Raw genomic sequence first — 54,836 nt, 5'->3', positions numbered from 1 at the left:
GTCAGGCATCTTCCGATTGAACCCGGGTATCGGCGGAGGCGTCCGGCACCTTCTTCTGTGCAGTTTGACGCTTCGCGGTCTTGCCGTGCTTATGCCCGCCGTGTCCATGCCCGAAGAGATGCATCGCAGCCATCCCGCCGATCACGAGGACCAGAACCCAGTTTTCGATAATCCATTCCATGATCCTTCACTCCTTGTTTGGTATGGCGGTCGGTTGGCCCGCTTGTGTGGTGGTGGCGATGGGGAAACTGCCGTACATCGCGCCAAAGACATGTGTGAGCCATGCATCGCGCGCTTTGCGCAAGGCACCGAGATTTTCGCCGGTACGCGCGAACAACGCGCGTTCGGCTAGGATGGCGGGATGGTCTTTCGGCAGAGGATCCCGCGTCTCACGCACGGAGTCGGCTGTGGATTTCACCAGCGCCATCCAAGGGTTCACACGGTCGGAAAACATCGTTCTGGTCCATCGCATCGGATGCAGGGCGCGCAGCATCTCGGCACTGGCCGGGGAGGTCGCGGCCTTGACCCAGGGGCTGACGAAAGTCGAATAGGCCGCCTCGTTGATCCGTGATATCTGCGCGACCTGGGCCAGCGCCACATCGTCGGACGCAACGCCAAGATCATCGACGTCGCGCGGCTCGAAACGCACGTCGTAGTCGCCGGTCTTGCGCTTTGCACTGCCGGAAGACTTGTCGATGAGCATTTCGTAAAGCCCGGGCGCCAGTGCTTCGACCGCCTCCAAGCTTTCCAGGATCGCCCGATGCTGAAGCCGCGCGACGGACCCGGAGACAAAGATGCCCAGATGCCCGACAGTCTCGTGCGTCATGTAGACGATGCGTTGTCCGGCAGCCTTGAGCGCATCGGTGTCAGGATATAGCTTGGCAATCCAGCCCAATGCCTGCTGCGGTGGCGTGATGTTGTCGCCCTCCGAGGCAAAGACCATGATCGGGTTGCGGAGCCGTTTCAGGTCGATGGTGCAATGTGCATCCAGTTGCATCTCGCCCTGCTCCAGCCGGTTGCCGATAAAAAGGTTCTGTGTGATGCCGAGAATTTCCTCGCGGCTCAGCGTATAGTAGCCATTCCACCAGCGTTCGAAGTCGAGGAACCGTTCACGTTCGGTATCGGCATGGGAAAAGAGGTTGGCGTATTTCTCCCAGATCGCCTTTTCGGGTTGCAGGGTCTCGAAGTTCTGCGCCAGCCACGCGCCGTCGAACCGCCCGTCGCCCAGATCGGCGATCATGTGCGCCGCCCAGGATCCGCCCGAGAGCGCGCCGAGCATCCGCATCGGGCTGGTGGCCGCGTCGCCCGACCAATAACTGAGCGGAGAGCCGTTCAGCACGATGGGCCCGGTCAGACCGTCGCAATCGGCGGCCAGCAAGGCGGCGGCCCAACCGGCCTGACAATTGCCGTAGAGCACGGGTGCCGCGTTCGGGTGACGGCGGGCGACTTCGGTGACGAAGTCACGCAGTGCATAGTGTACGTCAGCCAGCGTCTGGCCGGGCATGGGTTCTGGAAAGAAGATCACGAAATAGACCGGATGGCCCTCGTGCATCGCCATGCCGACTTCGCTGTCATGCTTGAAGCCGCCGATACCCGGCCCATGTCCCGCGCGCGGATCAATGACGATGACCGGCGGCTTTGCCTCGTCCACGCAATCGTCCCAGCAATCTTCGCCTGCCCGCGTAATCCGGAGCAGTGCATAATTGGCGGGCCGGTCGAAGGTGCGGGCATCCAGCAGAAGCTCATAGTCGAAATCCAGAAGCGGCGGCATGCCCTGACGTTCATGTGCGATCATGTTGTCGGCGCGTTCCCGCAAGGTATCGAGGAACAGCAGCCAGCGTTCGAACGCGTCCTGGGCATAGGGAATATGGGCGTCAGCCGAGGGCTGTTTAGACTCGGGTTCCGTAGTTGGCTCCGTTGTCACAGTTGCAAGGCGCAAGCTCTTATTCATCGTTGGCTTCCTTCTGTTCATAGATTTCTCTGGATGGCCGCCCTGCAAGAAGCGTAAGTGCGAGGATCTTTGCGACCTCCTCGCGCAGACCGGTCAGCAGGTAGGCCGCATCACCGGGCTTGAGGCCCAGTGCGCGCGCCGCTAATTCCGGGGGTTGCTTCAAGATTTCCACGCGCTGGAACAACGCCAATGCCATCGGGGCGTCTGGATGCGCGGAGGCCTCTGCACAAATGCATATCATCCGCGACATGAACCCCGGAACGGCGGCATTCCGCGACGGTTCCGTTGCTCCCGAACGAAAACTCGTCGTCTCCCGTGGCATGATCCGATTCCTCCTGCTGTGCTGCCCCAAGGCGTAGTCACAAAAGAAGACGTCGATTGGCGAAAAACGTTACAGAACCGACCGCGTTTCGATCAGGAATTCTGCTGCTCTGCTTTGCAATCTGTTTCGTGCTCGGCGTTCTTGCAACCTTCAGGCTGACAATAGCAATCGTCACGATCGTCACGGCAGCAGTCGCCGCAGTGACTTGTCAACGCCTCGCGCAAAGCCGTGCGCGCCCGGTGCAGGCGAACGCCAAGGGCGTTGCGGGTTAGTCCAAGGTCGCGCGCCACATGCTCACGGTCCTCTTCGCCGAAGTCGATACGCCGGAGCAGTTCGGCGTCCGCCGGGCGCAGTTCGGAAATAAGACCGCCGTGGCAGGTGCAGAGCCGCGCCATCTGGGTCGGCGCATCAGAGATCCAGTCTTCCGGCTCACGCGCCACCGCCGCAGCCAAGCGGTTGCGACGCGTGCCTTTACGGAAATGGTCATTCAACGTGGAGCGCAAGATCGCATAGAGCCAGGCATCCATCCGCTCAACGTCTCTGAGTTGATCATTGCGCCCCAGCACGCGGATGCAGAAATCCTGCAGGACATCCTCTGCATCCGCCCGACTGCCAAGCCGTTTGATCAGGAAGCCAAGGAATGCGCCGCGTCCGTCCAGCAACGCACGTTCCGGCGAGGAGTCCGACACCTTCGGTTTTCCGGTGTCTTGCGATGCCATGGCATTCAATTCCTTTCCCCAGTTTCCGAGATTGGCCATATTAGAGAACTGATCATCGCTTCTAGCAAGTTCAATGCTCGCGGACGTTGACATAGATCAAATGTGTCATCGTCCGGCCCGCCAGATCAAAGACCAAGGCCCACTCTTATGTTCTGCTGGGAAGTCATTCAACGAACTCGGCAGCATTTGTCTGGTCAAATCAACTTATTGATTTAATGAAATCAATTTTCCTGCTCCGCGTTGATGGTTTTGTGTTCCACCGCTGAGATTGACGAACACAATACCCACAATGACCAATAGGATCCCGCAAAGCTGCGCGGCGGAAAGCTATTCTCCAAAGAACAGCGCGCCGATTGTGAGACCGAAAATCGGCACCAGAAAGCTGATGAAGCATTGTCGCTAAGATTCGGCGTTCATCCAGGTTCAATTTGCGGTAGGATCATCTCATCACATCCTCCTGATCTGCATCATAAATTTATACAGTAATGCAATCCAAATTGGAATTTTCCGAACTGCACGAGGCGGGCCTGCGGATAATAATGGCCACGGGGGATAACGAACGCACGGCAAGGGCCGTGGCGACGATCCGTAACATACGCCAGAACCTGTTCTGGGCCTTTGCCTACAACACGCTCGGTGTGCCCTTAGCTGCGGGCGTGCTCTACCCAGTATTCGGGCTGTTGATGTCGCCCATGTTCGCCGCCGCCGCAATGAGCCTCTCGTCGGTCTCGGTCATCGCGAACGCGCTCAGACTACGGCGATTGAGGCTTTAGACGATCCGCGTATTGAGCGTGAATCTGGACGATACTTCTATTTCAGCAAAACGTGTATTGCTGATCTATGAGAACTTCAGCATAGCATGTTGCATGCTATTCAAAACACGCCTTTTTCTGGTTGCTCTGTTGGTTGGCGCTGTTCTGGCGCAAATCAATCTTGCGTCCATTTCAAGTGTGGACCCAGCGCCTGCTATGGCCATGCAGAGCGATTGCTGCCCGAAAGACTGCCCGGACATGCCGGAATGCGACGCTGCCTGCATTTCCACGACGCAATGTCGTGTGGCCCCGATCGTGGCCGAGCTCGAACGAGTGATCCTGGCGAACCTGCCTCGGTCCGGACGTGCCGGGTACGTGCGGACTGAGGCAACGGCGATTCTGCAACAGGCAGACGGCGGATTGCAAAGACCGCCCAAAGCATAGCGGTTCTGGTGCCTGCCGCACCAACAGCCGCGCGCCGATGTAACGTTTAGACCAATTCCAGGTCGATACGATGGTCGGCGTTCCCGTTGCCCGTCAATACAGGCGTATCATGCCCCGTTATATTCAAGTCGCCCTTGCTGCCCTCGTGGTCGCGGCCCAGCTTTCCGTGCCGGTGGCACAGGCCGCTGCATCTGATTACATTCTCGTTCTTGTCGAGACGACTTATCCCTTCGGAGACGATGCGGTTCTAGAAGTTCGTCTGATTGATACCCGCACCAATGCGCCCGTGGAGGGCGCCGTCATCTTTGCCACAAGGCTGGATATGGCGCCGGACGGGATGGAGACGATGACTTCACCGGTCTTGGCGTTACCCGGCGAAGAGCCGGGTCTCTATCGCTTCTCTGCCGATCTGACGATGGACGGAAACTGGCGCTTTTCAGTTGCGGCCAAGGTGCAGGGCGAGATGGAAACCGTTCAGGCACAGATCGTAATCGAGGTACAGCCATGAGCGCCTTTGGCAAACTGGTGCTGATCGCCGTCATTGTCAGCGCGGCTGGATGGGTTGGCCTTGCGGCGGGCGGCAAACGCTGGACGCCTGCGATGCTGACGGATGTGGCGCAGACGCAGCTCACAGCACTTTTGGGACGTGAAGCTGACGCGATGCCGGCCGAAATCCGATCGGCGATGGGCCCGATTATCTACTATCGACACCCTGACGGTCTTGCCGAATGGTCCGCGGTGCCGACCGACACCGTCGATGGCAAGGCGTTTCTGCCGGTGCTGGCAAGCGAAGATGTGTCGTTTGACCCAGAGGCGCCCAACCCTCTAGAGGCGAAAATTGGCGAACGAACCGTTCTCTACTACCGGCATCCGATGGGCCTGCCTGATACGTCTCCGGTGCCAAAGCAGGACTCCATGGGCATGGACTACCTTCCCGTTTTTGCCGATGAGGCAAACGATGCCGGATCGGTGACCGTATCGCCCGGCAAACTACAGCGCACCGGCGTACGTACGTCAGTTGCGGTGCTCAAGCCCATGGCAACGACGGTTCGAGCGCCGGGGATCGTCGCGCTAGATGAGCGTCGAGTTAGCGTCATTTCATTGCGTGCGGATGCTTTCATCGAAGAAGTTGAGGATGTAACGACCGGATCAATCGTTAAAGCGGGCGAACCGCTGGCGATGCTCTATTCTCCGGATATCGTCTCGGCGGCCGCACAGTATGTTTCGGACCTGCGAAGTGGTGAAGGGCGCGTGGAAGGCAGCCGTCAAAGGCTGGCAAACTTGGGTGTTCCCGTGTCAGTGATCGACAAGATCGCGGCGGGCAGGCGTGCGCCGGTACAAATCAGCCTGATGGCACCGCGGTCGGGCGTGGTTCTGGAACGAATGGCCGTCGCAGGCATGATGTCCGAGGCTGGCGAAACGCTGTTTCGTATTGCCGATACATCGGTTGTCTGGATCATGGCGGACGTGCCGGAATCTGCGCTCGCGGGCCTTTCGGATGGAAACGCTGCGACGATCACCTTCCCAGGCCTACCGGGCGAGACCTTCAGCGGCATCATCGACAAGATCTACCCTGAGGTCGATATGCAGACCCGGACGGCACGCGTCCGCGTCGACCTGTCCAACCCTGAGGGTCGCTTGCTTGTCAACATGTTCGCTGATGTGGCTTTGGCGACGGGCGACGGTGCGCCCGTGGTGCAGGTGCCGGAAACGGCGGTGATCGACACCGGCGATCGCCAGGTGGTGATCCGCGATATGGGAGAGGGGAAATTCGCCCCGCAGGATGTGGTGCTGGGGCGGCAGGCCGCCGGGATGGTGGAAGTCCGCGAAGGTATTTCCGAGGGCGACCGGATCGTCACCACCTCGACCTTTCTGATCGACGCGGAGAGCAACCTGAACGCAGCCCTGGCTGCGCTGACCGCCCCGGAGGCAGTCGAATGATCGCGCGTGTCATCGAATGGTCCGCCCGCAACCTTGTTCTGGTGTTCTTTGCCACGGCCCTTATCATCGCCTCAGGGGTCTGGTCACTACGCAATTTGCCGATCGACGCTATTCCCGATCTGTCGGACGTGCAGGTGATCGTGCTGACCGACTATCCGGGACAGGCCCCGCAAGTGGTCGAGGATCAGGTCACCTATCCGCTGACCTCGGCCATGCTGACGGTGCCGCGATCCCGCGTGGTGCGGGGCTTTTCGTTCTTCGGCATCTCTTTTGTATACATCATCTTCGAGGACGGAGTTGACCCGTACTGGGCGCGGTCGCGCGTGCTGGAATACCTCAACGCTGCTGCGGCTCGCCTGCCCGATGGGGTGACACCGGCCCTTGGTCCGGATGCAACGGGGGTGGGCTGGGTCTATCAATATGCGATCACCGGCGAGAACCTGAGCCTTGCTGAATTGCGGTCGTTGCAGGATTGGGTAGTGCGTTTCGGGGCCAGCCGCGCAGAGGGCGTGTCCGAAGTGGCCAGTGTCGGTGGCTTCGTTAAGCAATACTCGGTCACAGTTGACCCGGTCCGAATGCGCGCGCAGGGGATCACGCTGTCTGATATCGGCAAGGCCATCTCCGAGAGCAACATGGACACCGGCGGGCGCACGGTGGAGCTGTCTGAGTTCGAATTCATGGTGCGCGGACGCGGCTATCTGGCGGGGACCGAGGATATCGGCAACATCACCCTGCGCAGCATTGGCGGGGTGCCGATCAACCTGAAAGACGTCGCACGGATCGAAATAGTCCCCAATGAACGCCGCGGCATCGCCGAGTTGAACGGTGAGGGCGAGGTCGCCAGTGGCATCGTGCTTCAACGGGTCGGCGCAAATGCGCTGGATGTGATCGAAAACGCCAAGGCCGAACTGGACGTGGTGGCCCAAAGCCTGCCGGATGGAGTCGACATCGTGCCGGTCTATGACCGCTCCGACCTGATCCTGTCGGCGATCGAGACGTTGAAAACAACGCTTCTCGAAGAAAGTCTCATCGTGGCGGGGGTAACGATCATTTTTCTGTTGCACGTCCGCTCCGCCCTCGTGGCGATCATCATGCTGCCTGTCGGATTGCTCATGGCCTTCACGGCAATGAAATTTCTCGGGATCGGGGCCAATATCATGAGCCTCGGCGGCATTGCCATCGCGATCGGCGCGATGATCGACGCGGCCATTGTGATGATCGAAAATGCGCACAAACACCTCGAACGGGCCGCCCCTGACAAGCCACGCATCCAGGTGCTGATCGAAGCGGCAAGCGAGGTCGGCCCCGCGCTGTTCTTCAGCTTGCTGATCATCACTGTCTCGTTTCTGCCAATCTTTTCGCTTGAAGGACAGGAGGGACGCATGTTCGGCCCGCTTGCCTACACTAAAACCTTCTCGATGGCGGCAGCGGCGTTCCTATCGGTGACGCTGGTGCCTGCGTTGATGGTGGTCTTCGTGCGGGGTCGGATCATCTCTGAACAAAAGAATCCGGTAAACCGTGTACTGATCGCGGTCTACCGCCCGATTATCAGCGCCGTTTTGAAGGCCAAGAGTCTCACGATCATCGTGGCCATTGCGGCACTGGTAATCACCATCTGGCCCGCGCGTCAGCTAGGGTCTGAATTCATGCCTGTCCTGAACGAGGGTACGCTTATGTACATGCCGACCACGCTGCCCGGGCTTTCGGTCACCAAGGCCGCCGAGCTGATGCAGACCCAGGACCGCATCATCAAGACCTTCCCCGAAGTGTTGTCGGTTTTCGGCAAGGCAGGCCGCGCGCTGACTGCGACCGATCCAGCACCGACGGAGATGTTCGAGACGATCATCCAGCTCCGCCCGGAAGACGAATGGCGTCCCGGTGTCACCATCGAAAGCCTGCGGCAGGAAATGGATGCCGCGCTGCAATTTCCCGGCGTGTCGAACGCCTGGACGATGCCGATCCGGGCGCGAATCGACATGTTGTCCACCGGCATCCGCACACCAGTGGGGATCAAGGTCTTCGGTACCAGCCTGACCGAGATGGAAAAGGTAGCCCGTGAGGTCGAAGCCGTCGTGCGCACGGTGCCAGGAACGACCAGCGCCTATGCCGAACGGGTGATTGGCGGCTATTATCTGGACATCACGCCCGACCGAGCTGCCCTTGGCCGCTACGGTCTGTCGGTGCAGGATGTGCAGGAGGTGATCGGCATGGCATTGGGGGCCAAGGCCATCACGCAGACCGTCGAGGGCCGCGAGCGCTACGACGTCGCAGTGCGCTATCCGGCGACACTGAGGTCCGATCCGGAGGCCATCGGACGCGAGGTTCAAGTGGCGCTGCCGGGCGGTGGCACAATTCCACTTGGGGACGTAGCCACCATCGAACGCACTCGCGGAGCCACGTCGATCCGCACCGAAAACGGACAGCTTGCCGTCTATATCTTCGTCGATATCGTCGGACGCGATCTGGGTGGCTTCGTGGCCGAAGCCCAGACGGCGGTCGCGGCCTCCGTCACCCTGCCCCCCGGCTATTCGTTGGGCTGGAGCGGGCAGTTCGAGTACCTTGAACGTGCGAAACAGCGGCTGGCCACTGTTGTGCCCCTGACGCTGGCGCTGATCTTTCTGCTCCTCTATCTGAACTTCCGCCGCCTGACGGAGACACTGATCGTGATGCTGTCGCTGCCTTTCGCGCTGGTCGGGGGCATCTGGCTGATGTGGTTCATGGGCTTCAACATGTCGGTTGCGGTGGCAGTCGGGTTCATCGCGCTGGCCGGGGTGGCGGCTGAAACCGGTGTGATAATGTTGATCTATCTCGATCAGGCGTTGAATGAAGCGCGGGACCGCGCGGACGGCCGGGATCTGACCCGCGACGAACTCTACGCTGCAATCATGGTGGGCGCAGTAGACCGCGTTCGCCCCAAGATGATGACGGTTGTAGCAATCATGGCCGGCCTGATGCCGATCCTTTGGGCGCACGGCACCGGATCCGAGATCATGCAGCGCATCGCCGTTCCAATGATCGGCGGGATGGTGTCGTCAACTTTGCTGACCCTGATCGTCATTCCGGCGGTTTATGCCATCATCAAAGGCTGGAGCCTCAAGAAGGCCGGTACAGCGCCTGATTTGGCCCTCGGGCAGGCCGCAGAATAAGGGCAACAGCATTAAGGAGGCATTGGGAATCGAGATGAATCCTTGAAACCTATGGCGTCAGAGCGACTTCAACGACGCGAATGGTGGTACTGCCGTCCGCGCCGCTGATTGGTTGCGTCCAGGCCACAAACGCCCCGGTTCCGCCAAGCGCCATCCTCGGAAAACCGACCGATCCGCCGCCTCGATTGATGTGTAGCGCCTGAGGCGCGGCACATCCGGCATCTGGCGATACGTGGCACATGACGATCGCTTCACCGCCTCCCACAAATTCAATCCAGAGCGCCAATGCGCTTCCATCCGGCATTTGCAGGACATCCACCCGACCTGCGGCCGCGCCGAGGTCAATGCGGAGCGGTTCGTCGAACTGCGCACCGCTATCGTCCGAAAAGGCGATACGAACCTTCGGCTCGTTCTCGGCTGCTGTGAACCAGATGACGGAAACCTTATCGTCCATCGCATCAATAGCCGGGCCATTAACGGGGCATCCGGCGATCTCCCATCCGTCGTTATGGATCGTGGCGGGCTCCGTCCACTCCCCATCGGCCTGCCGGACAGCCGATATATCGCGAATTTCATCGGCGGTTCTGTCACGATAGACCGCCACTATGTCGCCTGATGCAGTCCGCGCCGCAGAAGTCTGGCAACAGGTACAGGTGCGCACATCCAACAGGCTTTCTGGCTGCATCGTTCCGTCAGAGTTGATCTGCCGCGCGCGCAACTGCATCGCATTTTCGAAGCTGTCGCCTTCTGTCTGACTGTCATACCCCCGGCCATCCAGCCACAGCGCCGTCAATCCGCCAAACTGGTCGGGAATCAATGAAACAAAACCATGCTCGCGTTGCGATCTGTCATCGTGAGGGACAATCGGGTCCGTCCAGGTTCTGCCTTCATCTAGGGAAAAGGCGATATTCACGTCGTATTGGTAATCGCCCGGTCCATTCAACTCTAGCCATTGCGCCGCCAGACCACCCTCAGCAAGAGCCACTACCGAAGGGAAGTCGGCCCAGTTGATGTAAGTCTCTGACGATTTATGGATTGTCCGAGCATCCGACCACTCTTTGCCATCAAGGATGGCCATGCGAACTTCCGCTTCGGTTCCGCTTTCTTCGGTCCAGCTCAGTAAAACCCTGCCATCCGACAAGGGTGCGAGTGATGGTTCGCGCGCATTGATGCCAACCGGTGATCCGCGGTCGGTCAATCTGAATAATCCGGTTTCCTCCGCGTATGATGCGGTGGACGAAGCGAGCAATGCACCAAGGATCAGAGTCGATGCAGCAGAACATTTACTCATGAGCAGAATTTTCCCACCGTTATTGCTTTTCTGTGGCAAACCAAATGCTGATTGACCGTGCGCCAACTCCCATTCTTTTGACCGACGAAAATGCTTAGTCAATTCCGTTGGCCCGCTGCAAAGCTCGAATGTACGCCACGATAGCAAGGATGTCTGAGCGCGTCACGCCTTCAACCGCTGGCATGTTGTCAAATTCCCAGTGGTGCGCCCGAACTCCATTCTGCGCTGCGAGGACAAACGCCATGTCGCCGTGGTGGCTGGGTTCATAGATCTTGTGAACAAGCGGAGGAGCGACGCCATCTTGACCCTGCGCGTTTCGACCGTGGCAAGCGGAACAGACCGCATCATAAGCGCTTGCGCCGATTTGCTCCTGCTCTGTGAAACTGTTTGGTAGCTTGACAGTAGCGAGAGCACCCGCGGAAAGCGCGATGCCCTCCTCCCTCTGGACGCCCGTCCGAGTGTGGCTCGGTTGCACAATGAACCATACTGCTGCAGCGACGGCGACCAGAGCGAAAAATATCGCGGCCCATTTCATACTATCAAACTCTTTCATGATGTTGCGATGGCCCCCTGCCTTTTTAGAGACGAAGCCGGGCATCTCAGTGGGGCTTGCTCGAATTGACTGACCTCCTGCGGCATGGTGTTGTCTGCTTGAACAATTGCGGATTGCTGGATCGATTTGTTGAAAAAGGTCGTGATTTCGTGGTACCGGATCCGCGTGTCTTCCAGCGTCTGATAGTAATTGAAGAGTTCTTTCAGCGGTGCCGAGAAGTCTTTGTGTGCGGCTAGGACGGCCACCAGGGCACCGAGTGTAATACGCCCTTCGATGACGAAATATCCACCCAATGAGTAGAACAGGAATGGGGTCAGCGCGGTTAGAAAATTGTTGAGGGCCTTGATGAAGAACTTCAGGTGGAAAATTTTCCTGCGGACGTGCTCAAGCTCTCTAAAACTCGCTCCGGCCGGTAGCAGTCCGGTCGAATTGACCTGCCGTTCACGCAACTGTTCGCTAAGCTGTCTGCCGAGCTGTCGGACTTCCTTGATCCTTGTACGTGAAAGGGCGTTTACACGCCGCTGTAGCTTGGGCAGCAGCACGAGCTGAACTGGCAGCACGGTCAGTGCGGCGGCACCCAACACAGGGTCCTGAACGAACATGAAAAACAGAATCGTCAACAGTGTACCGCCTTGTAGGATTGGCAGCGTGAGGACATCTGCCGCGAAGCCACCTATGGGCTCAACCTCCTGTGCGAGAATAGGGACGATTTCGCTCTGGTTTCGGGAGTCGGGATCGCTGCGCCATTGCCGATAGACCAGCAAGCGGAAGCGCCGCAGAAAACGCTCAGCTACATACCCCTTGAACACGTTGAGGCCGTATTTATTTAGCCCATTCAAGATGATCGCCAGAAGGTAGAGACCACAGAGAAGCATTAGGAAAACGACCTGATCGACGTCTCGCTCCAAAACGGCAACGGGGAAACGATCAGAATCCAAAGCGTTGTTTACGATCTGCTTTGGCAGTTCGAGGGTCAAATATAGAATAGGCATCGCGATGAGGCTGACTACAATCATCAATGCCTGCTGCCTTCTGGAGTAGCGCAGGACCGTGCTGAAAAGACTGCCTTCAAGCCCCCGTATGGGTTCGGGGTGGAACGTAGGGGTGTGACGGCGCTTCCAAAGCTTGTGAATGCCGCGAATAGCAAGATATGAGCCGACAGTAATTAGCAGCGCGGGTGCCAAGACCAGTATCAGATGAATGAACGGGTGAACCCAGTCTGGCGTCGCATCGCTGTAGTCGTACCCAAACGCGGCAGATACGTTGTGTACAAGCACGTGATACCTGTCCAGGAGTGACATCAAAAATTCTAACCCTTTGACTTCGGCGCAAGGTGATCGTGCACCATGATGACGCCCCACATGCCCGCTTCCCGGTGGCCGGGTATCAAGCACACGAACTCCAGGTTTGTCATATCGGAGAACTCCCAGATCAGGTCGGCATTTTGTCCACTTGGGATCAAAACCGAGTTGGCGCGATCATGTTGCATATCGGGGTGTTCGCGCATCCACTGCTGATGTTTCGCAATTTCGTCAAAGGAGCCGAGAAAGAACTCGTGATCCAGAGCGCCCGTATTGCCGATCAAAAACCGAACGACCGATCCCTTTTCAATCTGGATCGCGTCCGGCTCGAAAAGCATGTATCCGCTTTCTGTCTCCCTGATGGATATTTCGATCGTCCGGTCGAATGAGGAACCGACACCGGGCTTCCCGATCGCATCATGGCCAGGCAATTCAAAGGCCCGCGCATGAGGTTGCTGGCCTTTGCCACTAGAAGCGTTCACTGAGAAAGCCGGAAAGACGAGCACAAGGGCGGTGGTGCAGATTATCAGGAAATTCATAATGCTCGGCTACCTCCGTAGCGCTTGATTTTATTGCCTCAAAACGTTGGGGCCGGGCGTGTTCGCCTCGGCCCCATTGTCTATCTTCACTTCATCTGCGTGACAGTAAGCTTGCCCTTGACCCGGTCGGCAACGAACTCGATGTCCTGACCTTCCGCCATCTTGGCCATCATCGCTTCGTCCGCGCGGAACACCATCGTCATCGCGGGCATATCGAGGTTGACCAGAGGGCCGTGGATGATTGTGACCTTGCCGGCCTTGGCGTCGATCTTCTTGATGGTCCCGCTCGTATATTCCACGTCAGCCTGAGCCATCTGGTCCCCCACTGAGACCGCACGGTGCATTCCGGATTCGTAGTGACCCGGAATCAGGCACGCCGCTTCGAACGTACCAGCATTCGCGAACGTCCAGACGACCTCACCCGAAGCGCCCGCATCGAGACGGATTCGGTTCGGGTCGTCGTGTTCCATATCCATCTTGGCCATTTCGATCTTGTGCTCGGCGTTGCGCTCGACTGTATCAAGGACGAATTCATGCTCCAGCTCACCCTTGTTCGTGATGTTGAAGCGGATGGTTTCACCCTCCTTGATGGTCATCTCTTCGCTCTCGATCAGCATTTCGCCTTCGTCGTTTTCGAGCAGAGTGACATCAATTGTGCGGTCCACATTGGCGGCTTCACCCGGCATACCGATCATCATTGCGGCCGGCTTGGTCTCACCGTGCCCGCCATCATGTGTGCCTGCGGCAAATGCTGGTGCCGAAAGCACCAACGCGAAGCTTGTCGTCAAAAGAAGATTTCTCATTTCATTGTCCTGTAGGTTGGTTTGGTTGGAGTTGACGAAGGGCCGTTCAGCCCTTCGAGTTTGGTTTTGGTGTGAGAATGGTCTTGGGACTGTTGTTCGAGGCGAACTCGGGCAATTCGCCGGTCCATTCGTAGGCCATCTCGCCCGGAGGATTTTCGTACCAGCCGGGATCGGAGTAATCGTCCGCGTCGATGCCGTCCCGCACCTTTACGACCGAAAACATGCCGCCCATCTCGATGGGGCCGTAGGGCCCCCAACCCGTCATCATCGGGATCGTGTTGTCAGGCAGCGGCATTTCCATTTTCGCCATGTCCCCCATGCCGGACATCCCCATGGGCATGTACTCCGGCTGGAACTGACGGATCTTCTGGGTCAGCGGCTTCTTGTTGACCCCGATGAACGTCGGCACATCGTGACCCATGGCATTCATCGTGTGGTGCGACTTGTGGCAGTGAATCGCCCAGTCACCCAGATGGTCTGCGACGAACTCATAGGCGCGCATCGCGCCCACGGGGATGTCGATGCTGACCTCCGGCCATTGCGCTTCTGGCGGTACCCAGCCACCATCCGTGCAGGTGACCTTGAAGTCATAGCCGTGCATGTGGATCGGGTGGTTTGTCATCGTGAGGTTGCCGACGCGTACTCGCACCTTGTCGCCCTTGTTCACGACCAGCGGATCGATGTCGGGGAAGATCCGACTGTTCCATGTCCACAGATTGAAGTCCGTCATCGTCATGATGCGGGGCACGTATGTGCCGGGATCGATGTCAAAGGCATTCAGCATGATCAGAAAATCGCGATCCACCGGCATGAACGTGGGATCCTTGGGGTGGACCACGAACATGCCCATCATCCCCATCGCCATCTGGGTCATTTCGTCGCCATGGGGGTGGTACATGAACGTGCCGGACTTCACCAAGTCGAATTCGTAGACAAACGTTTTTCCTGGCGGGATGCTGGGATGACTCAACCCGGAGACCCCATCCATGCCCGAGGGCAGGATGAGCCCGTGCCAATGCACCGTGGTGCCTTCCGGCAGCTTGTTGGTGACGTAGATGCGGACCCGGTCACCTTCAACTGCTTCGATCGTTGGACCGGTGGACTGGCCGTTGTAACCCCACAAATGCGCGATCATGCCGTCTGCAAGTTCGCGCTCTACCGGTTCGGCCACGAGGTGAAATTCCTTGACCCCGTTGTTCATCCGGTGCGGAAGGGTCCACCCGTTCAGCGTGACCACAGGTGTGTAGTCCGGCCCCGACGACGGACGCGCCGTAATCGCCGTTGCCGCACTGTCCATCTGCGCGGCTTCAGGGAGGCCCATGTTCAGGGTTTGACCCCAGGCTTTTGAAGAGACCAGCGTTGCACCTGCCGCGCCGGCTCCGAGTAATTGACGTCTGTTCAACATGTCAGTTCCTTTCAGTGTCCTGCACCGCCACCGGCGGCAAGCGTTGCGCCTTCTCCACCAGCACCACCGCCGCCTTCGCCGCCGCCATAGATCGCGGCGGTCAGATCGGCCTGTGCCATGTAGAATTCGCGTTTTGCATTTGCCGCTTCCAGGGATGCGCCAAGTTTCTCGCGCACATCAGTCAGCAACTCGAAAGTGTTGGTGATCATGCCGTTGTAGGACAGCAAACCCTCTTCTTCGACGGTCGTGCGTAGCGGCACCAGAACGTCGCGGTAGTGGCGTGCGATTTTGTATGCGGCATGATAAGAGGCTTCAGCACCGCGCGCTTCAGACCGGACGTTCACGGCCTTCTCTGCGAGCACGTTGGCCGCTTGAAGATAAGACAATTCCGCCTTGCGCATCCGGGCCTTGCCGGTGTCGTAGATCGGGATCGCGAACTCCACTTCCACCTGAGGCAAAGTCTTGGTTTCAATGTCGCCACTGCCTTCAACTTCACGCTCAAATTCGGCTCCCGCAACGATCTCCAGATCGCTGACAATGCGGGTCTGGTCGGTCAGACCAAACGCCTTGGCCTGCGCTTCCAGGCCAAGTTTGGCAACACGCAGATCCACCCGGTTTCGGAGCGCCTTGGCCTCGATGTCGGTCACACGGCCGACAGAACGCGGCAGTGCAGGAAGAGCATCTGGCACATAGTAATCGACTTCGGTGCCCCAGAGGCCCATCAACCTGGTCAAAGTCTCCTTGGACCGAGTGGCGTTCAATCGTGCCTGTGCAAGTTGCCCCGCCAGTTCGGCATTGAATGCCTGTTCGCGGGCCTGCCCAGCTTTGTTGAGTGCGCCGGTCTCGCCCAACCGCATAGCCAGTTCCGAGCCGGCGTCAGAGGTCGCTTTCGCGCGCCGCAGATAGCTCACTGCCTCGAAGGCGGCGACTGCATCGACCCATGCCTTTCGCGTCTGATTGGCCAGTGCAAGTGTGTCGTTCACGGCATTGAGCTGAGCCTGCCGGAAGCTTGCATCAGCAATGGCCATGCGCTGTTTGCGCGTGGTGGCATCGAGGACGTTCGACCGGATCAGCCCTTCGATCGCCCTGTAGGCACCGAGCTCAGGCGCACCGATTCCCAAGACGCCAATTGAGACGATCGGGTTTTCCGGCGTCGATTGCTGCCAGGCCTCAGCGGCCGAGAGGCCAACATTGGCGTAAGACGCTTGCAGACCCTTATTGTTCAGCAACGCAACCTGAACCGCCGTATCGGCCGAGATCGTCTTCTGATGCACCATGCTGTGCACCTGTTTCTTGAGAGCTTCGTTTTCGGCCTGGGTTTCGGCGAAGGCCGTCCGTTTGCCGATGGCCGGTGTGACCTGACTGGAAATGTTGGCGAAGCCGGCTTTCGGTTCCGTGTAGATACCCGGTACAGCGGTAGCGCAGGCACCCAAAATTAGGGGAAAGCCAAGAACCAGCGGAATCTTAGATACCCGCATCAGTTGCCCTCCGTCTGCTCTTGATTGACGGAACGCCAATCACGGGGGCCGGTCGGACCACGATAGGTGTAGCCAGCCAATGGATCTTGATAGCTGATCGGAGACGAAACGGTCGCGTTGACGACAGCCTGTTGTGTCGCAACGGAGGGCAAAGGGGTAGGCTCATAGGCGCATGCGCCAAGCCCGAGGGCCGAAGCCCCCATAAGTAGATGAATTTTCATGAAGGTATCCTGATTGATGAACGATGTCTCACGCAGAGTCTGCGCAAGGCTCACACCCGGATTGGGCGCCGTTTCAGATCAGGAATCGAGGGGGCCGCAGAAACCCTGATGTTTCGACGGAATGCGTCTGACCGCTCAGGATCATATATTCTTTCGCAGCAATAGGATCCGGGAATACCAAGTCTGCGTCTGGAATGACGACAGAAATGCATATTCCGTTACAACACTGAGTTGATTGATGCTCTGTTTCACCCATGTCGGAGGATATGTCATCCACGTCAACTGTCGCCGGGTGTTTCATGTGGTCGGCGTGGATATCAGTTCCCTGACCAACTGTCGGTTCGCTGAGAAGGGAGCTGATCGATCCAGAATGCTGACCATCATGCATTCCCGAGGCCGCGTGTGCCGCAGAAGGTGGAGACAGAACCAATGCCAACGCAAAAGCGAAGCAAGTGAGGAATTTCACCCATACCGAAGTGGCGACACGCATTCTCATAAACGGCAACTTGGACGTTTTGACAAATTAGTCAACGCTTACAGCGCGGGAAGGTTTGGCACAATCTAGCGAGGCAGGCGAATTCTCGCTGCGAGCGCTCAAAACTGTTGCGCAATAGATACATAGCAACGTTCACCAGTCAGACAGAAGACGCGAAAATGGTAGTGAGTACTTCAGTAATGACTGGAAGTGCCGGGACTAACTCAGTCTTTGCGATCCGTAGCCCGCATCGTGAATCGCTGCCTTCAGAGCGCTTTCATCCAATGCGCTATCTACCTCGACGGAACGCGCAGTCAGGTCACAGGTGACAGTCGCGTGTGGGTCTATCGTCACAATGGCCTTCTCTATCGACGCGGTGCAATGTCCGCAGTTCATGTCCGGCACGCTGAACCTGATCATCACGATCTCCTTCTTGCTGCTGCTATCTAGGGCGTTCCCCTATGGGAAGGTCAATGCCCGAAAAAATTCCTCGATGCACCTGTTGACCTTCCAGTGAATGGAACCCTTATGTGAGGGAGGATCAGAATCAGGAGATTTCCATGTCCGGTCCGCACAACGTCCGAATTTCCCTTCAAAACATGTCCTGCGCCTCTTGCGTCGGGCGGGTGCAGCGTGGGCTTTCCGGCCTGCCGGGTGTCAGCGACGTTCGCGTCAACCTCGCCAGCGAGACGGCCCAGGCGCAGATCGACGGGCCGGAGCGCATCTCGGACATCGTCGAGAAGCTGGAAGAGATTGGCTATCCGGCCCGTAAGCAGAGCACTCGCCTGAACGTGGCCTCCATGTCTTGTGCGTCCTGCGTTGGGCGGGTGGACAAGGCGCTGGCGGCGGTGCCGGGCGTGCTGGACGTGAACGTCAATCTGGCATCGGAAACTGCGACGGTAACGTATCTCGAAGGCTCGGTTGCGGTTGCGGACCTGCTGAAGGCGGCGGGTGACGCAGGCTATCCCGCGACCTTGCCGCCGGACAGCGCGCCGGAAGACACGAGTGCCCGCAAGGATGAAGAGGCGCGGACGCTGGCTCGCAGGACCGCGCTGGCGGCGGCCCTCGCCCTGCCTGTGTTTCTGCTGGAAATGGGCGCGCACCTGATCCCCGGCATGCATGGTCTGATCGGCGACACGATCGGCCATCGGGCAAGCTGGCTGATCCAGTTCGTCCTGACCACGGTGGTTCTGCTCTGGCCGGGGCGCAGCTTCTACACGCGCGGGTTTCCAGCCCTGCTCAAGCGTGCGCCGGACATGAACAGCCTTGTCGCGGTCGGCACTTCTGCCGCCTATCTCTATTCTCTCGTGGCGCTATTCGCGCCCGCGCTGCTGCCCGAAGGGTCGCGTGCCGTCTATTTCGAGGCGGCGGCAGTCATCGTCGTGCTAATCCTGCTGGGCCGGTGGCTGGAGGCGCGCGCCAAGGGCCGCACCGGCGCAGCGATCCAGAAGCTGCTGGGCCTTCAGGCCAAGACCGCCCGCGTGCTGGTGGACGGAGAGCCTGAGGACGTGGCCATCGAGCGCATCGCCGCGGGCGACATCCTGCTCGTGCGCCCCGGAGAGCGGATTGCCGTGGACGGTGAAGTGACCGAAGGCAGCGCCCGCGTCGATGAGAGCATGATCACCGGCGAGCCGGTGCCTGTGGCCAAGTCGTTGGGCGATCCCGTCACCGGCGGGACCGTCAACGGTTCCGGTGCCTTCCAGTTCCGTGCGACACGCGTGGGAGCGGATACGACGCTGGCGCAAATCATCCGTATGGTCGAAGAGGCGCAGGGTGCCAAGTTGCCGATCCAGGGTCTGGTGGATCGGATCACCCTGTGGTTTGTGCCCGCTGTCATGGCGCTGGCGCTGCTGACGGTGATGATCTGGCTGCTGGTCGGACCGTCGCCCGCCTTGTCCTTTGCGCTGGTCGCCGGAGTATCGGTGTTGATCATCGCCTGCCCCTGCGCGATGGGGCTGGCCACACCGACGTCGATCATGGTCGGCACCGGCCGTGCCGCCGAAATGGGTGTGCTGTTCCGCAAGGGCGACGCCCTGCAACAGCTTTCGACCGTCGATGTGGTCGCGCTGGACAAGACCGGCACGGTGACCGAAGGACGCCCCGAACTGACCGATCTGGTGCTGGCCGACGGCTTTGAACGGGCCGAGGTGCTGGCTCTGGTCGCGGCGGTCGAGGCGCGGTCGGAACATCCCATCGCCGAGGCCATCCTGCGGGCGGCGAAGGCCGAGGGCGTTGCCCGGCACGACGCGCAGAAATTCAAGTCCATCACTGGCCACGGTGTCCGGGCAGAAGTCGCGGGCCGGGACGTACTGGTGGGCGCCGACCGTTTGATGGCTCGCGAAAGGCTGGACATCGGCGCGTTGGTCGACGAAGAGCGCCGCCTGGCCGAGCGGGGCCGCACCGCGCTTTACGCCGCCATCGACGGACGCGTTGCCGCCGTCATCGCCGTGGCAGATCCGGTGAAGCCATCCAGCGCGGCCGCCATCCGGGCGCTGCACGATCTTGGCCTGAAAGTCACCATGATCACCGGCGACAAGCGCGAGACGGCAGAAGCCATCGCGCGCGAGACCGGCATCGACCATGTGATCGCGGGTGTGCTGCCGGATGGCAAGGTCGCGGCATTGGACGATCTGCGCGGCACGGGCCAGCAAATCGCCTTTGTCGGCGACGGCATCAACGATGCGCCCGCGCTTGCCCATGCGGACGTGGGCATCGCCATCGGCACCGGCACCGACGTCGCCATCGAATCGGCCGACGTGGTGCTGATGTCGGGCGATTTGCGCGGCGTGGTCAACGCGCTGGAAGTGTCGCGGCGTACGATGCGCAACATCCGCCAGAACCTGTTCTGGGCCTTCGGCTATAACGTAGCCCTCATTCCGGTGGCGGCGGGGCTGCTCTACCCGGTGTCGGGCCTGCTGCTGTCGCCGGTGCTGGCGGCTGGGGCAATGGCGCTCAGCTCGGTCTTCGTACTGACGAACGCGCTGCGCCTGCGCCGTGTCCGCCCGGCGATGGACGACGCGGCGAAGGCCGCGACTGCCCCCCGCATGTCCCCCCTCCCGGCAGAATGAAACAAGGAGAAAACGATCATGAATATCGGAGACGTGGCCGACCTGTCCGGCCTTCCTGCGAAGACCATCCGCTACTACGAGGACATCGGGCTGGTCGAGCCGCTGCGCAGCGCGAACGGTTATCGCAGCTTTCGGCAGAGCGACGTCCACAAGCTGGCGTTTCTTGGGCGAGCGCGTGCGCTTGGCTTCACCATCGAGGACTGCCGGAGCCTGCTGAAACTCTATGCCGATACCGACCGCGCCAGCGCGGAGGTCAAGCAGATCGCCGAGGAACACCTCGACCGGATCGACCGGAAAATCGCAGAACTGACCGAGATGCGCGCGACGTTGTCGCACCTTGTCGATGCCTGCGCTGGCGATCACAGGCCTGATTGCCCGATTCTCGCAGATCTGGCGATGGAAGAGGGTAAGACCCGGACCGCAAGGGCAGCGGATTAAGCGGGCTTCGATCTGTCCCCCAGCGGGCCGCGCCACCCATAAGGTGCGACTGGCTGCAGCTATTTCGGAACATTCCAGCGCGGGAAAGTTGTTCCACCTCTAGACTTCACGATTTCGAGAGAGGACAACTTCATGTCATATGGCCGCTTTTTCGCGATGATCGCCACATCTACCGTCGTCATGTTCGGTCTGATGTATCTCAATACCTACCTCTGGACGCATGTGTTCTGGTCGGAAACGCGGGCCTACATGGCTCTCCTGATGGGTGCCACCATGGCGATCATCATGCTGGGCTTCATGCTGTCGATGTATTCCAGCAAGACGGCTAACGCAGCCATCTTCATCGGTGCCGCTGTGGTCTTTGCCGCCTCGCTTTGGCTGGTCCGCAGCCAAGTGACGGTGGGCGACACCAGCTACATGCGGGCAATGATCCCGCACCACTCGATCGCGATCATGACCTCCAGCCGCGCCGATATCTCGGACCCGCGCGTGCGCAAGCTGGCGGATGAGATCATCTATGCGCAGGACAAGGAAATCGCCGAGATGCGTTATCTGGTGAACGATATCGACGCCAACGGTGACAGTCCGGCACAGTCAGAAAGCGGACCGACGCAGATCATGAGCCTTGACGAGGCGCTATCAACCCCGGAAGTCGCCATTCTCGACCTCGAATTTCTTACTACGGAGGACATTGCGCAGATGTTTCCCGGCGGCGCGGCGTGCACGTTCACCTACACCACCACAAGCAGGCCTGCGCTTGCGGTGGGCCGCATCGACGGTGGGAGTGTAGCTCTCGCCAAGATCAGCGGCGATCTGGTGCGGCTGGAGGCTGGCGACGCCGGAAGCACTTGGGGCACGGAAGGCATGACAGTGGCGTTGAGCGCGCCGAGCGGAACCGGCACATTGGACGCAAATAGTGGCGAAATGCAGGACGCCGATCTCGTTCTCGAACTTGGGTCCGGTCTGCGTGCAGGGTATCGCGGATATTACGGTTGCGGTGCCTGAACCAGAAACTGGAGGAAACACCATGCCGAAAGACGCATCGAAATCAGCCCAACTCTACCGGATGGTCATGCAGGATCATCTTTGCCCTTATGGTCTCAAGTCCAAAGACCTGCTCGAACGGGAAGGGTACGAGGTCGAGGATCATCACCTGACGACACGTGAGGAAACCGATGCCTTCATGGAAAAGCACGGGGTCGAGACCACGCCGCAGACCTGGATCGGCGACAAGCGGATTGGCGGCTACGACGATCTGCGGGTCCATTTCGGCCTCGACGCGCCGGAAAGTGAGCGCTCGGACACCTCCTATCGGCCGGTGATCGCGATCTTTGCCGTCGCGTTTCTGATGGCGCTCGGCCTGTCATGGTACAGCTTTGGAACCATCCTCAGCCTGCGCGCGCTGGAATGGTTCGTCTCGATCTCGATGTGCTTGCTTGCAGTGCAGAAGCTTCAGGATGTCGAGAGCTTTTCGACCATGTTCCTGAATTACGACCTGCTGGCGCGCCGCTGGGTGCGCTACGGCTATCTCTATCCCTTCGGAGAGGCCTTCGCCGGTATCCTCATGGTCGCCGGGGCGCTCACCTGGCTGTCGGCACCCGTGGCCTTGTTCATCGGCACCGTCGGCGCGGTTTCGGTCTTCAAGGCCGTGTACATCGAAAGGCGCGAGTTGAAATGCGCCTGCGTCGGGGGAGACAGCAACGTGCCACTAGGGTTCGTCTCGCTCACCGAGAACCTGATGATGATGGTCATGGGTATCTGGATGCCGATCCGGGTCTACCTGATCGGTTGACGGCCCCGCGACCTCTACAGAGGCGCGGCGTGTACGACCTTTTTGACTGGTGGAGATGATCCCCACTTACCAGCCATCGCGCCAAGAGCTGGTTCGAAGTTCGTCAGCCGATTGTCGCGAGAAAGGGAAACGTCCCCAGCAGCCAATATGCAAACCGTGACAGTTGCCCGGTCATGATGGCAACTCCCATGATGATCATGGCAACACCCGCGCCCTTGTAGAGCCAGCGACCGGCCTTGCCGATCTGCCTTACCCGCGCGGCGATGGCGTCGGTGAACAGCGCAGCCAGCAGGAAAGGCACCCCCAGACCAGCGGAATAGATCGACAGCAGCCAGATGCCGTCCGACATGCCGCCGGAGGTCGAACTGAGTGTCAGGATCGCGCCGAGGATCGGTCCGATGCAAGGTGTCCAGCCAAAGGCGAAGGCCAGTCCCAGCAAGTAGGCCCCAAACGGGCGACCGCCGGGAATGTCGAGATTGAAACGGGTATCGCGCGAGAACGCATCCAGACGAAAGATACCCACCATGAACAGTCCGAACAGAATGATGATCCCGCCACCGAAATAATTCAGCTCAGTGCGCCATGTCAGCAGCAGCGACCCGAGCGCGCTGGCCCCGGCCCCGAGGGCGACGAAGACCGTCGAAAAGCCCAGCACGAAGCAGGCACTCAATCCGAGCGCCCCGGCACGTGCCCGCAGACCAACCGACCGCGTCGTACGCAGGTCCGGCTGCCCCGCAATGTACGAAACGTAGCCGGGCACCAGTGGCAGTACACAAGGCGACAGGAACGAAATGGCACCCGCAAGGAAGGCCGCGAAAATGCCGATGCCGGAAATATCCATCATGTTTCTCGCTTAGTGTTGAAGGACCACACGGCCCACCAGAACGCGACCAGCGGGACCACGATCCATTGCAAAACAGGTGACAGGCCCGCATCGAGGACCGGAATGATCGGCATCAGGTCCGAATAGGCCCAGGCCGCGCGGATCACGATGTTGAGCCATTCGCTGAACAGCGTGTATCCCAGTCCAAACACCACCGTCAGGACGGTCACAGACCGCCGCGTGGAGGCGACTAGGGGCCAGCCCCGGCCCGACAGCATGAGGGCAAGCATCAGCGCGCTCATGGCGATCAGGATATCACCACCCGTGCAATGGACGGCTGCGAAGACAATCTCACCCCAGGTGCCCTCGTTCCATATCGTGTAGAGCGGCATATGCGCGAACTCCCAGATCAGATTGGCCGGGATGATCACCGAAAAATACCGACGCAGAGCTGTCAGGGAAATTCCGTCTGTCGAGGACAGCCTGACGCCAGTCGCAAAGACACTCATTGAGACACACCTGTCAGCCGGTCCCACCAGCTGGGCTCCCGGCGTCGATGCTGTGCGTTGTTGATCAACTCGCTGACATAGAGGATGAGGTTCACGTTCTTGAAGTCCATGCCATGAAATTTTGCAGCGAACCGCCCGCCGATATCCACGACATGGGTGACCGCTCCGTGCATCATCATGTCGCTGTCGGCGGTCATCGTGAACTCCAGCCCATATTCCCGCGCCAGAAGGCGCGTTGCGTCATCAGATTGATCAGGCTGCTTGGTCAAAATGACCCAGTTGCTCGGATCGAGTCCATGCCGATCCACGTAATCGCGCAGCACGTCCGGCGTGTCATTCACCGGATCGGTGGTGATCGAGATGAACTGCACAAGCTCCTTCATCGGCCCGTCGTTGATCGAAGTCTGTATGGCCGCGATCTTTTCGGAGTGGAGCGGGCAGATATCCGGGCAATTGGCGTAGATGAAGTGCAGGATGATCACCTTGTCGCTGAAATCCGACAGGCGCACAGTATTCCCCTCGGAATCCTGCAACTCGAAACCTGGTGCCTGCACCTCATCGACAACCTGGAAGTATGGCTCCATCTCGAACATACGTGCATCCAGGTTTTCACCGGGATGATCGGCTAAAGCTGGAGAGGAGATCGTACCCGCAAGTATCGCCAAAGCGGCGCGTCGTGTCAGTGCTGTCAATTCTTAAATCCTTCAAAACTTTTGCCTGCCGATCCGCAGACCGACAGGCATTTTCGGCAGTTTAGCCGTCAGAATTTGGCGACGGCATCATGCCGCCGTCCATGTTCTCCGTCATGGACGCCATCATCTCGGTGCAGGCTTCCATCATGGGCTTCATTTCGGCCATCATCTTCATCATGCTCTCCATATCGCCATCCATCATGCCGCCTTGCATGGCACCGTCATTCTGCATCATCTCGCCGGTATCAGGCGTCGCCTGTTCCTGGGCGCTGACGGCAAATGCACTTGCGGTAACGGCTGACGCTACGACGAAGGTTTTAAATGCTTTTCTCATGGTTTTCTCCTTGGGTTAATCGTGTGGTTATCGAAAGAACTCAATCGGGAGACGCCCCCTCGGGCGATTTGGAACAGCCCTTTCCGGACCCGCCCTTCATGCACAGACCCAGGCCGCACATCGCAGCGCAGGGGGCCAGCGAGACCAGAACAGGCGCGAGCCCGATCGCGCTGAGCCATCCCCAGTTCAAGGCCATGCCGCCCCCGATCAAGGTTGCCGCACCGACGAACAGCAATCGTCTGCGCGTCAGCCACCCGGGCCAGTTGCCTGCGCTTTCGATGTCGGCGGCACCCGCGATGTTGGAAGGTGATATGTCGGTCATCCGGGAAATCCTTTCGATATTAGTGAAGTAGTCATTCCAGTAACTGGAAGATCAAGGTTGAGAGAACGTCTTCTGGGGCACTCATTCGATAAATCCGCTCAGAAAGGACACCATTTCGGGGTCGTCCCATTCGGCCGGGCCGACCAGTCGACCAAGCTCCCGCCCCTGCGCGTCGATCAGGATCGTCGTCGGCAGGCCGACAGTACGCAGCGCAGTGGCTGAAAGCATGGTCTGGTCGACATACATCTTGAGATTGGAAACTCCGATTTCGTCGTAGAAGCGGCGCACGACTTTTGATCCGGCCCGGTCGATGGAAAGGGCGACCACCTCGAAGTCGTCGCCGCCAAGTTCCGCTTGCAGCGCATCCAGTGTCGGCATCTCTTCCCGGCAAGGGACGCACCAAGTTGCCCAGACATTCACGAGGATCACTTTGCCGCGAAAATCTTCCATGTCTCCCCGGCTTCCGTCTTCTTTCTCGTAGCGCACATTGGCGACAGGCTGCGGGGTGTCGTGAAGTGCAAACCCTTGCGGTGTCGCGAAAGCCGCGCCGACGGACAGTGCCAAGGCGATCAGCGCCGGTTTCAGATTTTTCATGGCGTTTTCTCCTTGGCGGGTTGGGTTTTGTGGTCACGGACGATCGGCAGCAGCGTTTCCTGCAGGATTGCTCGTGTGATCGGACCAACATGGCGGTAGGCGATGGTGCCGTCGGGCGCGATGACGTAGGTTTCGGGCACGCCATAGACGCCCCATTCGATACCGGCGCGTCCGTTGATGTCGGCCCCGATGCGCGCGTAGGGATCACCCAACTCGTCGAGCCAGGCGCGCGCCTGATCGGGCGGGTCCTTGTAGTTGATCCCGTAAAGCGGCACCTCACCTGTTGCGCTCAACTCCATGAACAGCGGATGTTCGGCCCGACAGGGCACACACCAAGAGGCAAAAACGTTCACCAGCGAGACATGGCCGATCAGATCCTGCGTCGAAAGACCTTCTTCGCGGCCGAGCACCGGGGGCAGCGCGAAGTCGGGCACGGGTTTGCCGAGAAGTGCCGACGGCAAGTCGTCGCCACCCCTGAAAAGCCCCCAACCGAACAGGACCATGAGGGCAAAAGCTATCAGCGGCACCAGCACGAACCCAGAGATTCTGCGTCTCGTCACAGGGTCGGCATTTCTCTCGACCTCTCCCGTCATGGCTGCGCCTGCTCATCGGCAAGGGATCGGCTTTCCTGCGACGCGCGGATCCGGTTGGGCCATGTGCTCTTGATGTAGTCAATGATCGCCGTGATCTCATCGTCTGTCAGCACATCCTCATATCCGGGCATGTCGCTTTCGTACCCGTTCCCGACAATCGCCGCCGGTCCGCGTTTCACGATGTCGAGCAATACGCGGTCGGGGTGATGCCAGGTATGGCCGGAGGCGTCGTGCGGCGGGGCAGGCAACCTGCCGTTCGGCAATCGTGTGCGCCATTCAGGTTGCCCCTCCAGGTTTGCCCCATGGCAACTGGCACAATTCTCTTGATAAAGGCGCTCGCCCATGAGCACGTCGCTCTGCGCCGCTACGGGCAAAACCGTTGTGGCGAGCAGGACAGCCGAGAGCCTAATCGTGTTTTTCACTAAGTTTCCGCCTTCTTATTGCGAGCCACCTACAGAGGACGATGAGTGCCGCGAGCAACGACAGGACAAGCAGGACGCAAAGCGCCCAGACCAATCCCATCGACAACAGGCTGTCGCCGCTGCTGGCACCTTCAGTCCGCATTTCGGCGCATTTCTATTTTCCGCTGTCCGAGCGGATGTATTTGACCAAGGCGATCGCCGCGAGCACCAGCACACCCACGATCAGCAACCAGACGAGGCCCATCGCAATCATCATGCCGCCGCCCATCATTCCACCGTCCATCATCATGCATTCCATCCTTTGTTTTCCCTTGAAACCGGTCTGGCACGGGTTCGCACCAGACCGCGCGATTGATCATTCGACCGAATATACGGTCGGGCTCACACCTTCCTCGACGGTGTAAATCTTGAAGGGCTCCTGTTTCGCGCCGCCCATACCCGGCGACCCCAATGGCATGCCGGGAAGTGTCACACCGGCAATTTCCGGGCGCTCTTCGAGCAGCCTGTTGACGACATCGATCGGCACGTGTCCGCTGACGACGTAATCGTCGAGAAAGGCTGTATGACAGCCTTGGAAGTCGTCCGGGATACCAGCCTCGCGACTGATCTGCGCGAGATCGTGGGTCGGCCGCACCTCCACCGTGAAACCGTTTTCGCGCAGATAGTCCGCGTAGCTTTCGCAGCATCCGCATTGCGGGTTCTTGTAGAGCGTGACCTCCTGCGCTGCGGCAGGCGCGGCATTCAGGCTCATCGCGAGGACGGCGACGGCACCTGCCGTGCCGAGGCTGGTAAATCCAAGTATCTTGTTCATCGGTTCATTCCTTTTCGTGGTCATTGGGTTGTGAGATTTCAGATTTTGGTCGTGCCGGGATCGACGCGGATGACGCCCATCATGCCCGCCGCTTGGTGTTCCAGGATGTGGCAGTGGAACATCCAATCGCCGGGGTTGTCCGCCACGAAGGCGATCTCGACCCGTTCTTTGGGGGCCATCAGGACGGTGTCCTGCCATTCGCGATACCGAGTCGATTGCCCGTTGCGCGCGATCACACGGAACGAATGCCCATGGAAATGGATCGGATGGTGCCATGCGGTGCGATTATCCATCTCGAACACGTGCGATGTGCCCTGCGGCAGGACCAGCAAGGGGTCCATCGTGTGCCCCGTCGCGGCTTCGCCGTTGATGAACCACATGTTGCCCTCGCGCATCTGCTCCATCATCGACCCCATGCCGCCGCCCATCATCATCTGCCCCATCATTCCGCCGTTGAAGACGATCTGATGCCGCGCGGCCGACGCCATGTCCGGTTCCGCCAACGGGTTGGGTGGCAGGTCCATCGACCAATCCGGCACACTGTCCCGCAGCCTGTCAGGCCCATAGACGAGGTCGACCAGACGGTATTCGAGGCCGTCGTAGAAGACATCGGTGACGGTGACGACTTCTCCGGGCTTGCCGGTCATGTCGATCACCAGATCGACACGCATGGCCGGGCCGATCACTACGATATCGCCATTTGGTGCATGAGGGGTCACGGGTTGACCATCCAGCGCGACCACAGCCGGTGCAAGACCGCCGAAATCCAGCCCGAATATCCGCGCGTTCGCCGCGTTGACTAGCCGCAAGCGGATGCGCTCACCGGATTGCACCGAGATTTGTTCGGGGATCTGACCGTTGATGGTCACGGAATTGCCAATACGACCGCCGTGCATCGCGTCATGGCGGTTGCCGAAGTCATCCGACAACTGCCCCGCCCGCGTCATGCGCCAGTCGTCCAGCATCCAGGTCACGTCGCGATCGACGCGGATCGGGTCCGCCTCCTCGACGATCAGCGACCCGTAAAGCCCGCGTCCGACCTGTTCCGAACTGCGCTGGTGCGGATGGTACCAGAACGTGCCCGCATCCAGCGCATTGAACTCGTAGAGAAAATCGCCATCAACCGGGATCGGATCCTGTGTAAGGAACGGCACTCCGTCCATCGCATTGGGCGTGCGGATGCCATGCCAGTGGATTGTGGTCCCTTCATCCAACCCATTCTGAGCCAGAACGCGGATTCGGTCGCCCTGGCGTACTCGGATTTTAGGGCCGGGGACGGATCCGTTATAGCTCCAGACATTAGTCGGGCCGTATGGTGACGGGCGCAGGGCGGCCTGTCCGGATGCCGCGCGTAGGACGAATGGGTCCCCAGTTGGATCGGCCATCGCCATTCGTGCAGGTGACAGAGCGGATAGGGCTGTGAATGCGGCACCTGTGCGAAGCACGTGCCTTCGTGAAATCGGTCTGTGGAGGATCATCGCAACTGCCTTGATCTGAAAGGGTCGCACTCAGCCAGCTTCGGCCAAAGCAACAATCAGGCCTCGCAGCAGGCGAGGCCGGTTTCAGGTTCAGACAGGCAGTTTGGGAGGGAATGGATCAAGCGACGGATTCGTGCCGAGTGAGATCAAAGGTTCGGCACCCCGGACGGCAGTACCAAAAGGCCTCGTGAGCCGCGCTGACGGCATATTGGCAAGGAGGCCAGAAGTACCGCTGGAGCCGCAAGGAACAGGACACCCACCTTCACAGGCAGTGCCCTCAGCAAATCCGGTGGGATCGCACCCGCCGCAACGGCCATCCGCGCTTTCGGTGGGTTCCATCTGCGCCATAGCCGTGACCGACATACCGGCCAACGACATATCCGGCGCAGTCACTGTACCGAAGGTCAGCATGAGAATCAAAACAAGGCGAAAAATGCGGAACATGAACAGTTTTTACAACCTTCCAGTAAGGGGAGGTCAAGCGATATTCTGTAACTTGGACGTGATGCCCCTGTAGCCTCACGATCTTGAGGCGGATGTCATTTCACTCGAATCGCACATGAGCACACAGTACCCGGTTAAAGTCGCTACGTAGTAGGTCCGGATCCGCCAGAAGCATTATTCCATATCCAATTCAGTTAGTCCTTTTCTTGCAGAATCGTTGGCTACCCGTCACGCGCCCACGCAAGTGCGGACTCGGCATCGCTGGATTCGAACCACTGCATCTCGGAGCCCGTCAGTAGGTTGACCACCCGAGCGCCCCATTCCATCCATCTGCGTTCTCCGACAACCGCTATGCGACAGAAATCGTTCACGTGGGCGGTGTCGATCTTCAGATCTTCCAGGATCGCCGAAAGCTCTTCGTAGCCCTCGAAACTTGTAAGGTCGAGAACCAGACCCGGATTATCGGTTGTTCCAAGACGTTCATGAAGCAGCGCGTGCATTTTCTTGAAGTCTGCCTCTGTCAACTTGCCTTCGCAGACGAGCCCGATGACATTATCATGCTCGGTCAGCGTTTCCTTGAACATTGGTCTTCTCCTTTTCACTTGCGTTGCCGTGACCGTAGAGATCGGCGTTCTGATGAGCGCGATCCTCATGCTCAAATTCGAGACTGGAATGGCTGATGCCGAACTCTTCCTTCAGCCGCTTCTTGATCGCGCTCTTGATCTCTTCGATCTTCGACCAGCCCTCGGCTGCCACGACGACATGGCAGTCGAGCGCAGCCTCGTGCTCTTGCATTTGCCAGAGATGGACGTGGTGGACGTCGGCGACGCCTTCGACTTTCCGCATCGCTTCGACGACGGCCTCGTTGTCGATGTCCGGCGGGCTCCCGAGCATCAGGGTTCGGATTGGGCCGCCTATTTCAGTGAAAGACAGATACAGGATGTAGATCGCGATGCCGATGGTGATGGCAGGATCGACCCAACGCATGTCGTAAAGGATGATCAGCGACCCACCGACGATAACCGCGACCGAAGCAAGCGCGTCCGACAGGTTATGCAGGAAAAGCGCGCGGATGTTCACGCTGCCCTTCTGCATCGAATAGGTCAGCATTGCGGTCAGTGTGTCGACCACAAGCGCAATTCCACCGAGAATGACGACGGTCCAACCCATGACTTCGGGTGGATCAATCATGCGCATGCCACCTTCGTAGATCAGGTAGAAGCCGATCAAAATCAGGGTGGTGTAGTTAACCAGGGCCGCGACGATTTCGACCCGACCATAGCCGAAGGTCATGCGCTCATCGGCCGGGCGGCGCGCGATCTTGCGTGCGGCGAAGGCAATGACAAGCGAGGCCATATCGGAAAAGTTGTGCAGCGCATCGGCGATCAGTGCCAGACTGCCTGACAATATGCCCCCGACGATCTGCGCAACGGTAAGAAGCCCGTTCGCCCAGATCGCAATGGCAACCCGCCGATCGCCAGAATCCGGATCGATATGCGCGTGCCCATGATCATGCGGCATTGGCAGGCTCCTCATGCGCGTGTGTCGCGCGTCGGTCAGTCTTGAGGCGGCCGCTGCGGAAACCACGTACGCGCGCATTCATCCAGTGGCGTATGATATGACGGTAAATGGCACCACGCAGCCATCCAAAGGATTGCTCATGGGACAAATAGAAGGTGTCCGGCGTATCAAACACGCCGAAATCCTGCACGATGCCGGTTTTCTGAATGTAGGTATCTTCTCCGTTCCAGGCGACGGGAGGCGCGCCAAGACAATCCGTGCCCGCGCCATACCCGCAGAGACTGTCCGTGTCCGAGAAAGACGTTTGCAGAACTTTGAGGAAAGCGTCATCCAGGATGAAGCCTTCAAGGTTGATCCAGGCACCTTGATATTCGATCTCAACCCATGAGTGGAGAACTTCCTGCGGAGCAAGCGGATACACCAGCTCAGGGACAACACCGCGCTGCAAGCCTGTGTGGATCGTGAAGCCATGCAACCGGCTACGAATGCCGATACCACGCAGCAGCGCCATCAAGAGCGTGCCTTTGGTATTGCACTGCCCATAGCCGTCGGAAAGCACTTCGGATGCGGGGATGTCGTCAGCTCGATTGTATCCGAACGCGATTTCATTCCGAACGAAATCATAGGCAGCTCCGATCCGATCGTATTCGGATAAGCCGCGCCAGCTGCGGTTCTCAATTAGATGCGCAAGAGGCGCGGCATCAAAATCCAGTAGTTTGGTGGGTACAAGTAGGGGGTCGGTCATATGCAACGGGGCGCTCCTCGAATCGTCTTAGAACAAGACTAATTGCTATAGTCACTGTAGCTTCAATCCTTTCTTTCAGAAAGAATCTCCCGCAACTATTTGCCCGTATGAACTGCTTTGTGGTGTTCGCCGTGTGCGTCGCGCAGAATGTCGATACCTCCCCAGGCCGCGATCCCGGCGACAATCACGCCGACGACGAGGTCCGGCCAGTTGGTTCCCAGCCAGGCGACGAGGCCGCCAGCCACGACGATTCCGAGGTTCGCGGCGAAATCGTTGTAACTGAAGGTGTTGGCCGCGCGGATGTTGACGTCCGGATCTTTGAGCTTAGCGAGCAGCCAGACGCAGACTGCGTTGATGGCCGCCGCGATCAGGGCCATGGCGATCATGATCGTCCCGAGCGGATCTGACCCGCCGATGTAGCGGCGCCATGCATCGTAAAGGATACCAGCGGCGAACAGAATCAGCAGCCCGCCAGAAACGTTCGCCGCCCCGCGTTTCCATTTGTCGGATCGGGACAAAGCGAAAAGGCTGATCGCGTAGACGAAGCTGTCGGAGAGGTTATCGAGCCCGTTGGCGATCAGGGCACTTGAGTCGCCGAAGGCGCCTGTTGCGAAAAAGGCCACGGCCAAACCGATATTGAGCGCAAGAACGATCCAAAGCGTCCGTCTCTCCATTGAATCTTGTCTAGCGGCCATTTTGTGGTTCCAGCTTGTGTTGTACGACACATTAACTTCTGCGGCTGATCTGCGTTCCAGCCGGAATGTTGGCTGAATTCCTTCAGGCCCCGATTTCCTCGTGCTCGGTCAGGCATTCCGAATGGTCCCGCAACACCTCAAGCACCTTGCAGTCTCCGGTCCGCCCGCCGCTGCATTCGTGAACCATGCGTTTCAGTTCCGTGCGCAGCGCCTTCAGGCGGGCCATGCGCTGCTCCACCTGTTTGAGCTGGCGACGCGCGATGGCATCTGCCTCGTCGCAGGGGCGGTTGGGATGGTCGCTGAGGTCGAGCAGCTCGCGGATCGCATCGAGCGAGAAACCGAGTTGCCGCGAATGGCGGATGAAGGACAGTCGGTCGAGCTGTGCATTGTCGTAGCGCCTCTGTCCGCCTTCGGTCCTGCCAGGTTCGGGCATAAGTCCGATCTGTTCGTAGTACCGGATGGTCTGCACTTTTGTGCCAGTCTTCTTTGACAGAGTACCGATCGTGAGCATTTTCGCCTCCATGAAAAAGATACAGTTTGTGTAGGTTTTGCCGTCGGAATAAACAAGTGTCGGATTCACAGACGCGTGAGTTCAAGCTATACCATGATTTCGTTCTTGAACCTCTAGCGGCTAGAGGATGTATCCGCACATGCAATAAGAATCAAAAACAGGCGAACAGGATTGTCCCTTACATCGGCACAGAAGTTTCTTTGGGTTTTGGCAGGCGTGGCAGCGCTTGCCTTCGTATGGCTTTTGCTATGGTCCGATTATCGTGCCGATAGCGCCCGAACCGACGCCGAGCCGCCTTTTTTCGCTGAGTTCGAACTGACGGACCACCAGGGTATGGTTCAAACCGAGGAGGACTTTGCGGGGCGCTGGATGCTGGTTTTTTTCGGGTTTACCAACTGCCCCGACGTCTGCCCGACGACCCTATCTGAGGTCGCGGCGGTGATGGACGGTCTGGGCGACGATGTCGCCAAGGTCCAGCCGATTTTCATAACAATCGACCCTGAACGAGACACGCCCCCAGCACTCGCCGAATACGTCCCGCTGTTCGATGCGGGCATCATCGGGCTGACGGGCACGCCGGAACAGATCGCCGCCACGTCCGAGACATTTCCAATCTTCTTTGAGCGCGTCGAAGAGGCCGCAGCGCCGGATGGGTACACCATGGGCCACACGTCGCATCTGTTCCTCTTCGACCCCGAGGCAGGCTTTGCCGACTCCTGGCCCTACGGCACCTCCGCCGAAGAGATCCTCGCCGATCTGGAAGAGAGGATCTGACCGACATGAACCGTATGTCCGGAGAAACAGCCCTCGGGCTGGCGTGGATCATCGCGCTCGTTGCCTCACTTGCCGTGCTTTTTATCGGCGAGGTGCTGGGGCAGACGCCCTGTGTGCTGTGCTGGTTCCAGCGCGCCTTCATGTTCCCCTTGGCCATTATCCTCGGGCTGGGCCTGTGGTGGCGGGACGGCCGTGTGGGGCGCTACGGCATCGCATTGGCGCTTGGCGGCGGCGCAGTCGCCCTGTGGCACATGGGGCTGTACGTCGGTCTTGTTCCCGAACGCATCCAGCCTTGCACAGCCACCGGCCCCTCTTGCACCGATGACAACCAACTGGTCTTCGGCGTCCCTATCCCGCTGATGGCGCTCGTCGCCTTCGCGCTGATCGGGGCGCTGTCGGCCCTTTCATTGAAGGACACACGAACATGAACCGACGCGGCCTGATCCTGTCCGTTTTCGCCATCGGCGTCGCCGGTTTCGGCGGAGCCACCTGGTTTGCAACCCGCCCCGGCCCGGTGGCCGAAGCGGAGCCTGTTGCTCCGGAACTTGCTGAGGCGATGATCCGCCCCTACTCGCCCATCCTCGGACCTGCGGAGGCGCCCGTCACGATCGTCGAATTCTTCGATCCGGCCTGCGAGGCCTGTCGCGCCTTTCATCCCATCGTGAAGGACATCATGGCCGAGCATGGGGATGCTGTCCGCGTCGTGATCCGCTACACGCCCTTCCACGGCGCGGCATCCGAGGAAGCGATCCGCGTGCTCGAGGCGGCGCGCATGCAGGACGTTTACGTGCCGGTGCTTGAGGCCGTTCTGCGGGAACAGCCGAGATGGGCGTCGCACGGTGCCCCGGCGCCTGGCCTGATCCTTCAGATCGCCGCCACGGCCGGACTCGATGCCGAGGCCGCGCGCACGCAAATGCTGGCACCCGATGTCGTGGCGATCCTGAACCAGGATCGTGCTGACGTCGAGACCGTGGGAATTCGCCAGACGCCCACATTCTTCGTGAACGGCATGCCGCTCGATCCATTCGGAGAGGCAGAATTGCGTCGTCTGGTGGCTGCCGAAGTCGCTGCCGCGCAAAGCTGAATGGAAAGGGCAGGATCAGAACGATGAAAAAGTATATTTTGACCAGCACACTGGCGGCGCTTTTGACCCTTGGAGGGTTCTCAGCGCCCGCGCTGGCCGGACCCGAGGATGTTGTCGTCGAGAACGCGTGGTCCCGCGCCTCCATCGGGATGAACCGTCCCGGGGCCGCTTACATGACGATCCGCAACACTGGCGACGAGCCAGTGACGCTGATCGGCCTTACAACACCGCTCGCGATGATGCCCGAAATTCACGAGACGAAGACAAATGCCGAAGGTGTGAGTTCCATGAGCCCGGCGGGGGAGATCGCGATCGCCCCGGGCGAGAGCGTCGCGCTCGAACCGGGGGGCCTGCACGCAATGCTGATGCGGCTACAAGAACCGATGACGGAAGGGGACAACTTTCCGCTGACCCTGCTTTTCGAAGACGGAGGCGAAGTGACGGTCGAGGTGCCGATCCTCGGAATCGCCGCGCGGGGGCCAGAGGACTGATGCGGCGACGGGCGATCCTGGGGTACGGCGCGGCTGGTGTCGGGGCGGTCGCCCTGATGCTCTTCGTCGGTTGGTGGCAGGTCGATGGACCCGGTGGAGCCGAGCCTGTCGGGCAGCGGCCTGTGGCCCTGACCGAGATGGATTTCCGTCTGACGGATCATGAGGGCAACGCGGTCGGGCCAGAAACCCTGATCGGTCGCCCGACGATGGCGTTCTTCGGCTTCACCTACTGTCCCGATGTCTGCCCGACCACGCTCTCGGACATTTCGGGATGGCTCGACGATCTGGGAGACGAGGCCGAAGAAATGAACGTGGTTTTCATCACGGTCGATCCCGAGCGCGACACTGTAGAGGCGATGGCCGAATATGTCGGCTACTTCCATCCTGGGATACGTGGCTGGACGGGACCGGAGGAGCAGATCGCGCGCGTCGCGGACGGCTTCCGCGCCACCTACGTGCGGGTGCCGACGGAAAGCGGCGATTACACGATGAACCACACCGCGAGCGTCTTCCTGTTCGCAGCCTCTGGGCGGTTCGTCACCATGATCGACTATCACGAACCCAGAGAATTCGCGGTGCCGAAAATTCGCCGCGCGCTGGCAGAAGAAATGGAGGGGGCGACATGAGGCTCAGAACTTTGGCGGCGGGTGTCGCAATTGCGGGGACGGTTTTGGGAGCGGCTATCGCCATCTCTGATTTCATGCCGAAAGAACCCGTGCCGCCGGAACTTGCCCAGGCAGGTAGCTGGATGCCCCAAGGTCCTGAAGCCCCTAGAAACGTTGAAATCCTCGTGACGCTGCCCGCGACGGCATGGGCAGAGGATGCACCCGACCTCGGCCCCCTACCCCTTCTGCAGGTCGCGTTTGCCGACAGGCCGGTAAGGGCGATCGAGCCACCGCTGTCGACGTGGTCGCGCGACATTGCACCTGGCGAGACGCTCGATTTCTTGCTGTCCGAAGCTGGACTTGCGGCACCTGACAGAGCCGAAGTTGCCCTCGCGCTTGGCGCGGAATACGATCTGCGACGGCTGCGGCCGGGGCACTCGGTCACTGTCGCTTCGACCGTGGACGGCAGCCCCCGCACCGTCTCACTCGCCGTCGAGGACGGAGTGCGGATCGAGGTGGTTTTCGGCGAGCAGTTGTCTACGCAGGTCGTGGCTCCGGATCCGGAGATCGTAACCCTTGCCGGCAAAGCCGTGATCGACAGCTCGATCTTCGCGGCACTCGACGAAGCCGGCATACCCGCCCGTTTTTCCGTGGACCTTGCGCAGATGCTGGGTGGGACCGTGGATTTTCGCCGCGAGTTGGCCGGTGGCGAGACACTAAGGCTTCTCTGGCGTGAGGCGCGGGTCGGCGAGGACAGGATCGGACAGCCCGAACTCGCCTTCGCCGCACTGGAGATCGGCGGTTCGCTTTACGAGATCGTATGGCCGGACGACGGCAGCGGTCAGGCGACGATCTACGTCGATGGCGAGGTGCTGCGCGTCTTCGCACAGCCGGTCGAGGGTGCGCGCCTCAGCTCGGTGTTCGGACGCCGCACGCATCCGGTCTTTGGCAACGTCCGGATGCACACCGGCGTCGATTTCGCAGCGGCACGCGGGACACCGGTTCAATCGACGGCACCGGGGCGGGTCAGTTTCATCGGCTGGCGGGGCGGCTATGGTCGAGTGGTCGAAATCGCCCACGGCTCCGACACCTTGACGCGCTACGCGCATCTGAGCGCCGTGCCGGAAGACCTGGCACAAGGCCAACGCGTTGCGGCGGGAGATGTGATCGGCCGCGTCGGCGCGACTGGTACGGCGACAGGTCCGAACCTGCACTACGAAGTCCTTGTGGATGGGCGCCCGACTGACCCCCTCTCTGACGACCGGCTCGCCGAAGCAGCCGAGAGCGAAGCGGATGATACCGCCGCGCTCTCGCGTCTGGCCGAGGCGCGCGCGCTTCTGAATCAAAACCTCGGCAGCGAGATTGCCGAAACGACAACCGAAAGGCTCTGACCCATGAAACGCATGACCCAAGCTCTGGCAATCACCCTCGCCCTGTTCCCGGCGGCCCAGGTCCTCGCAGAGGCAACGGCGATCGAGGTCCGCAAGACGAACGGTTGCGGCTGTTGCCTGTCTTGGATGAACCATCTCGAAGAAAACGGGTTTGCGCCGACGGGCGAGAACATGTTCGGTGGGTCGCTGGTTCGCTTCAAGCTCGACAACGGCGTGCCGCAGCGCATGGTCTCCTGCCACACCGCGCTCATTGATGGCTACGTGATCGAAGGCCATGTCCCGGCCGCTGACATCCGCCGCATTCTCGAGGAGCGCCCGGACGCCGTCGGCCTCGCCGTTCCGGGGATGCCCTATGGCTCGCCCGGCATGGGGCCAGAAGACGACCGCGAGGCCTATGATGTCTTCCTCATCCGCAAGGACGGGTCGACGGAAGTCTTTTCGAGCTACGCCGAAGGATAATCTGGCTCGCCCATGGAAAATCTGTCTCCGATAATGCTCGGCTTTCTCGGAAGTCTCGCCGCCGGATCCCTTACGGCAGTCGGGGCAGCTCCCGTGCTGTTCGGGCGCATCCCGTCCCGGGCCACGCGCGATCTGTCGCTCGGCTTCGCTGCCGGTGTCATGCTGTCAGCCTCGTTCTTTTTGCTGATCATCCCGGCATTGGATGCGGCAGAGCCAATGTTCGAAAACGGCGCGATGCCTGCGGCCATCGTATGCGTCTCGATCCTTCTGGGCATGGGGGCTGTCGCGCTGATGAACGAAAAGCTGCCGCACGAGCACTTCAAGACGGGACGCGAAGGGCCCGAAGCGGCGTCTTTGCGGCGGGTCTGGCTGTTCATCATCGCGATCACGATCCACAACTTCCCCGAAGGCCTCGCGGTCGGGGTCGGCTTCGGATCCGGAGGTATGGAGGGCGGTCTGCCGCTCGCCATCGGCATCGGGCTTCAGAATGCGCCCGAAGGATTGGCCGTCGCTGTATCTCTGCTGGGCGAGGGATATCCGAAGCTGCGCGCCTGGGGCATCGCGGCGCTGACGGGCATGGTCGAGCCGATTGGCGGCCTGCTCGGGGCCGGGATCATCACACTGTCGGAACCGCTGCTTCCATGGGGTCTGGCCTTTGCCGCGGGAGCGATGCTCTACGTCATCAGCCACGAAATCATCCCCGAAACCCATCGCAGCGGCCATCAGAACAGGGCAACGCTCGGTCTCGCTGTCGGGCTCGTTCTGATGCTGTTTCTCGATGTCTGGTTGGGATGAGGCAATGTCATCATACAAAGGATCTCCGATGATCGGCGTATTTGCAGCGCTTGCTACGTTCGCGATCGATCAGATCACCAAAGCCATTGTCGTTGCGAATGCCGTCACTTTAAGCGTCGGGATTTCCGTGTTTCCGGGATTCAACCTCGTCTTTTATCGTAATGACGGCGTGACTTTCGGGATGCTGGGCGGCGCTCCGTGGTGGAGCCTAATCGCTCTCGCTCTTGCCATCTGTGTTTGGCTAGGGGTTATGCTGTTTCGCGCCGAAAATGCGGTCGAAACACTTGCCTATGGCGCGATCATTGGCGGAGCCCTGGGCAATGTCATCGATCGTGTGCGGTATCGGGCTGTAACAGACTTTCTCGATTTCTACATTGGCACAACACATTGGCCTGCCTTCAACTTGGCCGATGTATTTGTCGTCAGTGGCGTGGGGCTCTTGCTCGCCGCGCCATGGATCAGCGCGCGGCGTTCGATCAAGTCGTGAAGCCGGAAATTCTGAACCGCATCGCTCTGCGCCACCGTTTTCTTTCGCGGATGACGCTTGGTTTCGTCGCCGGGGCGCTGACCGTTCTGACTTTCCCGCCTTTCTCGCTTCTCTTGCTTGTTCCCATTGCCTATTCCGCGTTGTTTGTCGGTCTTCGCGATCTCTCCTTCGGGCGCGCTTTCCTCGTCGGCTGGGCGTTTGGTCTTGGCCAGTTCGGTTTCGGGATTTCGTGGATCGCGGAAAGTTTCTACGTCGAGGCCGAGCGGTTTGGGACGATGGCGATCCCGGCGGTCGCGGGATTGTCCGCAGGTCTCGCGATTTTCCCGGCCATTGCCGCCGTGCTCTTCGCCGAAATCGCGCGGCGCGGAGCCATGGGCAGTCTCTTGAACTGCCTCCTGTTCGCGACCTCTTGGACCGTGGCCGAGTGGTTGCGTGGTCACGTTCTGACAGGGTTTCCCTGGAACCTGGCCGGTTACGCACTTGTGGACTATGCCGCCCTTCGCCAGACCGCCGCCTGGGTCGGAAGCTATGGGCTAAGCTTTCTCACCGTGTTCGTCGCGTTGCTCCCCGGCGCTGCTGTCATGGCGTCCGGGCGGCAACGATTGACCATCTCGCTCGTGGCGCTGGCCGGCATCGCGACGATGTGGGCTGTCGGCACGCTTCGCCTCCAGTCGGATGCACAACAGCCACCCACTGTCGACCTGCGCATTGTCCAGGGCAACATTCCACAAGAGGAGAAATGGGCGCCCGAGAACCGCGAGGCGACATTCGCGCGCTATCTTGAGCTTTCAACCCTGCCCGGCGATTTCGACGTTCTTCTCTGGCCGGAAACCGCCTTTCCGGGTTTCCTCGATGAGGATACGGAGGCGCGGGCCCGCATTGCCGCTGCGCTACCGGAAGGCAGCGTGCTACTCACCGGAGTGCCGGACCGTGTACCGAGCGAGGATGGCATCCGATATTTCAACACGGTCCAGGCTTTTGGCGATACCAGCAAAATCCTGACCGGATACGCGAAACACCATCTCGTGCCCTTCGGCGAATATGTGCCATTCCGCGGCTGGTTGCCGATCGAGCGGCTGACGGCGGGGCTCGGCGACTTTACGCCCGGACCGGGCCCACGAACGCTTGCGCTTCCGGGTGTGCCGCTGGTCGCCTTGGCGATCTGCTATGAGATCATCTTCCCAGGCCATGTGGTCGACGACCTGTTCCGACCTGACTGGATTTTCAACGCGACAAACGACGCCTGGTTCGGCACCAGCATCGGACCCGAGCAGCATCTGGCTTCCGCACGGATGCGCGCCGTAGAGGAAGGCCTTCCTGTCATCCGAGCCGCGAATACGGGCATCTCCGCGGTCATCGACGCGAACGGAAGTGTCGCCGCGCGGCTCGATACCGGCGAAACGGGCATCATCGACGCTAGCCTGCCCTCCGCGCGACCGCCGACACTCTACGCGAGCTTCGGGGACTGGATGCTGTTGGCGCTCATCTTGGCTTCGTGGAGCTGGGCACTGGCGGCCAATGCGACGGCTCACTACCGCCGCATGAGAAAGACCGTCATGCAAAGATGTGGATAGGTGTTCCGTCCTTCACCATTGCATAGATGTCCTCGATCTGCCGATCTGTGACCGCGATGCAGCCAGCTGTCCAGTCGCGGACGTCCGTTGGGTCGATGCCCGGGCGTGGACCACCATGGATGAAGATGTCGCCGCCGGGGGAAAGGCCCTGCGCTTCGGCAAAGGCGATGTCGGCCTCGTTCGGATAAGAGATACCAACTGAAAGATGATACGTACTTTCAGGGTTGCGCTTATCTACTATGTAGGTGCCCTCCGGGGTCCGGCCGTCTCCCTCGAATTGCTTGTGACCCTCAGGAGCGAAACCCAGCCCGACCGGATAGGTTTGCAATACGCGATCGGCTCCGTCGAGAACAAGCAAGCGCTGCCCCTTGTAGAGCCGAACACGGGTCACCTCGGGTCCGCCATAGCTGCGGAACTTGCTGGCACAGCCGGACAGAAAGGCGGACATCATGCCCATGAGAAAAATACGACGTTTCATTGAAGGTACTCGATTTTTTGTTCTTTGGCCGAGCATTTATCATGAACCTTCAATTCAACAAAGGGCTGTCTGACTTGGAAAGAACAAGTTCCGGGAGCCAGGTAACCAGTTCTGGCCACAATGCCAGCACTGCGATGAGCAGGATTTCAATGATCACGAGCGGCCCGGCGCCACGATAGATGTCAGCCAGATTGACACCTGGAGGAGCGGCCATCTTGGCGAAGAAGAGAGCATATCCGAATGGGGGCGTGAGAAAGGACGTTTGAAGCGCCAAAGCGATCAAACCGGCCAGCCAGATTTTTGAAAAATAGTCCGAGCCAACATGATCTGAAAAATCCAGCTGCCCGAACACCGGCAGCAAAATTGGGAGAAAGACGAGCAGGATCTCGATCCAGTCGAACACGAACCCGAGGACGAGGATGATGCCAAGCAGCAAGGCAAGCGTCATCCAGCGCCCGAGATCGAACCCGTTGATCCATTCAAGCAGAACTTCGCGCCCCTCAATCAGATTGAAGCCAAGCGAAAAAATGGATGCCCCGACGACGATAAAAAACACCATTGAAGTCATGGATGCGGTCTGAACTATCGTCTTGTTGAGGCGTGCAAGTGTCATGCGTCCGCGAAACGCCATGACCAACAGTCCCCCGAAGACGCCGATACCTGCCGCCTCGGACAGGGTCGCGATCCCGCCCACGATACTGAGAGGAATGGCTGCAATAACTCCGATGGCAATGATCACCGACAACACGTCCCGCATGGTGGGTTTTTCCGCATCCGACAGGGCAACGTCGACACGATTACGAAGTGTGACCGCGTAAAACAGCGAAAAGAATAAGACCAGCAGCAGCACCGGGATGACAAGCGCTGTGTACATCAACGCGATCCGAAGCTGAAAGACATTGGCCACAAAGAACAGCAGGACAGCCGGTGGAAAGACGACCCCCAACGCCCCGGACGCCGCAACCGCCGACCCGGCCGTGGAAGGCGCATATCCCGAGCGCAGCATCGGCCCATAGGCCACCAGAGCGACCGTCACAACCGACGCACCGATGACACCTGCGGCAGGCGCGAGGATCAGGCCAATCAACAGGGTGGCAATCGCATATCGGCCCGGCACGGATTTCAGGACATGGCCCAACGTCTGAAACAGCGTTGCTGCAACCCCGCTGGCATTCAGGACCAGCCCGAGAAAGATAAGAAGCGGGACACTAGTGAACTGCACACCTTCGTTGGTCAGGATGCCACGCACCCGAAGGTAAATGAGGCCGAGATGGCCAAAATCTGTAACGCCGATCACAACCGCAGCGACAAATGCCAGAAAACCGGTAGCGGTCAGGACCAAAGCCACAGGAAAACCGCTGAACACACCGATGCCCAATAGCCCTAGCATTGCGATGGTCAGGATTTCAGTCTCCATGTGGCATGTCTTCCTGAGAGCTTGGCGCGATGCCGTCGTGTCGCCCGCGCAGGAAGGCGATATTGCGCACCGTGACGACAAGGCCCGCCAGCCCCAGCAGGGCAGGCCCGATCACGGCGGCGATGCGCCGCGCCCAGATATCTGTTTCCGCATATTTCGTCGTCCGCATCAGCCCATCCCAACCGTAATTGGTCAGGATGATCGCCAAAGGCAGCAGTATGAAAAGACAGCCCGCAAGCTCGATCCACGCCAGGCGGCGCGGAGGCCAGTTTCGGCGAAAGACGTCCACGCGGACATGCCCGTCGCGCAGGTATGTAAATCCGAAAGTCATGAAAATGAGGATGAAAAGCAGTGAGGTGGATAGATCGGGAAGGATCGCCGAGACCCCGAGCTGAAGCTTGCGATCAAGCATTTGCAAGCCGGTAAAAAAAGCGATGGGGACCACGGTTAGCCACGCGGTCCCTACTCCTAGCGAGTGGATGATCTTTTCCAGCCTTTCAAGAATGCGCAATCTGTACCCTCCCAGCCCCTCTCAGGAGGCATTTTTAGTGATCTTGGGCGAGTGCTCCCCGAACCATCTGTGGACCAACCTGTTCACCGCCGGACGGCGGCGCCTTGGCCTCTTGGCTGTTAAGCAGGCGCAGGGCGTTGGCCACCACCAGCAATGACACTCCTACGTCGGCTGCAATAGCGCCCCACATCGATGCCACTCCGAACGCAGTAGCGACGACGAAAACGCCCTTGGTCGCCAAGGAAATACCGATGTTCTGATGGATAATCGACATTGTCCGGCGCGAATGACCGATCAGCCAAGGCACCTTACCGAGGTCGTCGGTCATCAGGGCAATATCCGCCGTCTCGATTGCCGCGTCCGAACCAACAGCACCCATCGCGATGGCGTAATGCGCGCGCGCCATGGCGGGGGCGTCGTTCACCCCGTCGCCGATCATGGCCACCATGTCATGCGTTTCGACCAGTTCTTCGATGGCAGTCACCTTGTCTTCGGGCAGAAGCTCGGCACGGACCTCGTCGATGCCGACCTCGGCTGCAACGGCGCGCGCTGTCCGCTCGTTGTCGCCCGTCAACATGACGATGGTCTTCACGCCCTGCGCGTGGAGCTGTGCCACGATGCCCTTGGCGTCGGGGCGGATACGGTCGCGCAATTCCAGGATGCCGGTCACGCCGGTGTCGTCGCCCACGGCAACAAGGGTGCTGCCAGCCCCTTCGATGCGGTCGCGCAAATCCTTCGGAATGGCGTCGCCGAAACCCTTCTCCTCGGCAAACCGGTCGGACCCTAGCCAGATCGACCGGCCGTCTGTGCGTCCTTCAAGTCCCCTACCGGGAACGGTTCGGGTATCTTCCGCGGCGGACACATTGATGCCGTCGGCTTCTGCCCGCGCGAGAATGGCACGCGCCAAGGGATGCGAGGAACGTGCCTCCAGCCCAGCGGCGAGGGTCATCAGATCTTGCGCCGATGCTTTGCCCAGCGGATGCACCGCCGCCACCTCGGGCTCGCCCATGGTGATCGTGCCGGTCTTGTCCATGGCCAATGCAGTGGTCTTGCCCGGTGCCTCAACATATGCACCTCCCTTGATCAGCACTCCGGCCCGCGCTGAGGCGGTGAGTGCGGCGACGATGGAGACCGGTGTCGAGATGACCAGAGCACACGGGCAGGCGATCACCAGCAGCACGAGTGCATTGTAGAACCAATAATCCCAGGCCCCACCGAAAATGAGCGGCGGCAGCAGGGCAATTGCAATGGCGAGAGCCATGACGATAGGCGTATAGATGCGGGCGAATTTCGCCACCCACTGCTCCACCGGCGCGCGGCGGGCATGGGCGTCGCCGACCATGCGGATAATCTTGGCCAACACGGTGTCCGAGGCGGCCTTCGTGGCGCGCACCGTCAGTGTGCCTTCGCCGTTGATCGTACCGGCATAGACTTCGTCGCCCCGTTCCTTTGGAACCAGCGCACTCTCTCCGGTGATTGGCGCCTGATCGACGGCCCCTGCCCCATCGACAACCTCACCATCCAATGGGATGCGGTCTCCGCCGCGCACGACGAAACGTGCGTTGATAGCAACCGCGGAAGCCGGTACGTCCGCTTCCGAACCGTCATCATAAAGAATTCTTGCCGTCGGCGGCGCCAGGTCCAGCAGAGCTGAAACCGCATTCCTCGCACGCCCGACGCTCCAGCTTTCGAGGAAAAGCGAGAGCGAGAAGAAGAACGCAACCGTCGCCGCCTCGAAAAATTCGCCGAGGCCAATTGCACCCGCGACTGCGACGACCATGAGCAGGTTCATGTCGGGCGACAGCCGCCGTGCGGACGACCATGCCTTGGGCGCCACGAGCCAAACACCGAACAGGATCGCAACCGCGAATAACCCTGCCTCGACCAGTGGCATCGGCGCTTCGCCGTGCCCTGCGAAGAGGCCGAGTGCCCCCCCCATGCCGGTCTCGATGATGTGCCACAGAAATCCCGCGGCCCAGAAGCCGCCGCTGAGCGCCGTAAACAGCCGCTGGCGTGCAAGATGGGCCGCCTGGTCGACCGACGCGTTTTCGGCATCCCAAGGCTTGGCGGTCATGCCGGTGCTTGCGACCAGTTCTGCAATTTCGCCGTCCGATACACTCTTGGCGCTGTCGAGAATAGTCATCCGTCCATTGATCACGTCGAACGCAAGATGTTCGGCCCCGCCGATCTTCGGGCCGACCACCTTGTTCAGGATTGCTACCTCCTCGGCGCAATCGAGGCCGGACACCTGAAAACTGCGCCCGCCCGCTGGCGCGGGGGTCGCCGGAACGGTGTCGCCGCACGCTCCGGCGCTCCCGCAGCAGCTGCCGCCGCTTGTCTGGGCATCTTCGGCGTGATCGTGGTCGTGACGATGGGTGTCGGACGGCATGAACGGACCTCTGGATTCGGGTGCTTTACCATGACATAGCCCCTACAGTAGCTAGAGCTTCAAGAGCAAAATACGGTGGTATTTCAGTTTGATTTATTGCTAGAGGATGCGGTGACCGGCTCCATCACGCCTTGAGGCATGAACAGCCGCTGCAAAGAAAAACAGACATGAAAGGAAGCTTGATGCGGGTTTTGATGCTGAAGCAAAAAATGATGGTCGCAGTGGCGCTGTCGCTTACGGCCGGGTGCGCAGTCCAGCCGACTGGGCCGGGCGACGCGGCAGACCAGCCGGGCAACGTTCCCGAAGCCGTGATCGCGATGGCTGCCCCGGATCAGGATGTTGCAACCGCGCGCTTGGTGCCGGAAGACGGGTGCTACTGGTACGAACACAGCGGCCCCGTTGAAACGACCTTGCTGCCGCTGCGCACGGCGAACGGCAATCGTATCTGCACCCCTCGCGAAACTTAGCTACGTTTGCCGACCGCTGCTTGGCTTAGCTGCGGGCAGTGACGCTGTCCTCTGCCGAGTAAAGATAGGCCGTAGAGCCGGTTTCGACGTTCGGGTAAAGGTCATTGATATGGGCCATAACCATCCGTACGCAGCCCGAACTTGCGCGGCCACCGATACTCCGTGGGCTCGGAGTGCCATGGATGCGCAGAAGGGTATCGCGATCCCCGACGTAGAGATACAGCGCCCTTGATCCAAGCGCGTTTTCCGGTCCGGGTTCCATGCCATCGGCAATGTCAGCATAAAGTTCGGGGTCGCGATTGATCATGCTCTGTGTCGGTTGCCAGTGCGGCCACCTGACCTTGCGCTTGATGATATAGACACCCGGCTCGTAGAGGTTCCCCCGCGCGATGGCCACGCCGTAGCGCATCGCGGTTCCACCCTCTTCAATGTGGTAGAGATATCGCGCGACCGCATCGACATGAATATCTCCCGGCACGAGCCCGGCCTTCGCGACGACACGTTGCGGCAGGAACCGCGGGTGCAATCCCCATGGGTTGGAAGTCTCGGCAACATAATCCTGAGGCGTCACCTGTGCGTCCCATTCAGCCTTCTGAGCCTCGGTGGGCCAAGTGTCGGCAAAAGCCATACCGGGACCGGTCACCGAAAAAAGCGCCGTTGTTGTCTGAATGAAGTGTCGTCTTGTCAGCATTTTGTACCCTTTCGGTTCCCGCCGGCGATTGATGGCAAGAACGGTATGTGTTCTCATTGAATAGATAGGACTTCTAGTGGCTAGAGGTTCAAGGGCAAATTTTCGTGAGCAAACATGCGATCCTGGCAGTTTCCAGTTTGCTTGGGAGGAGAAAACTGCTCGCACGATACCTGGTCCGAAGTTGCGCAGCGACACTTCGTGAAATCGCAGATTGTCTGGAAATTTAGGCACAGCGGCTTCGATATCGCGACCATGAGATCGGGAGCGTCACGGCACACGGAACTTACGCCACTCGCAAATGCTACGATGCCATCTCTGGCTCCGGCTCTCATTCCGTTATTTCGCCCCGTAAGAACGCAAAGCTTGGATGGAGATCATAGCTGTAGCGGCGGCTCGTAATTAGGCCATACGGGCATCGCAGTATCTGGGCTGTGCGCTCTGGCGGCAATGGAGCGGATATCCCCGCCGAAGCCGCGCCGAGACGAAGATGCAATGTGTGAAACTGCTTGGCCAGCCGCTCATCGCGTCGGACTTTGGCCGCCATGGTGCGAAGCTTCAGTTCCGCTTAGCAGTCGTCAACAGCTACACCGCCCTTGGCATCCCCGTCACAGAAGCTTTGGAATAAGTCCGTCCGGAGAATGGTTAACACCGCCTATCAGCCTGTTTGTAGAACATTGCCTCGAGGACCCCTCGATTGGTAAGTTAAAGTCTAAGGTCAACCCGCTTACTTCAACGGCAACCACCCGACTATGACCGCTGGGAAAACGCCGCGAACAGCGCAAGCGTCCGTTCGCTGACATGGTGCTCGATGCCTTCGGCATCGCGTTCAGCCGTCTCGGGGTCGAGCCCGAGGCTCAGGAGAAACCGCAAGACGATCTCGTGGCGGTGCCTGCATTCCTTGGCGAGCGCCCGGCCTTCCTCGGTCAGAAATACCGAGCGATACTTCGCACGGGTGATCAAGCCGTCCCGCGCCAGACGGCCAAGCGTCTTGGCGACTGTTGGCGCGGTCACGCCCATGCGTGTCGCAATATCGACCGGCCGGGCCTCGCCGTTCTCGTGGATGAGTTCGGCGATCAGTTCGACATAATCTTCCGCCACTTCGCTGCGCCGCGCTTCGCGCACACCGATGAAGGCCTCGGCGCGGGATTCGACCGCACGTGCCTCTGCCTCGTTTGAGTCAAGGTTCTCATCATCCGTCATGCCGTCACCCTCGCACGATCGGGATTGACTCGTAAAGCCTAAGCGATGATTATTAGCCGAAGCTAACTTTTTGCGCCGGGACTTTGGCCTGCGTGTCATCTGAGGGGACATCGTCCATGCCTGTCGATACCAGCAAGCGAGGGCGCGATGTGTCGTCCGCCGTGGAGACATCTCGGCCCACAGCGCCACCTGCGATGGTCACGGAGCCAGTATCGGCGTCGCGACGCGCGTTGTTGGTCAGCGGTCTGGTGGCTGCCGGCGGAGCGGCCGTGGCCGCGAGCCGCGCGCAATCCCAGGCAACGCCCGACCCGATGGCGGGGCATGCGATGTCCGGCGGGGCGGTCGATCCGTATTCGGCCCATGACAGTGGCATGGCGCATGGCAACATGACGATGGTCGGCCAGGTCGACCACGCCCGGAACGGGTTCGACCCGACGGCCATGCTGACCGACTGGGAGACCGGTCGCACCGAAGTCCTGCCGGATGGGCGCACGTTGCGAACGTTCGAGGTGGACGCCATCGACGCGGAGATCGAGATCGCTCCCGGCGTATTCTTTCCCGCCTGGACGTTCAACGGTCGCGTGCCAGGCCCCGCCCTGCGAGCGAAAGAGGGCGACCGGCTGAGGATCGTCTTTCGCAACCTCGGGTCACACCCGCATTCCATGCATTTTCACGGCATTCACTCGGCGCGGATGGACGGCGTTCAAGGCGCCGGGCTGATCGATCCGGGCGAGGAGTTCGTTTACGAATTCGATGCCAAGCCCTTCGGCTGCCACCTCTACCATTGCCATGCCCTGCCACTGAAACGGCACATGCACAAGGGCATGTACGGCCTTTTCGTGGTCGATCCGGATCCGGCGCGCCACCCCGAATTTGCGGCCGTTGCGGCGTCGCGTGTGCTGGGCAGCCCGGAAAACGCCGAATGGCAGGAACTGGCGATGGTGATGAACGGCTTTGACACCAATTTCGATGGTGAGAACGAGGTCTATGCCGTAAACACGGTCGGCCAAGCTTACATGAACGCGCCGATCCGGATCGACAAGTCGCGCCCGGTGCGCATCTACCTCATGAACGCGACCGAGTTCGATCCGATCAACTCGTTCCACCTGCATGGGAATTTCTTCGACTATTACGACACCGGCACCCAGCTCACGCCGACCCTACGCACGGTCGATGTGATCATGCAGTGTCAGGCGCAGCGCGGCATCCTCGAGTTCAGCTTCGCCGATCACGAGGACGGGATGTATATGTTCCATGCGCACCAGGCCGAGTTCACCGAACTTGGCTGGATGGGATTTTTCGACGTGCGAGAGGCCGGAGCATGACCGATCATATCCAACGCAGCCGCCCGCCAATGACCCGCCTGCTTCTCGTCCTCGTGCCGCTGGCCGTCATGCTGGGCGCCTTTGTCTGGATCGCCTCGCTCGATCCCTTGCGCGGCTTCAACAATGGCGCCCCCCCGGTCGAGGCGCTGACCGTCGAACGGACGATCCTCGATGGGTCGGGGATATCGCTCAGGGTGCGCGCCGGCGGATCGGAAGCGATGGTGGTCGCGCAGGTTGCCGTGGATGATGCATACTGGACCTTCACGCAGGAACCGGCGGGGCCGATTGCCCGCGGCGATGCGGTCTGGCTGCGCATTCCCTATCCGTGGGTCCTTGGCGAGGCCCATCATGTCAATCTGCTGACGAACACAGGCGCGACCTTTGGGCACGAGATCGCGGTTGCAGTTTCGACGCCAAGTCCCACCTGGGGGCAACTTCGGCTCCAGGCGGTGATCGGGGCGATCGTCGGCCTTTTGCCGGTAGCGCTTGGCCTGATGTTCTATCCGGCCATGAAGGGCGTCGGGCAAAGGGGGATGAACTTTCTGCTGGCGCTGACGGTCGGGTTGCTGGCCTTCCTGCTGATCGACACCATATCCGAGGCACTGGAGCTATCGGCAGAAGCGGCCGCGATATTCCAAGGTTCTGCCATGGTCTGGCTGGCGGCGCTTACAAGCTTTCTTCTATTGATGGCTATCGGGCGCTGGCGCGGCAATCCGGAAGGCATCGCGCTTGCGTTCTACATTGCCCTCGGGATCGGGCTTCACAACTTGGGCGAAGGGCTGGCAATCGGCGGCGCATTCGCCGCCGGGTCGGCGGGGCTTGGAACTTTCCTCGTCCTAGGCTTTGCCTTGCACAATGTCACCGAGGGCATCGGCATCGCCGCCCCGATGCTTCGTGCCCGGCCAACGCTTTGGACGTTTGCCGCCCTGACCCTGCTCGCCGGTGGCCCGGCCATCCTCGGAATGTGGGCGGGCAGCCTTGCCTATGCGCCGCAATGGTCGGCACTGGCACTCGCCGTCGGAGCGGGTGCGATCCTGCAAGTCATGGTCGAGGTCAGCGCCTACCTTGTACGTCAAAACGCCGACAGGCAGGCGGCGCTGATGTCACCAGCCGTACTGGTCGGGTTTCTGGGCGGCATCGCCTTCATGTACGCGACGGCGGCATTGATCAAGATCTGAGCGGTGATCGGCTGTTTCGGCTTCATGGGGCGGTCGCCCAACTCTATAAACTGACCCCGTCTGTCCACGGGGAGATCGCAATTTTCGTGCCCCAGTTTGTGCGCCCAAGAGACTTATTCTTTCGTGATTTCGAAATGAAGAATTTGAGGCTAGAGCGACTAGAGGATCCCACAGATAGGTGAAAACACTGCAAATCCATCTGACTACTATTGCTGAGCCGCGCGTCGAAATCGACTGTCTCGTATTTTCGTTCTGTCACGATTCAGCGCCTCCGTTGAACTATCAACAGATGTTACGCACCAAAACTAGTGCTTCTTTAGAGGTGATTCATGGCATCGCCCGCCACATGCGGAAACGCCCCTTTCCGGTCACCTCGCGGATCAGGTCGCGCGTTTCCATCCAAGCAAGGTTGCGCTGGACGGCGGCGCGGCTGGCACCGGTCAGGGTCTCGGCCATTGGAGCGGAGACGACGGGCCATTCTGTCAGCACCGCGCGCAATGCTGGTGGTGTCTTGCCAGAGAGCGGTGCCATCATGTTGTCCGCCCGCGCTGACCATGCCTGGATATCGTCGAGGTGCCGCATCGCGGTCAGGCATGCTGTTTCCATTCCCTCGAGCCAACGCTCCAAGCGCTCAGCAGGTGGGCCGCTGGCGCGCAGCCCCCCAGCCCCGCGCATAGCCAGAGGCGCAAAGATAGCACCCCCATTCAAATTCGGGCCTTCGCTCGCGGCAATGCGTGCGGCGGTAACCGCCGCTTCCATCCGGTCGCCCTGTTGCCCGAGGCCCGCAAGGTTCCAGAGGTGAAACCCCATGCAGGCGCGTGTGATCGAATGCAGGTCGGCGGCTTGCGCCATCAGGTCAAGCCAACCGACCGCGCGATCCGCAAAGGGCTCGGCTTCATTAGCCATGTTTTCAGGGTCACGGCGATCGAGGAAAGCGGATAGGTCCACTTCTGGACCGGGACCGCCTGTAAGACGGCGCACCGCCCATCCGATACGCGCGAGCGCTGCGGTGTCGTCCTGCACCCCGGACAAGCGCATGGATATCCAAAGCGCCAGCCGATCCGGGCCAATTCGGTCACCCACAAACCAGCTGAGGTCTGCCGCCTCCATCAGCGCGAGCCTGTGCCGCCAGCCCTTTGGGCCACGGTGCAGACGGTCATCCAGCGCGCCAATCCGGCCAGCCACACGGGCGAGATGGGCGGCATTGCCTGCCTCTGCCTTCCGCCAATCGTCGAGGACTGCGGTTTCAGGCAGCTGTGCCCTCGATCCGGGCGGCAGATAATCCGGCTCCACTTCCATCGGACCGGGCAGGAACCACAGGTCGTCCTCAGACGTCTCTTCAAGCCCCTCCGCATCCACTAGAGGATCGTCAAAACTATGATACTGCGTAGATACTTGAGGCTTCATATGTGCAAAATACGGCACTTTTGCATATTACCCAAGTGTTTTGTCAGGGTGCCCCTGCCCACCCTATATAGCACGCGCGCGCGGTGGTCTGCGATATCTCTCTGATCGCGCTCAGCGTATGAAAACCAAGGGGTTTTTGATGGGCAGCACCACTGGAGGCGCCCTTGCATCTGTTTACAAACGGTCGTTTATTGGCGCTATATGAAACTGCAAAAAGACTGTTTTGATGCCATTGATAGGCTACGCGCGCGTTTCCACAGAGGATCAGACCCCCCTGCCCCAGTCTGAGGCCCTTCAATCTGCGGGTTGCGTAGAGATCTTTGAAGAACACGCCTCAGGCGGCAATCGTGCGCGGCCAGTACTTGCCCGCGTGCTCGAACGCGTCCAGAGCGGCGACACGCTGGTTGTCGTTCGGATCGACCGGCTTGCACGGTCTCTGTCGCACTTGCTGGAGGTGATCGAACGTCTGGAGGCCAAAGGGGCTTTCTTCCGTTCTCTCCAGGACCCCATCGACACGGCATCGCCACAAGGCAAGTTCACGCTGCAGGTTCTGGGCGCCGCGGCCGAGTTCGAGCGCGCACTGATACGTGAGCGCACAAAGGCCGGGCTTGCCTCTGCGCGCGCCAAAGGGCGCGTTGGTGGCAATCCTGGGCTACGCGCCAAGGATCCCGCTGCGCTGCGCAAGGTGCGGCTGGCGCGACAGGACGGCTACATGGAGCGCCTCAACGAGACCGCGCAGGATTGGGTGCCCCATGTGCGCCGCTTGCGACCGGATATGGCCTGGGAAGACCTGTTGCGGATCATCAACGGCCCCCTGCCCCATGATCGTCGCTGGACGCAAAGCCGCCTGCTGCGCGCCGTGAAAGCCTATGTGCGCGACGGGTTCCTGCCCGCCGAGGTTCTGGACCGCGCCGGACGTCGCGAAACCGACGACCGCCTGCCCGCGATCGTCGCTGCCATCAAGGGCGCGGACCCGGACATCACGCTAGTGGCGATCTGCGATCGGCTGGAATCGATGCGTGAGCGCACACCACGCGGACGGACAAGTTGGCAGCCGTCGTCCGTGAGGATGCTGCTGGAACGCGCGGAGAAGTTGGGCTTGCTGAAGTGCGAGCAATAAACACAACCTTGCAAATCTTCCAACTCATGGAACAATTGCAAGGTTGCAGCCCGTTTTCTGTTCAGGTGAATGGATTCACGACGCGTAACTGATCTTCAACCAGCAATCCGTCGTGCATATCTTCGCTCCACAAAGTCGTGCATCCAGCAATAAGGGCGGCCGACACAATCATCGCGTCATAGACCGAAAGTTGGTACTTTTCTGCCAAAGCTCGGCCCACAAGATGGGTTTGCACAGACAGATCCTCGACTGGACACAAGGATTGGACCCCTGCGAGAAAAACGCCGGTCTCCTCCCAACTTAGACCGGCTTTCCTCCGGCAATTGACCATCGCTTCGTTCAGGACCTGCACACTGATCCGCGGCCCCTGCCCCAGGATGTCTTCCGCCCGATCCGCCTTTGGGCCGTCGTCAAGAAGGTAAAGAACGACATTTGTATCCGCGAATTCAGCGCTCATGCGCAGCGTCGCGGCTCAGGCGTGCTTCCTTGGATAGCTTTCCGCGAAACCGCCTTAGCCCTTGCAGGACTTCATCGGCGCGAGGTTGGCGCTGTACAAGCAAAGTACCGTCGTCCTTTATCAGATCGATTTGGTCACCCTCTTTAAGACCAAGTTCGCGCACAAGATCGGCAGGCAGCCGGACGGCGAGGGAGTTTCCCCATTTGGCAACTTGCATCTTGTCCTCTCCGGTGTGGATAAACATCAAATCAAGTATATCCAAAGCCATCAAAAGGCAAGCTTTGGTTCGCCCAAGGTATTAACCGCATCTGCACCTGGCGCAGCACAGTTTTTCCCGTTAGGCGCTTGCCGATGTGTATTAGACTTAGTCCAAGAGTGGGCTTCCGCTACTCTGCAATATCACCGAAAGGATGGCAGCCGTTCGTGGACAGCGACTTTCGCCCTCGGTTTGCCTCCCGATTTGGGTAGGTCGCATGAGTGCCATGTCGCAGCCGTCGTCCCTTCCTTGTCGGTTTTCGCACTTCCCCTCCCCTTCCCCGCGGCGCCTCGTGTCCGGCGCGGTTCATGTTCGGACAGCTAACTGGTTGCTGTGTATCACGCGGCAACCAATGAACGAATAGATCGACGACGGAGGGCGGAAAGATCGAAATCACCACATTTGGGTGCTGCGTCTCGACACTGATCGCCAAGACCAATTCTAGGTCTGAGTTGCACGGCAGAGCGTAGGATAGGGTAGAGATATTTGTGGTCACTACGTTTACAGCTGTAAACTCGGTCTAGATTGCGCTCGCGGATATAGTCCCCAACGACCTTCACAGACACTAAATAGAGGAAAAATCTTGACTTAGTCGCGTGAATCGCTGCTTTTATCCTCAAGTGGCGCGAAAAAGGCCACATTTTGGAAATTGAGGCAACCAGATGATTCCTGTGACACCATTGTCAAATGAGCGCCCATCGGCCCTTGCAGCGGAGATATCCGAACGGCTCAACGCTGCCATCAGGGAGCATCTACTCTCTGCTTTTGCCCCAGACAATTCAAAAACGCTACGTTCTTTTTCGGCACCAGAGACCGCTGAGCTCTTGGGCGTGTCCGGGCAGTTCATGCGAAAGGTCCACGCTGAAGGGACAATCCCGGAGCCTGAAGATATCCGGGGTGGCAGGCGCTACTACACAGCCCAAGAAATTTGGGACGCCCGTGAAATTCTGGAAAAAACCTCTCGGAATAAGGGACGTTATATGCCTCGCCGCTCCGGTGAGGAGAAACTGCAGATTTGGCAGCTGATGAACTTCAAGGGCGGTTCCAGTAAGAGCACAACGAGCATCCACCTCGCGCACTACTTTGCCCTTCGAGGTTATCGGGTCCTAGCCTTGGATCTGGATCCACAGGGATCGCTCACATCAAT

The 54,836-nt window shown here is 59.8% G+C and carries 63 protein-coding genes and 2 pseudogenes (2 of these 65 cut by a window edge); 26 read left to right on the top strand and 39 right to left on the bottom strand.

Annotated features, from left to right (window positions below; genetic code table 11):
* From fabI to DL899_RS09250, 5 genes are all read right to left on the bottom strand, one after another.
* Window positions 1-9, bottom strand: partial view of an enoyl-ACP reductase FabI gene (fabI, locus tag DL899_RS09270; protein WP_111734068.1) — the 5' end (the start) only. Its footprint begins 837 nt before the window's first position; 9 of the gene's 846 nt are visible here — the first part of the coding sequence; it begins with the start codon at window positions 7-9; its stop codon lies beyond the left edge, outside the window.
* Window positions 2-181, bottom strand: a complete 180-nt coding sequence (locus DL899_RS09265) for a hypothetical protein (protein ID WP_111734066.1) — start codon at window positions 179-181, stop codon at window positions 2-4. The genes fabI and DL899_RS09265 overlap by 8 nt, the downstream gene beginning before the upstream one ends.
* A 6-nt stretch (window positions 182-187) precedes the next feature.
* Window positions 188-1,951, bottom strand: coding sequence for a DUF3141 domain-containing protein (locus DL899_RS09260; RefSeq protein ID WP_111734064.1), 1,764 nt, complete (start codon window positions 1,949-1,951; stop codon window positions 188-190).
* On the bottom strand, window positions 1,944-2,273 hold the full coding sequence (locus tag DL899_RS09255) for a hypothetical protein (protein ID WP_089851916.1): 330 nt from the start codon (window positions 2,271-2,273) through the stop codon (window positions 1,944-1,946). The genes DL899_RS09260 and DL899_RS09255 overlap by 8 nt, the downstream gene beginning before the upstream one ends.
* A gap of 92 nt (window positions 2,274-2,365) precedes the next feature.
* Complete coding sequence (locus DL899_RS09250; RefSeq protein ID WP_089851915.1) at window positions 2,366-2,992, bottom strand: RNA polymerase sigma factor; 627 nt, start codon at window positions 2,990-2,992, stop codon at window positions 2,366-2,368.
* Between the two features lie 572 nt (window positions 2,993-3,564).
* Between DL899_RS09250 and DL899_RS09240 the strand changes: the two are divergent.
* From DL899_RS09240 to DL899_RS09225, 5 genes and pseudogenes are all read left to right on the top strand, one after another.
* Window positions 3,565-3,765 (top strand): annotated as a pseudogene (locus DL899_RS09240) (copper-transporting ATPase); the annotation flags it as partial.
* Between the two features lie 12 nt (window positions 3,766-3,777).
* Complete coding sequence (locus DL899_RS19375; RefSeq protein WP_162685540.1) at window positions 3,778-4,188, top strand: hypothetical protein; 411 nt, start codon at window positions 3,778-3,780, stop codon at window positions 4,186-4,188.
* Between the two features lie 109 nt (window positions 4,189-4,297).
* Window positions 4,298-4,696 (top strand): FixH family protein, encoded by a 399-nt coding sequence (locus tag DL899_RS09235; protein ID WP_111734110.1) that lies wholly within the window; start codon window positions 4,298-4,300, stop codon window positions 4,694-4,696.
* Window positions 4,693-6,129, top strand: a complete 1,437-nt coding sequence (locus tag DL899_RS09230; RefSeq protein ID WP_111734062.1) for an efflux RND transporter periplasmic adaptor subunit — start codon at window positions 4,693-4,695, stop codon at window positions 6,127-6,129. The genes DL899_RS09235 and DL899_RS09230 overlap by 4 nt, the downstream gene beginning before the upstream one ends.
* Window positions 6,126-9,275 (top strand): efflux RND transporter permease subunit, encoded by a 3,150-nt coding sequence (locus tag DL899_RS09225; protein ID WP_111734060.1) that lies wholly within the window; start codon window positions 6,126-6,128, stop codon window positions 9,273-9,275. Before DL899_RS09230 ends, DL899_RS09225 begins: the two co-directional genes overlap by 4 nt.
* A 49-nt stretch (window positions 9,276-9,324) precedes the next feature.
* On the opposite strand, the gene DL899_RS09220 is transcribed toward DL899_RS09225, so the two are convergent.
* The 9 genes from DL899_RS09220 to DL899_RS09175 form a co-directional block, all read right to left on the bottom strand.
* Window positions 9,325-10,632, bottom strand: coding sequence for a sialidase family protein (locus DL899_RS09220; RefSeq protein WP_231024354.1), 1,308 nt, complete (start codon window positions 10,630-10,632; stop codon window positions 9,325-9,327).
* 28 nt (window positions 10,633-10,660) lie between these two features.
* Window positions 10,661-11,119 carry a c-type cytochrome gene (locus DL899_RS09215; RefSeq protein ID WP_231024351.1) on the bottom strand — a complete coding sequence of 153 codons (459 nt, stop codon included), beginning with the start codon at window positions 11,117-11,119 and terminating at the stop codon, window positions 10,661-10,663.
* The gene (locus DL899_RS09210; protein WP_239494656.1) at window positions 11,116-12,396 is read right to left on the bottom strand and encodes an ABC transporter transmembrane domain-containing protein; all 1,281 of its coding nucleotides are present in this window, start codon (window positions 12,394-12,396) and stop codon (window positions 11,116-11,118) included. The genes DL899_RS09215 and DL899_RS09210 overlap by 4 nt, the downstream gene beginning before the upstream one ends.
* Before the next feature lie 32 nt (window positions 12,397-12,428).
* Window positions 12,429-12,959 carry a cupredoxin domain-containing protein gene (locus tag DL899_RS09205; RefSeq protein WP_221227930.1) on the bottom strand — a complete coding sequence of 177 codons (531 nt, stop codon included), beginning with the start codon at window positions 12,957-12,959 and terminating at the stop codon, window positions 12,429-12,431.
* 86 nt (window positions 12,960-13,045) lie between these two features.
* Entirely contained in the window at window positions 13,046-13,762 is a 717-nt protein-coding gene (locus DL899_RS09200; RefSeq protein WP_037941725.1) for a copper-binding protein, read from the bottom strand.
* A 46-nt stretch (window positions 13,763-13,808) separates the two neighbouring features.
* Window positions 13,809-15,167, bottom strand: a complete 1,359-nt coding sequence (locus tag DL899_RS09195; protein WP_110476940.1) for a multicopper oxidase family protein — start codon at window positions 15,165-15,167, stop codon at window positions 13,809-13,811.
* 11 nt (window positions 15,168-15,178) lie between these two features.
* Complete coding sequence (locus DL899_RS09190) at window positions 15,179-16,645, bottom strand: TolC family protein (protein ID WP_111734056.1); 1,467 nt, start codon at window positions 16,643-16,645, stop codon at window positions 15,179-15,181.
* Entirely contained in the window at window positions 16,645-16,866 is a 222-nt protein-coding gene (locus tag DL899_RS09185) for a putative periplasmic lipoprotein (RefSeq protein ID WP_221227929.1), read from the bottom strand. Before DL899_RS09185 ends, DL899_RS09190 begins: the two co-directional genes overlap by 1 nt.
* A gap of 694 nt (window positions 16,867-17,560) precedes the next feature.
* Complete coding sequence (locus tag DL899_RS09175) at window positions 17,561-17,737, bottom strand: heavy-metal-associated domain-containing protein (protein ID WP_231024373.1); 177 nt, start codon at window positions 17,735-17,737, stop codon at window positions 17,561-17,563.
* Between DL899_RS09175 and DL899_RS19370 the strand changes: the two genes are divergently transcribed.
* The 5 genes from DL899_RS19370 to DL899_RS09155 all read left to right on the top strand — a co-directional run bounded on the left by DL899_RS19370 (window position 17,697) and on the right by DL899_RS09155 (window position 22,639).
* Entirely contained in the window at window positions 17,697-17,858 is a 162-nt protein-coding gene (locus DL899_RS19370; RefSeq protein ID WP_162685538.1) for a hypothetical protein, read from the top strand. The two genes, DL899_RS09175 and DL899_RS19370, sit on opposite strands and share 41 nt — an antisense overlap.
* A 43-nt stretch (window positions 17,859-17,901) precedes the next feature.
* Complete coding sequence (locus tag DL899_RS09170; protein ID WP_111734052.1) at window positions 17,902-20,409, top strand: heavy metal translocating P-type ATPase; 2,508 nt, start codon at window positions 17,902-17,904, stop codon at window positions 20,407-20,409.
* A gap of 18 nt (window positions 20,410-20,427) precedes the next feature.
* Window positions 20,428-20,847 carry a Cu(I)-responsive transcriptional regulator gene (cueR, locus tag DL899_RS09165; protein WP_111734050.1) on the top strand — a complete coding sequence of 140 codons (420 nt, stop codon included), beginning with the start codon at window positions 20,428-20,430 and terminating at the stop codon, window positions 20,845-20,847.
* 132 nt (window positions 20,848-20,979) lie between these two features.
* Window positions 20,980-21,852, top strand: a complete 873-nt coding sequence (locus tag DL899_RS09160; RefSeq protein WP_111734048.1) for a DUF305 domain-containing protein — start codon at window positions 20,980-20,982, stop codon at window positions 21,850-21,852.
* A 22-nt stretch (window positions 21,853-21,874) separates the two neighbouring features.
* On the top strand, window positions 21,875-22,639 hold the full coding sequence (locus DL899_RS09155; RefSeq protein WP_203212310.1) for a MauE/DoxX family redox-associated membrane protein: 765 nt from the start codon (window positions 21,875-21,877) through the stop codon (window positions 22,637-22,639).
* Between the two features lie 103 nt (window positions 22,640-22,742).
* On the opposite strand, the gene DL899_RS09150 is transcribed toward DL899_RS09155, so the two are convergent.
* From DL899_RS09150 to DL899_RS09075, 16 genes are all read right to left on the bottom strand, one after another.
* On the bottom strand, window positions 22,743-23,483 hold the full coding sequence (locus DL899_RS09150; protein ID WP_203212311.1) for a cytochrome c biogenesis CcdA family protein: 741 nt from the start codon (window positions 23,481-23,483) through the stop codon (window positions 22,743-22,745).
* Complete coding sequence (locus tag DL899_RS09145) at window positions 23,480-23,971, bottom strand: hypothetical protein (protein WP_089963146.1); 492 nt, start codon at window positions 23,969-23,971, stop codon at window positions 23,480-23,482. The genes DL899_RS09150 and DL899_RS09145 overlap by 4 nt, the downstream gene beginning before the upstream one ends.
* On the bottom strand, window positions 23,968-24,663 hold the full coding sequence (locus DL899_RS09140; RefSeq protein ID WP_111734042.1) for an SCO family protein: 696 nt from the start codon (window positions 24,661-24,663) through the stop codon (window positions 23,968-23,970). Before DL899_RS09140 ends, DL899_RS09145 begins: the two co-directional genes overlap by 4 nt.
* Before the next feature lie 61 nt (window positions 24,664-24,724).
* Window positions 24,725-24,997 carry a hypothetical protein gene (locus DL899_RS09135; RefSeq protein ID WP_111734040.1) on the bottom strand — a complete coding sequence of 91 codons (273 nt, stop codon included), beginning with the start codon at window positions 24,995-24,997 and terminating at the stop codon, window positions 24,725-24,727.
* A gap of 40 nt (window positions 24,998-25,037) precedes the next feature.
* Complete coding sequence (locus DL899_RS09130) at window positions 25,038-25,319, bottom strand: hypothetical protein (RefSeq protein WP_111734039.1); 282 nt, start codon at window positions 25,317-25,319, stop codon at window positions 25,038-25,040.
* An 81-nt stretch (window positions 25,320-25,400) separates the two neighbouring features.
* Window positions 25,401-25,913 (bottom strand): TlpA family protein disulfide reductase, encoded by a 513-nt coding sequence (locus DL899_RS09125; protein ID WP_111734037.1) that lies wholly within the window; start codon window positions 25,911-25,913, stop codon window positions 25,401-25,403.
* Window positions 25,910-26,506, bottom strand: coding sequence for a DsbE family thiol:disulfide interchange protein (locus DL899_RS09120; protein ID WP_111734036.1), 597 nt, complete (start codon window positions 26,504-26,506; stop codon window positions 25,910-25,912). Before DL899_RS09120 ends, DL899_RS09125 begins: the two co-directional genes overlap by 4 nt.
* The gene (locus DL899_RS09115) at window positions 26,503-26,880 is read right to left on the bottom strand and encodes a c-type cytochrome (RefSeq protein WP_244968379.1); all 378 of its coding nucleotides are present in this window, start codon (window positions 26,878-26,880) and stop codon (window positions 26,503-26,505) included. The genes DL899_RS09120 and DL899_RS09115 overlap by 4 nt, the downstream gene beginning before the upstream one ends.
* Before the next feature lie 202 nt (window positions 26,881-27,082).
* On the bottom strand, window positions 27,083-27,217 hold the full coding sequence (locus tag DL899_RS20080; protein WP_009503829.1) for a hypothetical protein: 135 nt from the start codon (window positions 27,215-27,217) through the stop codon (window positions 27,083-27,085).
* 66 nt (window positions 27,218-27,283) lie between these two features.
* Entirely contained in the window at window positions 27,284-27,739 is a 456-nt protein-coding gene (locus tag DL899_RS09110) for a DUF411 domain-containing protein (protein ID WP_111734032.1), read from the bottom strand.
* Between the two features lie 38 nt (window positions 27,740-27,777).
* A complete protein-coding gene (locus DL899_RS09105) occupies window positions 27,778-29,130 on the bottom strand; it encodes a multicopper oxidase family protein (protein ID WP_239494655.1) in 1,353 nt (450 codons plus the stop codon).
* Between the two features lie 752 nt (window positions 29,131-29,882).
* Window positions 29,883-30,245: a SpoIIAA family protein gene (locus tag DL899_RS09095; RefSeq protein ID WP_111734027.1), complete on the bottom strand. Its 363-nt coding sequence runs from the start codon at window positions 30,243-30,245 to the stop codon at window positions 29,883-29,885.
* On the bottom strand, window positions 30,217-31,182 hold the full coding sequence (locus DL899_RS09090; RefSeq protein ID WP_111734025.1) for a cation diffusion facilitator family transporter: 966 nt from the start codon (window positions 31,180-31,182) through the stop codon (window positions 30,217-30,219). Before DL899_RS09090 ends, DL899_RS09095 begins: the two co-directional genes overlap by 29 nt.
* Window positions 31,172-31,927 (bottom strand): transglutaminase-like domain-containing protein, encoded by a 756-nt coding sequence (locus tag DL899_RS09085; RefSeq protein WP_111734023.1) that lies wholly within the window; start codon window positions 31,925-31,927, stop codon window positions 31,172-31,174. Before DL899_RS09085 ends, DL899_RS09090 begins: the two co-directional genes overlap by 11 nt.
* Window positions 31,928-32,022: 95 nt before the next feature.
* A complete protein-coding gene (locus DL899_RS09080) occupies window positions 32,023-32,601 on the bottom strand; it encodes a cation efflux transmembrane domain-containing protein (protein WP_037941752.1) in 579 nt (192 codons plus the stop codon).
* A gap of 103 nt (window positions 32,602-32,704) precedes the next feature.
* The gene (locus DL899_RS09075; RefSeq protein WP_013959865.1) at window positions 32,705-33,133 is read right to left on the bottom strand and encodes a MerR family transcriptional regulator; all 429 of its coding nucleotides are present in this window, start codon (window positions 33,131-33,133) and stop codon (window positions 32,705-32,707) included.
* A gap of 207 nt (window positions 33,134-33,340) precedes the next feature.
* On the opposite strand from DL899_RS09075, the gene DL899_RS09070 reads away from it, so the two are divergent.
* Genes DL899_RS09070 through lnt form a run of 10 tightly spaced genes read left to right on the top strand, consistent with a single transcriptional unit; the run spans window position 33,341 to window position 40,793 of the window.
* Window positions 33,341-33,907: an SCO family protein gene (locus DL899_RS09070; RefSeq protein ID WP_111734021.1), complete on the top strand. Its 567-nt coding sequence runs from the start codon at window positions 33,341-33,343 to the stop codon at window positions 33,905-33,907.
* Window positions 33,908-33,912: 5 nt separating this feature from the next.
* The gene (locus DL899_RS09065; protein WP_009503838.1) at window positions 33,913-34,335 is read left to right on the top strand and encodes a disulfide bond formation protein B; all 423 of its coding nucleotides are present in this window, start codon (window positions 33,913-33,915) and stop codon (window positions 34,333-34,335) included.
* Complete coding sequence (locus tag DL899_RS09060; RefSeq protein ID WP_009503839.1) at window positions 34,332-34,991, top strand: DsbA family protein; 660 nt, start codon at window positions 34,332-34,334, stop codon at window positions 34,989-34,991. The genes DL899_RS09065 and DL899_RS09060 overlap by 4 nt, the downstream gene beginning before the upstream one ends.
* 23 nt (window positions 34,992-35,014) lie before the next feature.
* A complete protein-coding gene (locus DL899_RS09055) occupies window positions 35,015-35,482 on the top strand; it encodes a copper chaperone PCu(A)C (protein ID WP_111734019.1) in 468 nt (155 codons plus the stop codon).
* Window positions 35,482-36,108 (top strand): SCO family protein, encoded by a 627-nt coding sequence (locus DL899_RS09050; protein WP_111734018.1) that lies wholly within the window; start codon window positions 35,482-35,484, stop codon window positions 36,106-36,108. The genes DL899_RS09055 and DL899_RS09050 overlap by 1 nt, the downstream gene beginning before the upstream one ends.
* Complete coding sequence (locus tag DL899_RS09045; RefSeq protein ID WP_111734016.1) at window positions 36,105-37,478, top strand: M23 family metallopeptidase; 1,374 nt, start codon at window positions 36,105-36,107, stop codon at window positions 37,476-37,478. The genes DL899_RS09050 and DL899_RS09045 overlap by 4 nt, the downstream gene beginning before the upstream one ends.
* A 3-nt stretch (window positions 37,479-37,481) precedes the next feature.
* Window positions 37,482-37,937, top strand: a complete 456-nt coding sequence (locus tag DL899_RS09040; RefSeq protein ID WP_111734014.1) for a DUF411 domain-containing protein — start codon at window positions 37,482-37,484, stop codon at window positions 37,935-37,937.
* A gap of 12 nt (window positions 37,938-37,949) precedes the next feature.
* A complete protein-coding gene (locus DL899_RS09035; RefSeq protein ID WP_111734012.1) occupies window positions 37,950-38,732 on the top strand; it encodes a ZIP family metal transporter in 783 nt (260 codons plus the stop codon).
* A gap of 28 nt (window positions 38,733-38,760) precedes the next feature.
* Window positions 38,761-39,219 carry a signal peptidase II gene (gene lspA, locus DL899_RS09030; protein ID WP_111734010.1) on the top strand — a complete coding sequence of 153 codons (459 nt, stop codon included), beginning with the start codon at window positions 38,761-38,763 and terminating at the stop codon, window positions 39,217-39,219.
* Complete coding sequence (gene lnt, locus DL899_RS09025; protein WP_111734008.1) at window positions 39,186-40,793, top strand: apolipoprotein N-acyltransferase; 1,608 nt, start codon at window positions 39,186-39,188, stop codon at window positions 40,791-40,793. The genes lspA and lnt overlap by 34 nt, the downstream gene beginning before the upstream one ends.
* Here lnt and DL899_RS09020 read toward each other — a convergent pair.
* The 4 genes from DL899_RS09020 to DL899_RS09005 form a co-directional block, all read right to left on the bottom strand.
* Complete coding sequence (locus tag DL899_RS09020) at window positions 40,774-41,250, bottom strand: L,D-transpeptidase family protein (protein WP_111734006.1); 477 nt, start codon at window positions 41,248-41,250, stop codon at window positions 40,774-40,776. The genes lnt and DL899_RS09020 overlap by 20 nt on opposite strands.
* A gap of 70 nt (window positions 41,251-41,320) precedes the next feature.
* The gene (locus DL899_RS09015; RefSeq protein WP_111734004.1) at window positions 41,321-42,688 is read right to left on the bottom strand and encodes a TRAP transporter large permease; all 1,368 of its coding nucleotides are present in this window, start codon (window positions 42,686-42,688) and stop codon (window positions 41,321-41,323) included.
* Window positions 42,678-43,199, bottom strand: coding sequence for a TRAP transporter small permease subunit (locus DL899_RS09010; protein WP_111734003.1), 522 nt, complete (start codon window positions 43,197-43,199; stop codon window positions 42,678-42,680). Before DL899_RS09010 ends, DL899_RS09015 begins: the two co-directional genes overlap by 11 nt.
* Window positions 43,200-43,233: 34 nt before the next feature.
* On the bottom strand, window positions 43,234-45,588 hold the full coding sequence (locus DL899_RS09005) for a heavy metal translocating P-type ATPase (RefSeq protein ID WP_111734001.1): 2,355 nt from the start codon (window positions 45,586-45,588) through the stop codon (window positions 43,234-43,236).
* A gap of 182 nt (window positions 45,589-45,770) precedes the next feature.
* Between DL899_RS09005 and DL899_RS09000 the strand changes: the two genes are divergently transcribed.
* Window positions 45,771-46,055 carry a hypothetical protein gene (locus tag DL899_RS09000; protein ID WP_111734107.1) on the top strand — a complete coding sequence of 95 codons (285 nt, stop codon included), beginning with the start codon at window positions 45,771-45,773 and terminating at the stop codon, window positions 46,053-46,055.
* Between the two features lie 25 nt (window positions 46,056-46,080).
* Here DL899_RS09000 and DL899_RS08995 read toward each other — a convergent pair whose 3' ends face one another.
* Entirely contained in the window at window positions 46,081-46,746 is a 666-nt protein-coding gene (locus DL899_RS08995) for a L,D-transpeptidase (protein ID WP_111733999.1), read from the bottom strand.
* Window positions 46,747-46,994: 248 nt separating this feature from the next.
* On the opposite strand from DL899_RS08995, the pseudogene DL899_RS19850 reads away from it, so the two are divergent.
* Window positions 46,995-47,371, top strand: a pseudogene (locus DL899_RS19850) (transposase); the annotation flags it as partial.
* A gap of 122 nt (window positions 47,372-47,493) precedes the next feature.
* Here DL899_RS19850 and mntR read toward each other — a convergent pair.
* Entirely contained in the window at window positions 47,494-47,946 is a 453-nt protein-coding gene (gene mntR / locus DL899_RS08990; protein WP_111733997.1) for a manganese-binding transcriptional regulator MntR, read from the bottom strand.
* Between the two features lie 269 nt (window positions 47,947-48,215).
* On the opposite strand from mntR, the gene DL899_RS08985 reads away from it, so the two are divergent.
* Window positions 48,216-49,271, top strand: coding sequence for a multicopper oxidase domain-containing protein (locus tag DL899_RS08985; RefSeq protein WP_239494654.1), 1,056 nt, complete (start codon window positions 48,216-48,218; stop codon window positions 49,269-49,271).
* The gene (locus DL899_RS08980; protein ID WP_111733993.1) at window positions 49,268-50,449 is read left to right on the top strand and encodes a ZIP family metal transporter; all 1,182 of its coding nucleotides are present in this window, start codon (window positions 49,268-49,270) and stop codon (window positions 50,447-50,449) included. Before DL899_RS08985 ends, DL899_RS08980 begins: the two co-directional genes overlap by 4 nt.
* A 327-nt stretch (window positions 50,450-50,776) precedes the next feature.
* Here the strand turns inward: DL899_RS08980 and DL899_RS08975 are convergent, their stop codons facing one another.
* Window positions 50,777-51,856, bottom strand: a complete 1,080-nt coding sequence (locus DL899_RS08975; protein WP_111733991.1) for a hypothetical protein — start codon at window positions 51,854-51,856, stop codon at window positions 50,777-50,779.
* Between the two features lie 226 nt (window positions 51,857-52,082).
* Between DL899_RS08975 and DL899_RS08970 the strand changes: the two genes are divergently transcribed.
* Window positions 52,083-52,976: a recombinase family protein gene (locus DL899_RS08970; RefSeq protein ID WP_111733989.1), complete on the top strand. Its 894-nt coding sequence runs from the start codon at window positions 52,083-52,085 to the stop codon at window positions 52,974-52,976.
* Between the two features lie 61 nt (window positions 52,977-53,037).
* On the opposite strand, the gene DL899_RS08965 is transcribed toward DL899_RS08970, so the two are convergent.
* Both DL899_RS08965 and DL899_RS08960 read right to left on the bottom strand, forming a co-directional pair.
* A complete protein-coding gene (locus DL899_RS08965) occupies window positions 53,038-53,433 on the bottom strand; it encodes a PIN domain-containing protein (RefSeq protein WP_111733987.1) in 396 nt (131 codons plus the stop codon).
* Complete coding sequence (locus tag DL899_RS08960) at window positions 53,423-53,650, bottom strand: AbrB/MazE/SpoVT family DNA-binding domain-containing protein (RefSeq protein ID WP_089423659.1); 228 nt, start codon at window positions 53,648-53,650, stop codon at window positions 53,423-53,425. The genes DL899_RS08965 and DL899_RS08960 overlap by 11 nt, the downstream gene beginning before the upstream one ends.
* 701 nt (window positions 53,651-54,351) lie before the next feature.
* On the opposite strand from DL899_RS08960, the gene repA reads away from it, so the two are divergent.
* Window positions 54,352-54,836 carry the 5' end (the start) of a plasmid partitioning protein RepA gene (gene repA / locus DL899_RS08955; RefSeq protein ID WP_111733985.1) on the top strand. It continues 700 nt past the right edge of the window, so the window shows 485 of its 1,185 coding nt (coding positions 1-485); the start codon lies at window positions 54,352-54,354; its stop codon lies off the right edge, out of view.

The organism is Roseovarius amoyensis (assembly GCF_003260265.1).
Lineage (GTDB): Bacteria > Pseudomonadota > Alphaproteobacteria > Rhodobacterales > Rhodobacteraceae > Roseovarius > Roseovarius amoyensis.
Note: the sequence above shows the minus strand (reverse complement) of the source record. Positions and strands in the feature narration are given on the sequence as shown.

What these genes read in the sequence shown, in the direction of transcription:
- DL899_RS09080 (WP_037941752.1), bottom strand. Translation starts at nt 32,601, where the DNA reads ATGGAGAGACGGACGCTTTGGATCGTTCTTGCGCTCAATATCGGTTTG.
- DL899_RS09130 (WP_111734039.1), bottom strand. Translation starts at nt 25,319, where the DNA reads ATGACCGACATATCACCTTCCAACATCGCGGGTGCCGCCGACATCGAA.
- DL899_RS09045 (WP_111734016.1), top strand. Translation starts at nt 36,105, where the DNA reads ATGAGGCTCAGAACTTTGGCGGCGGGTGTCGCAATTGCGGGGACGGTT.
- mntR (WP_111733997.1), bottom strand. Translation starts at nt 47,946, where the DNA reads ATGACGGATGATGAGAACCTTGACTCAAACGAGGCAGAGGCACGTGCG.
- DL899_RS09260 (WP_111734064.1), bottom strand. Translation starts at nt 1,951, where the DNA reads ATGAATAAGAGCTTGCGCCTTGCAACTGTGACAACGGAGCCAACTACG.
- DL899_RS09055 (WP_111734019.1), top strand. Translation starts at nt 35,015, where the DNA reads ATGAAAAAGTATATTTTGACCAGCACACTGGCGGCGCTTTTGACCCTT.
- DL899_RS09225 (WP_111734060.1), top strand. Translation starts at nt 6,126, where the DNA reads ATGATCGCGCGTGTCATCGAATGGTCCGCCCGCAACCTTGTTCTGGTG.
- cueR (WP_111734050.1), top strand. Translation starts at nt 20,428, where the DNA reads ATGAATATCGGAGACGTGGCCGACCTGTCCGGCCTTCCTGCGAAGACC.
- DL899_RS09120 (WP_111734036.1), bottom strand. Translation starts at nt 26,506, where the DNA reads ATGACGGGAGAGGTCGAGAGAAATGCCGACCCTGTGACGAGACGCAGA.
- DL899_RS20080 (WP_009503829.1), bottom strand. Translation starts at nt 27,217, where the DNA reads ATGATGATGGACGGTGGAATGATGGGCGGCGGCATGATGATTGCGATG.
- lspA (WP_111734010.1), top strand. Translation starts at nt 38,761, where the DNA reads ATGATCGGCGTATTTGCAGCGCTTGCTACGTTCGCGATCGATCAGATC.
- DL899_RS09005 (WP_111734001.1), bottom strand. Translation starts at nt 45,588, where the DNA reads ATGCCGTCCGACACCCATCGTCACGACCACGATCACGCCGAAGATGCC.
- DL899_RS09075 (WP_013959865.1), bottom strand. Translation starts at nt 33,133, where the DNA reads ATGCTCACGATCGGTACTCTGTCAAAGAAGACTGGCACAAAAGTGCAG.
- DL899_RS09190 (WP_111734056.1), bottom strand. Translation starts at nt 16,645, where the DNA reads ATGCGGGTATCTAAGATTCCGCTGGTTCTTGGCTTTCCCCTAATTTTG.
- DL899_RS09095 (WP_111734027.1), bottom strand. Translation starts at nt 30,245, where the DNA reads ATGTTCAAGGAAACGCTGACCGAGCATGATAATGTCATCGGGCTCGTC.
- DL899_RS19370 (WP_162685538.1), top strand. Translation starts at nt 17,697, where the DNA reads ATGGCCTTCTCTATCGACGCGGTGCAATGTCCGCAGTTCATGTCCGGC.
- DL899_RS09105 (WP_239494655.1), bottom strand. Translation starts at nt 29,130, where the DNA reads ATGGCGATGGCCGATCCAACTGGGGACCCATTCGTCCTACGCGCGGCA.
- DL899_RS09230 (WP_111734062.1), top strand. Translation starts at nt 4,693, where the DNA reads ATGAGCGCCTTTGGCAAACTGGTGCTGATCGCCGTCATTGTCAGCGCG.
- DL899_RS09135 (WP_111734040.1), bottom strand. Translation starts at nt 24,997, where the DNA reads ATGAGAAAAGCATTTAAAACCTTCGTCGTAGCGTCAGCCGTTACCGCA.
- DL899_RS09145 (WP_089963146.1), bottom strand. Translation starts at nt 23,971, where the DNA reads ATGAGTGTCTTTGCGACTGGCGTCAGGCTGTCCTCGACAGACGGAATT.
- DL899_RS09195 (WP_110476940.1), bottom strand. Translation starts at nt 15,167, where the DNA reads ATGTTGAACAGACGTCAATTACTCGGAGCCGGCGCGGCAGGTGCAACG.
- DL899_RS09035 (WP_111734012.1), top strand. Translation starts at nt 37,950, where the DNA reads ATGGAAAATCTGTCTCCGATAATGCTCGGCTTTCTCGGAAGTCTCGCC.
- DL899_RS09155 (WP_203212310.1), top strand. Translation starts at nt 21,875, where the DNA reads ATGCCGAAAGACGCATCGAAATCAGCCCAACTCTACCGGATGGTCATG.
- DL899_RS09150 (WP_203212311.1), bottom strand. Translation starts at nt 23,483, where the DNA reads ATGATGGATATTTCCGGCATCGGCATTTTCGCGGCCTTCCTTGCGGGT.
- DL899_RS09020 (WP_111734006.1), bottom strand. Translation starts at nt 41,250, where the DNA reads ATGGGCATGATGTCCGCCTTTCTGTCCGGCTGTGCCAGCAAGTTCCGC.
- DL899_RS08995 (WP_111733999.1), bottom strand. Translation starts at nt 46,746, where the DNA reads ATGCTGACAAGACGACACTTCATTCAGACAACAACGGCGCTTTTTTCG.
- DL899_RS09110 (WP_111734032.1), bottom strand. Translation starts at nt 27,739, where the DNA reads ATGAACAAGATACTTGGATTTACCAGCCTCGGCACGGCAGGTGCCGTC.
- DL899_RS08980 (WP_111733993.1), top strand. Translation starts at nt 49,268, where the DNA reads ATGACCGATCATATCCAACGCAGCCGCCCGCCAATGACCCGCCTGCTT.
- DL899_RS09170 (WP_111734052.1), top strand. Translation starts at nt 17,902, where the DNA reads ATGTCCGGTCCGCACAACGTCCGAATTTCCCTTCAAAACATGTCCTGC.
- DL899_RS09250 (WP_089851915.1), bottom strand. Translation starts at nt 2,992, where the DNA reads ATGGCATCGCAAGACACCGGAAAACCGAAGGTGTCGGACTCCTCGCCG.
- DL899_RS09125 (WP_111734037.1), bottom strand. Translation starts at nt 25,913, where the DNA reads ATGAAAAATCTGAAACCGGCGCTGATCGCCTTGGCACTGTCCGTCGGC.
- DL899_RS09205 (WP_221227930.1), bottom strand. Translation starts at nt 12,959, where the DNA reads ATGAATTTCCTGATAATCTGCACCACCGCCCTTGTGCTCGTCTTTCCG.
- DL899_RS09065 (WP_009503838.1), top strand. Translation starts at nt 33,913, where the DNA reads ATGAACCGTATGTCCGGAGAAACAGCCCTCGGGCTGGCGTGGATCATC.
- DL899_RS09265 (WP_111734066.1), bottom strand. Translation starts at nt 181, where the DNA reads ATGGAATGGATTATCGAAAACTGGGTTCTGGTCCTCGTGATCGGCGGG.
- DL899_RS08970 (WP_111733989.1), top strand. Translation starts at nt 52,083, where the DNA reads ATGCCATTGATAGGCTACGCGCGCGTTTCCACAGAGGATCAGACCCCC.
- DL899_RS08975 (WP_111733991.1), bottom strand. Translation starts at nt 51,856, where the DNA reads ATGAAGCCTCAAGTATCTACGCAGTATCATAGTTTTGACGATCCTCTA.
- lnt (WP_111734008.1), top strand. Translation starts at nt 39,186, where the DNA reads ATGGATCAGCGCGCGGCGTTCGATCAAGTCGTGAAGCCGGAAATTCTG.
- DL899_RS08965 (WP_111733987.1), bottom strand. Translation starts at nt 53,433, where the DNA reads ATGAGCGCTGAATTCGCGGATACAAATGTCGTTCTTTACCTTCTTGAC.
- DL899_RS09060 (WP_009503839.1), top strand. Translation starts at nt 34,332, where the DNA reads ATGAACCGACGCGGCCTGATCCTGTCCGTTTTCGCCATCGGCGTCGCC.
- DL899_RS09050 (WP_111734018.1), top strand. Translation starts at nt 35,482, where the DNA reads ATGCGGCGACGGGCGATCCTGGGGTACGGCGCGGCTGGTGTCGGGGCG.
- DL899_RS09255 (WP_089851916.1), bottom strand. Translation starts at nt 2,273, where the DNA reads ATGCCACGGGAGACGACGAGTTTTCGTTCGGGAGCAACGGAACCGTCG.
- DL899_RS09160 (WP_111734048.1), top strand. Translation starts at nt 20,980, where the DNA reads ATGTCATATGGCCGCTTTTTCGCGATGATCGCCACATCTACCGTCGTC.
- DL899_RS09090 (WP_111734025.1), bottom strand. Translation starts at nt 31,182, where the DNA reads ATGCCGCATGATCATGGGCACGCGCATATCGATCCGGATTCTGGCGAT.
- DL899_RS09175 (WP_231024373.1), bottom strand. Translation starts at nt 17,737, where the DNA reads ATGAACTGCGGACATTGCACCGCGTCGATAGAGAAGGCCATTGTGACG.
- DL899_RS09185 (WP_221227929.1), bottom strand. Translation starts at nt 16,866, where the DNA reads ATGAAAATTCATCTACTTATGGGGGCTTCGGCCCTCGGGCTTGGCGCA.
- DL899_RS09200 (WP_037941725.1), bottom strand. Translation starts at nt 13,762, where the DNA reads ATGAGAAATCTTCTTTTGACGACAAGCTTCGCGTTGGTGCTTTCGGCA.
- DL899_RS09015 (WP_111734004.1), bottom strand. Translation starts at nt 42,688, where the DNA reads ATGGAGACTGAAATCCTGACCATCGCAATGCTAGGGCTATTGGGCATC.
- DL899_RS09235 (WP_111734110.1), top strand. Translation starts at nt 4,298, where the DNA reads ATGCCCCGTTATATTCAAGTCGCCCTTGCTGCCCTCGTGGTCGCGGCC.
- DL899_RS09040 (WP_111734014.1), top strand. Translation starts at nt 37,482, where the DNA reads ATGAAACGCATGACCCAAGCTCTGGCAATCACCCTCGCCCTGTTCCCG.
- DL899_RS09000 (WP_111734107.1), top strand. Translation starts at nt 45,771, where the DNA reads ATGCGGGTTTTGATGCTGAAGCAAAAAATGATGGTCGCAGTGGCGCTG.
- DL899_RS08960 (WP_089423659.1), bottom strand. Translation starts at nt 53,650, where the DNA reads ATGCAAGTTGCCAAATGGGGAAACTCCCTCGCCGTCCGGCTGCCTGCC.
- DL899_RS09215 (WP_231024351.1), bottom strand. Translation starts at nt 11,119, where the DNA reads ATGAAAGAGTTTGATAGTATGAAATGGGCCGCGATATTTTTCGCTCTG.
- DL899_RS09085 (WP_111734023.1), bottom strand. Translation starts at nt 31,927, where the DNA reads ATGACCGACCCCCTACTTGTACCCACCAAACTACTGGATTTTGATGCC.